Below are 57671 nucleotides of genomic sequence, written 5' to 3'. Positions count from 1 at the left end.
TGCAGGAGCTAGTAATAGAAAGAACACAAATAAAGAAGAAAATTAATCTGGATTTCACGGCTCAAAGATACTTGAAATTTGCTTTAGTGTATAAATGAAAAAAGGCAGCCCGAAGACTGCCTTTTTATCTCTATTCTTATATTAATCTCTTGTAGCTAATGTGACAGTCTCACCAATCCAACAGCCAGTGCTGATTGTTTGACCAGCCTGCATTCCTTCAGTAAACAACTCTTCTTTAGAAGGGAATCTAGATCTAGCATTCGCCATTCCGGAAGAATCACCTGCTCTTTGGTAAGCATTATAAGCAGCGATATAGATTGAATAATCTTTCACACGGCTATTACCTGCTTTACAATCATTGAAAGAGTTCATATACATGCCAGCTATCATTGTATAGACGTCTGAAGTTCTAGATGAATCTAGATTAGCAGCTTCTTTTGCTGCAGTTCTTGCAGCAGACTTTTTGCCTTGCTTCAGGTAGATTTTTGCTAATTCAAATTGAGCTTCTGCTTTCTGAGTATCATTCTCAGCAAGGGTCAATGCTTGACTCCACATTTCTTCTGCCTTAGCAGCATTATCTTCCTGCATATATCTCATCGCAATGACTTGAGAAGTAGAGAATGAAGGCTCTTTCGCATGCTTGATCTCTAATGCCTGTAGGAAGGCATTAGTATTAAAGCATTTATACTGTACAGAATACTTGAAAATTTGGTCAGCAAGAACTTCGTTAGTTGGATCAGCTATCAATTTTGGACCCAACGTATTTTCGATGAAGTCACAATCGATCAACTCCATAGCCACTAATAATGTCTCAAGTGTAGACTTTTGACTGGAAACGTCTGTTCCTTCTGCAGCAGCTTCATCCAACATTTTATTGATTTTGTCATGAATAGCTAGAATCTCCTCACCTGTATAAGCTTGGTGATAAGCATAGTTTCTGTAGACTAAATCAAAATATGCAGCAGTCAATTGATAGTTGATAGTACCGTTCAGTTCCATTGCCTTTTCAAAATCAGCAATTGGTCCAGCCAACATATCCTTGTCACCTTTATAGTATTGATAACCGTAATAAGCTTTATTCTCTATCCAGTTTTTCTCATTATCGTAGATTTCACCTCTTTTATTAAAAAGAGTGATTACAGAATCTTGGTAAATTCTCTTCTGAGCCTCATCAGTTGTAATCTTCGATGCTTCATCATAAATTTTGATACCATTCTGATAGATAGACTCATTCAACTCAGGTACATTAACTAGCAACCAGTGCAGTGGATGCGTAGCTTCTATTACCTGATCAGAATTCATATAATCAGTGTAGGCTGCGTTTAATTCTCTTGCTTTTGCTTCTTGAGCTGGGTCAGACGGAAAATTCCACCCTTCTTGAGCTTGGACCATTCCGGCCAGAAGCAGGGCAGTAAGCCCTAGGATTGTAGATTTAATTTTCATTTTCATAATGGTTTAATTCGGCACAATTTAATCTTCATGTCTAAATCCGAGGTTCAGGATTTAACCATTTTGATTGAATGGTTTGGTTAATTAATTAGTCAAATACTCGTTTGAAGAACCAACTGTTATCGTTCAAGGATAAACCTAAGGTTAAGTTCACATAACTCTCTTTGATCAGGCCATTATCAGTGGTTCCCCGCTGACCTACCTTCACTGCGAAATTCAATAACGAAAGTTGATTTACAGGAAGTGAAGCTCCAAAGTTAATGCCAAGGTCATTAATATTTGTCTCGTTCAAATAATATGGAGTCTGTTGGTATTCCAAACCGACTCGATAAGAACCTCTTTTCAATGCATTATCTACGTTAAGATAATCAGGTGTAAACTGGAATCCCAAGCCTACCTTAATTGCTTCCTGTAATCTCAGAGGATCATCCAGCAAAGATCTAAACTTTTTAAAGTCCTGATATTGTCCTTCCAATCCGATTACAAATTTGTTGTTTTTCTCATAAGAAACCCCGAATCCGTAGCGATTAGGGATATAAATGCTTCCCGGCTCGTCGTTAGCAATCAAGTCTCCATCCGAATCCGGATCGCTAGCTTGGCCAAATGCAGCGAGCTTGGCAAAGGCTTTTCCATTAACATCTCCTAAATGCTGATAAATGGCACCCAAATGTAATCTGCTCTTTGTGTTCAAAGGAATGAAGTAATATGCACCCGCTTTGATACCCACATCGCTAACTGTTAATCTTTCATAATATTCTGTGACATTCCCGACCGGAGCTCCTTCATCACTAAAAAGTGCCAATTGATCCGTGCGAATTGTTGACCCAAAAAGATATGATCCTTGTAAGCCAAGACTCAAATTCTTTGCAACCACCATCCCTAAACTTAAGTAAGCCTCAGAAATACCACCATCACCTTCAATAGAATTCAGAGCTCTCACATCTGAATTTGCTACAGTACTTTCTATCAGTAATCGGTAGTTCACACTGGTGATTTGATTTAAGCCTAAGCCAACTGTAAACTTGTTTACTTTCACTGGGAGTGAAAAAGCAATATATGACAGTCCACCTCCATCTACATCAGAGGTTTCCGAACCGTTGTCAGCAGCGATTCTTTTGTAATTCAGCGCCGCTTCGAAATTGAAAATTGTGTTTTTGGTAGAAAGAGCTGGGTTTACTGTGTTCGGATTCCATGGAGTACCGTAACTTATGCCAAGTCCCCCCATTGCTTGATTATTGGTAAGACCTGAATAGTTAAATTCACCGATACCTAGCGCACTATAAGTAGATGCACTGGACTGAGCCTGTGCTTCTGTAAATAAGAAAAGGGTGCATAGTACACCCAGCAATTGCAATTTGATTTTACTCAACATTGTGGTTTAGAATAGAATTCAATCCGTATAGGACCAAATTTGGGACTACAAATATGAGGTCTTTTGCCAATGAATCAAAAGATTGGGCGTCTCCACCGCTAACAAAGACCTCAATTTCTGGAAATTTTTTAGTGTAAGCTTCTATTTGCCCTCGTATTTCAAACTCAACTCCATACCAAACTCCGATTTGCATACAGGTTATGGTATTGTCGCCGATTAATTCACTAGGCTTATATTTAAGATCAACTAAGGGCAATCTCGCTGTTTGATCCTTCATGGCTCTGGCACGCATCCCGAGACGACTAGGACTGATGGCTCCACCCAGATACGAGTTTCTTTCATCGATAAGATCAAAAGTAATACAAGTTCCTAAGTCTATTGCGAGAACAGGTCCTTTACCCCGCATTGCCCAGGGCTCCTATTGCTCCAGCTATTCTGTCTAAGCCTAAGCTTGCCGGAGTTCCGTATGCATTCGTAATTGGCAATTTGGTTTCAGGGCTTAAAAATGAAAATTGGAAGGGTATTAGTTGCCTGCAATTCGACTTGATTCCACCTAACAGAACTGATTAGACAATGAACGAATGACACTGAATCCCAATAGATTAATGCATTTTCCAATAGGTCAAACACTTCTTCCTCCATCAACTTTCCCCCTTCAAAGAGTGCTGATTTGATTCGTGTATTACCGATATCTATGATGAGATTAGTCATGCAGGTTAGTTAATCGTCTGCAAAATAGCCATTCAAAAAAAGTACTGCCTTTTATACATGTTAAATTATCTTTGGGCTAGTTGGTACTTAACAAACTTTAACCCATGAGTCCTACACAATACACCATGATCGGATTGATGTCTGGTACTTCCGGAGATGGATTAGATATAGCCTATTGTAGCTATGAACTTCATCATCAGTGGTCTTACGAGATTTTGGACGCGATAACGATTCCATTTCCAGCTGACCTAGGGTCTAAGCTCATGAATTGCCACAAACTCTCAGCGTTGGACTTGGCACTTCTTGATGTAAGCTTTGGTAAGTGGATGGGAGAAAAAGTCAAGCAATATTGTGAGGAAAAGCAAATTAAACCCATGGCTGTTTGCTCTCACGGTCACACGGTATTTCACCAGCCATCAAGTCAGCTCAGTCTACAAATCGGGAATGGCTGGGCACTACATCATGCTTCGGGACAGCGTGTAATTAATGATTTTAGGATGAAAGATGTCCAACTTGGTGGACAGGGAGCGCCTTTGGTTCCCGTTGGAGATAGATTGCTTTTCACCTCTAGCAATTTTTGTATCAACCTGGGAGGCATAGCAAATATTAGCATGGATACCTCAGGCAAACGGATCGCTTTTGATACTTGCCCTTTTAATCTGTTGCTAAATTCTGAGGCAAAAAAATTAGGTGCTGAGTATGATAAAGATGGAGCGTGGGCAAAGGAAGGTCGTCTGAACATGACCCTATTTGAAGCTTTGAATTCCCTTCCATATTATTCAAAATCAAAAGCAAAGTCTTTGGGTAGGGAGGATTTGGAAAATGATTTCATCCCACTAATAAGTTCTAGCGGACTCTCAGAAAAAGATATTCTGCGAACTCTTGTAGAGCATTATGCAGTTCAAATCGCCAAAGTCATCAAATTTTACCAACATACTGATCAGCCTTCTGTCCTGATTACTGGGGGAGGTGCGTATAATTCATTTTTCATAGAATCTCTAGCGAAACAGCTTGATAATAAATGGGTTCATACTTTTGCTTCGCAAGAACTTATAGAATTTAAGGAAGCATTGATTTTTGGATTTTTAGGAGTAATGCGTCTCCGCAATGAAAACAACTGCTTGGGTTCTGTCACTGGAGCAATAACTGACTCGTGCGGAGGAGTAATTTATGGTTAACCGCCCGTCAGACTTCATAGGACAACACTGGTTTATTTTTCTATTTTTGCCTTGATATAAACCCAAATCACATGCAGGAATTACTTAAAAAATTTGAAAACAAACAGCCGGAAATCACTTTTGAATGGAGCGACAGCGAATCAGAAGCAGAAGGCTGGGTGGTGATAAATTCTCTTCGAGGCGGAGCTGCTGGCGGCGGCACACGAATGAGAAAAGGCCTAGATAAACGAGAAGTAGAATCCCTTGCCAAAACCATGGAGGTGAAATTTACCGTCTCAGGTCCCGCTATTGGTGGTGCAAAATCAGGAATCAACTTCGATCCAAATGATCCACGCAAAGATGAGGTCCTTAGACGTTGGTACAAAGCTGTCATTCCTTTGTTAAAAAGTTATTACGGGACAGGTGGCGACCTAAATGTGGACGAAATTCATGAAGTCATTCCAATCACCGAATCCTATGGATTGTGGCACCCTCAGGAAGGTGTAGTAAATGGTCACTACCACGCTACAGAACCTGAGAAAATCAGAAAAATCGGCCAATTGAGACAGGGAGTTTCAAAAGTACTAGAGGACCCCGATTTTACTCCCAATGGAACAAAGAAATATACGGTAGCTGATATGATTACAGGTTTTGGCGTGGCCGAAGCTGTAAAACATTATTATACCATTTGGGGAGGAAGTATCAAAGGAAAACGTGCTGTCATCCAAGGTTGGGGCAATGTGGGAGCGGCAGCTGCCTGCTTTCTAGCTGTCGAAGGAGTGAAAATAGTTGGGATAATAGACAGAGATGGAGGCGTAATCAACAAGGAAGGATATTCTCTCGATGAGGTACGTGAGCTTTTCCTAAATAGAAATGGAAACAAACTGGTAGCGGAAAATCAACTTTCTTTCGAAGAAATCAATGAAAAAATCTGGGATTTAGAAAGTGAAATCTTTATTCCGGCAGCCTCTTCCAGGCTGATCACCCAGGACCAAGCGGAGCGAATGGTCAATGCCGGTCTGGAAGTTATATCTTGTGGAGCCAACGTTCCTTTTGCCGACCCTGAGATTTTCTTTGGGCCTATAGGCGTTTGGACTGATCAGCGTGTTTCTGTTATTCCTGATTTCATTGCAAATTGTGGTATGGCGAGAGTATTTGCATACTTAATGACTGATAATGCAGAAGTCACCGACAAAGCCATATTTACAGATGTCAGCAAGACAATTGAAAAAGCGCTTTTGAAGGTAAATTCAAAAAATCCTGGAAAAGTCAAACTAGCAGAAAGCTCCTTTAGCATAGCTTTAGCACAACTCGTGTAAAATCATTCTTTTCTTTTGCCCTGATGGAGTTAATTTTTGATTAATTCCATCAGGATGGAATGTTTTGATTGTGCTGTGTCAGCCAAAATCTGTAGTTTAGCAGAAGCCACAGTTGGACAACAACAATTAATTATTTGCTTAAATTAACCGAAAAGAACACCCAGCATACCCATTACGCCTAATGAAGAATTTTATCTTTAGTTTCACCATACTTTTCGGAATATTATTTTTAGGCGGGCTAGACAAGCAGTACGCCTACGCCCAAAATAGTGACACTGAGAAGGTTTACCTAGCTCAGGCCGATCATGTAGATGCTGCACATGCAGATGTTCATGGAGAAGGTATTGACGAAAATGGGGAAGAAAATCACCATACCGCTCCTATTTGGCTAGTCATCCCTTTCGTGGCTCTACTACTGATGATTGCCACAGGACCTTTGTTTTATGAGCATTTTTGGCACCACAATTATCCTAAAATTGCTATAGGATTCGCGCTATTGGTCGTTTTCTACTATTTATTTATCCTAGGAAATGTCCATGCACCTGTCCATGCGCTAGCCGAATATATTCAGTTTATTGCATTACTGGCTTCGCTATATATTGCGTCTGGAGGTATTCTCATTGAGATTGATAAAAAGGCAACACCATTAGCAAACCTAACTTTGCTGGTAATCGGAGCCTTGATTTCCAATCTGATCGGAACTACCGGAGCTTCCATGCTTTTGATTCGACCATTTATTAGATTAAACAAAGGCAATATCCAAGCATACCACATCATATTCTTCATTTTTATGGTAAGTAATATTGGTGGGTCCCTCACTCCAATCGGTGATCCTCCGCTATTCTTGGGATTCTTGAAAGGCATTCCTTTCTTTTGGACTTTAGAGCATAACTGGCCAGCTTGGGTTTTTTGCATTGATCGTACTAGCCGCTGCTTTTTACTTTATTGATAAAAAATTTGGCAGGGCATCTGACGATACTGAACTCGAAGAAACTACTTATTCGAATAAGCTTTCTTTAATTGGAGTTAAGAATTTCGGCTGGTTATTTATTATCATTTGCTCAGTATTCCTAGACCCGAATGTGATAGACGGCGTTCCTGCTATAGTGTATGACGGTCAAAAATTCTCCTATATCCGAGAAATTATCATGCTAAGTGTTGCCTTCCTGTCATACCGATTCGCAGATCAGCGAGCCATCAAAGGCAATGAGTTCAATTTTGAGCCTATCCGGGAAGTTGCATTTATTTTCGTAGGAATATTTGGCACCATGATGCCAGCACTGGAGCTAGTAGGCACCTTTGCAAAATCTCCCGAAGGCGCAGCTATGATTACGCACAACACGCTTTATTGGGGAACGGGAATTCTTTCTGGCTTCCTAGACAATGCCCCTACCTACCTCAACTTCCTTGCAGCAGCGATGGCCTCCAAAGGAGCTTCTATCAGTAATATTGAAGAAGTCCGCCAGTTTGCGGCGGATGGTTATCATGATTCTGCCTTTGAATTAATGGCAATTGCAATTGCCTCCGTATTCTTCGGGGCGATGACCTATATAGGAAATGGTCCAAACTTTATGGTGAAGTCCATTGCAGAGCAAAATGGTGTTAAAATGCCTTCCTTCTTTGGATACATTATCCGGTTCTCCTTACCCATTTTATTACCGATTCTAATTCTAGTTTGGTTGGTATTCTTTGCTTTTGTATAAAATCAAACCTCTTTAAATCGGAAGCAAGACTCCAAATGGTCATTAAATAAGCCTGTTGCCTGCATGTGTGCGTAGACGGTAGTGCTTCCTAAGAATTTAAAACCACGCTTCTTCAGATCTTTGGCTAGCAGGTCAGATTCTTTGGTGGTGGCTTGTGCTTCAGACATAGAGGATAAGCGATTTTTAATAGGTTTTCCGCCTACGAATCCCCAAATGTATTTGGAAAAAGAGCCGAATTCCTGCTGCACTTCCATGAAGCGTTTAGCATTGTTAATGGCTGCACGGATTTTCAGCACATTCCTGATTATGCCAGGATCTTGAAGCAATTCCTGCACATAACTCTCTGGAAATTCCGCCACAATTTTGTAATCAAAGTCTGCAAAAGCTTTGCGATAGCCCTCTCTCTTTTTCAAAATAGTGGCCCAACTCAATCCTGCCTGAGCTGATTCAAGAATTAAGAATTCGAAGTGAATCTGATCATCCCAAACCGGAACACCCCATTCGGTATCGTGATAGGCTACATATTCTTCAAAACCCAGACACCAGGGACAGCGGGATTTTTGATCTGAAACTTGAAAGTTCTTTTTCATTTGAGTCAATTTAGGTGAATAAAATTAATCAAGAGTTGGGATTAGGAAGCAGAGTGCCTTAATTTCTGACTTCAATTGACAGATTAAAATGATTGCTACATCCACCCTTGAAATCAGTGCAAAAGCTTACAGACAAAATATCAGGTATATACGATCAGAAATCGGCCCTGAGCCTATCATATCTGCCGTAGTAAAAGGAAATGCATACGGTCATGGGATTTCCCAAATGGTCGAAATAGCAGAAAAAGCTGGCATCCGTCATTTCAGCACATTCAGCTCGGATGAAGCTTGGGAAGTCTGGGAAAAATCAAAAAAAGGGTCGGAAATAATGATTTTAGGAATGCTCCACTTAGAGGAGTTGGAAAAATTGATTCGAAAAGGAATCAGTTTTTACGTCTTTGATTTTGAAAGACTCCAGAAAGCTATCACTATTTCGAAGCAAATTGGTATCGCTGCGAAAGTACATATTGAAATAGAGACTGGATTTCATAGAACTGGTTTTGATTGGGTGCAACGAGAAAAACTAGCATCCGTACTGTCGGAGAATCAGGATCAGATTTCCATTGAAGGACTTTGCACCCATTATGCAGGTGCTGAATCTGTTAGCAATTTCGTAAGAGTAAAAAATCAAATTGCCAGATATCATGAATTCAAGGACTTTTTCAATGAACAGGGAATCGCATTCAAAACCTACCACACAGCCTGTTCTGCAGCTACTCTGATTTTCCCTGAAACTATCATGGATATGGTGAGAATAGGAATAGCTGGATATGGATTTTGGCCTACCAAAGAGACTTTTTTTGCGAAGCTAAACTCACTTCCTAAAGGAAATAAGAATCCTCTGAGAAGGCTGATAACTTGGAAAAGCACCATCATGAGCCTGAAGTCAGTGAAAACCGGCGAGTTTGTAGGCTATGGAAATAGCTACATGGCGCTAGAAAATATACGGATGGCAATCGTACCCGTGGGCTATGGGCATGGCTACAGCCGTCTTCTGAGTAATCAGGGAATGGTGCTGATCAAAGGGCAATATTGCCAGGTGGTGGGCACTGTCACCATGAATGCTATCGCCGTGAATGTAAGCAAACTTAAAGATCTAAAAGTCGGAGATGAGGTGATCTTGATAGGAAAGCAAGGCGGAAAGGAAATAACAGTTGCCTCTTTTTCAGAATCGACGCAACAAGTGAATTATGAAATGCTCACCAGATTGCCGAAAGAAATTCCAAGAAAAATAATTCCTTAGATAAAATATAACGGTCTTGTTATTGATCGGCATCACCTTGCGGTCTAGGTGATATTTGATGGCCTTGGAAAGTACCACTTTCTCCACGTCCTGACCGATTTGTACTAATTCAGCGATGGTATTATGATGTCTCACCCGGGCTACTTCCTGCTCGATAATCGGCCCAGCGTCCAATTCTTCAGTCACGTAATGAGCAGTGGCACCAATGATTTTTACACCTCGCTCAAATGCTGCGTGATAAGGTTTCGCTCCCACGAAAGCAGGCAAAAATGAGTGGTGAATGTTAATAATTCGGTTTGGAAAATGCTGAATAAACTCCGCAGACAAGATCTGCATGTACCTTGCTAGCACCACAAAATCAATTTGATTGGCCTTCATCAATCCCAACTGATTGGCCTCAGCGGCAGCTTTGGTCTCAGAAGTAATTGGAATGTGGTGAAATGGAATCCCGAAGGCCTCCACAACTTGCTTCAAATTAGGATGATTGGAAACGACCAAAGGAATATCAACCTCAAGCTGTCCTGCATAGTGTCTTCCCAAAATATCAAACAAGCAATGAGAAAGTTTGCTGACAAAAATCGCCATTCTTGGCTTAGGGAAATTGAAATGAAGCTTGAACTCCATCTGGAATCGCTCTCCAACTTCTTCCTTAAATCGAGCAGCAATCTCATCTTTCTCCAAAGAAAAAGAATCCAATTCCCACGCTGCTCTCATGAAAAACATCCCCAAATTCTCATCCACATGCTGATCTACTTCAAGTATATTTCCTTCATACGAGTAAAGGAATTTGGAAACTTGGGCGACGATTCCCTTTTGATCGGGACACTGGATGATTAGGATGGCTTTTTTCATAGTTCAATGATTTACTTACCTGTAAAAGATAAAAGCGGCTTTTTTGATAAAAGGTTTATTTATGCGCAGTGTACCGAAGGGCATTGCGTAGACCATAGTAATTGTTATTCATTAGACAGGATTGTTTCAATTAAATATCCTTCTTTATCAAAAAGTCTGATTTTTCTTATTTCTCCATTTGCGTAAAATTCAGTCAAGAAACCAATTGCATGTCCATTTTTAAATGTTCCCATAAATTTTACTTTTCCATTCCCGAAATAATCTATAATATCTCCATTTAGAGAGCTTTCACAAGCTTTAAATATATATCCATGTTTGTCATGGGTTACAATAAATTCCTGTATGTCAGATATAATGATTGTGTGAGAATTTTTCTCTTGGTCAATAGTTATCGGAATGGTTTGACGCTCATGAATTAAATTATAATTCCCTTTTGTTTTTAATCTGGCAGCTCCATTTTCAAAAGATGGGTAAAATTCAATTCCATCTTTTTCCAGTGAAAAGTTTAAGGCATATTCAGTTTTATTATTACAAGGATCCTGATAATAAAGAGTGAATTCATACTCTTGAGAAAAAGCGTAATAATTTAGTCCGAATAGAAATATAATCGAAAGTGAAAATTTCGTGAGAATTGCATTTCTATTTTGTATTTCTCATAGGTTTTCAATTATGCACAACAACTTGGCTTGACGCTACTTCGGTCTTCCGTCTTCGTTCTTCCAGCTTTTATGAATTCCAGATCTGCCACGAAGCCTCTGCCTGCAAAATTAGCATTTCGTGGCCATTCTTAGCTTTGCCTCCAGCATCCAAACAAGCTTTCATCAGCGTAGTAACCGGAGGATTATAGACCAAATCATACACAAAATGTGCAGCTGAAAACTGATCCAACGGAATAGCAGGCATCCCTTCCTCATTAGGAAAAGTACCGAGAGGGGTAGTATTTACTATTAGGTGATGAGTCTTCATGATCTCAGGGTTGGAAGCTAGGTCACCGTAAGTAATTTGATCTTCATCTTCTGAGCGGGATACATTCAGAAAATCAATATCCAAATCTATCAACGCCTGCTTGATTGCTTTTGATGCTCCGCCTGTTCCCAAAATCAAGGCCTTGAGTATAACTCCACCAAGCCAAGGTGAAAGTGAATTTTTAAATCCAATGTAATCTGTATTATAACCTGTGCGAATTCCATCCTGAATATGAATGCAATTTACCGCGCCGATCTCCTCACAGGCTTCTTCCAGATCATCCATCAAGGCAATCACATCCTCCTTGTGCGGAATAGTGACATTGATGCCTTCGATATCTGGATTTTCACTTAGAATATCCTCGAGATTACGCGCATTCGGTATGTCGTATAATTCATAGGAACAGTCGGAAATTCCTTCTTTTTCAAATTTCTTTGAAAAATATTTCTTTGAAAAAGAATGCGTAAGTGGATGCCCTATCAGTCCGAATTTCCTCATGATTTCTTCAAATATGCCGCTAAGCGCTCAATACCAAGCACTAAAATAATTCCAAAAGTAAAGGCTGCTAATGCGATCAGTAACTTTGGCTCAAGACCAGTTTGATCAAGATATTCACTAGGAAAAAGGTTTTTTGTCAAAAATGGCTTTTCCTCTCCACTGGAAGATTTGCGGTAAGCTGTCACTATTTTCCATGGCCAAAGTTTATTTATTGACCCAAGCATAAAGCCGGACAGTAGGCCAATGGTGATGGAATAAAAGTACTTAAGCAACCAGGAAATGACTCTGCTAAATGATAAGAGTCCTACTATACATCCAAGCGCAAAAACGCCAAGTGTAGCAAAATTACGCTCTGATACTGCATTAAGAATAGGCTCGTATTTCCCTAAGATCAATAGAAGAAAACTTCCACTAATTCCAGGTAGAATCATCGCACAAATCGCAATAGCCCCAGCTACAAAAGTAAACCAAAGTGCATCCGGACTACTTGTAGGAGGTAAGTCTGTAATGAAATAGGCTGAAACTGTCCCAATGATTAAAGCGATAATTACTCCTATGCTCCACTTTTTAATATCCTTCAAAATTAGGAATGCACTCACTAAAATCAACCCACAGAAAAACGACCATAGCGGAATAGGATGCTCAGCCATCAAATAGGTGATTAGCTTTGAAAGTGAAAAAATGCTCGTCATGATCCCAAGCAAAAGACTAAGCAAAAAAGCACCGTTTATCGATTGAAAAAACTTATTGAACTCAAACTTGAGTAACAACTTCAGACTGTCTCCATTAACAGAATTTATACTATTGAGTAGCTCCTCGTAAATCCCGGTAATCAGCGCTATCGATCCGCCTGATACCCCTGGCACAATGTCTGCCGCTCCCATTCCCATACCTTTTAGGTAGGTGAGAACATATTTTTTGATAAAATCCATGGTCAAAAATAAAGGCTGATCGGAATATTCCAATCAGCCTGTAATGAGTTGAGTTGTATTACAATTTGATTTCTCCAAGAAAATGATCGAAGGTATCACCTCTCAATCCCAATCGGATAGTCTCCAACGGGATCACCTCCGAAGGGCTGATATTTCCAAGATTCACATTAGCTCCTATCAGCTTGATAAACCAAACCTGCTGAGATTTGATAGGTGCTTCCCAGATGATTCTTTCTTCAGGGATCTGAGTAAGGATTTCTTCAACCAACCCTTGTCTCACTTCTCCAGAATCTCTGAAAAGACCAACGTTTCCACCTTCTCTCGCTTCACCGATTACTTTCCAAGCACCCGCATCCAATTCTGTCTGCATCTGCTCAATCCACTTATACGGAGGAATGATCTTAGCTGCATCCTTGGATCCCACTTCGGATAGCACCGTTACTTGCTTGGCTAGTGTAGCTATGTATTCACACTTCTTGTCATGATTTAGAGAAATAGAACCATCCGACACCTCAGCGAAGGAAAGATCATATTTATCCAATACTTTTCTATAATCGTCAAATTGACCTCGTACGATAAAAGCTTCGAAAAGAGTACCACCCAAATAAACTGGAATACCAGCTTCTTTATAGATGGCAAGTTTTTCGTTGAGGTTTTTGGTCACATAAGATGTAGCCCAACCAAGTTTTACTATATCTACAAAATCGGAACAACTTTCTACAAAATCTTCTGTGGCACGTAGGCTTAAGCCTTTGTCCATGGCCATGGTAAATCCTTTGGTTCGTGGCTTTTCAGTCCGAACAGGGATATTATTCAGCTCATAATTCATTAGCGAGGTTTTAATGTTAAGACTCGAGGTTTTCCTCTCGATATTGGGCAATAATCTTGTATAAGGCCTTTTGCTGCTTCAGCTCTGGCATCAAATCATACATGATCGTATGCTTTTCGAAGTCCAAAGTTAACCCATTTTCCAAAAATGAAAACGCCTCTTTATAATTGCCCATTTTAATTAGGTATACCACCAGGCGATAATACAGCTCTGCCTCCTCCGGTATTTCTTCTATTCCCTCCCGAGTTACGTCTATAGCTTCTTCAAAGCGATTCTGTTCAAAATATATAAGTGCCAGATTCACATAAGTTTCCAGAATTCCCGGTTCCAAATTGATGGCTTCTTCGTAGGCTTCTGAGCTGGCTTGCATATTTCCCAAATTGAATTCTGCATCACCAAGTCCAACCCAATAATTTGAATTTTCTTTTGTGAGATTGAGTGCTTTTTTGAAATAATGTATGGCTTCGAAGTATTTTTCCTTCTTCAGCATGCACATTCCTAGTCCAAACCAAGCATCGTCGTATTCTTCATCAAACTTTGCAGACTTCTTAAAATACTTGAAAGCCTCATCTATTTTTTCAAGTTTTTCATAGGCGGCACCCATGTAACAGCAATTTTCCGCATTTGCTCCTTCACAGTTAATCGTATTTTGGTATGCTTCCAGCGCCAGCTCATATTGCTGGGTATTCATCAGCGCATTTCCAAGGTTGAAATAAGCCGAGGCAAAGCTGTCATCAATGATAATTGCATAATCATATGCTTTGATCGCTTCTTCAAATCGGCCAAGGCGGTTATAAACTACCCCTAAGTTGTACCAAGCGCCTGCACTGTAAGGATCCTGATCAATGAACTCTTGGTAAAATTCTAGGATTTCATCAAAGGAGCCCTCCTCTTCAGTGATCATCGCCAACTGAAATAGGGCGTCTTCGTGATTGATACGGTTTTTTACAGCTTCTTTAAAATAAAAGCTCGCCTTTTCATTATTGTTTTGAACACGATAAAGGTTTCCAAGTGAATAGAATACCTCTGCTTTGTCTTCTGCTAAGGGCAGGTAGTTCTCCAAAAGTTCTATTCCTTCTTTTGGCGTTCCGCTAAGAATATAAGCATTTGCCAATGCAAGAATTATTTCTTCGTTGTTCGGAGAAATATTATTGATGTTTTCCAAAATCTCCTGTCCTTCTTCCAATTCATCATTGAAAATCAAACATTGGGCTTTCAGGAGCTTAATTTCTACCGAGAAAGGAAATCTTTCCAATGAAAATTCGGCTGCGCGTAACGCCTTCAGGAATTTCTGTTGATCAAAGTAAAATCGGATAATATCCTCCAATTCTTCTTCCTCGAAATAAAGGTCCAGATTGGATTGTAGGGAATTTTCAAATCGCTCTACCAGCTTCTTGTCATTTTCCCAATCGTGATCGTGATCTCCGGTCATTAGGATGCGTTATGGTTTATTTAATTTACCAATAAATTTGGTCTCTCAAAATCTGGATTTGTTAAATTTTATTTCTGATCACGAGAGAATAGCACCCTCTATGCTTCAGACTTTGCTTACCAACGAACAGGATCAAAAATAAGTTTACTTTGACCACTCAAAGGTATCTTCCAGGCTATGATAGGAGGTTCTTAATAACTTGTTGACTTTGCTGCTATCGAAAAAAACTTTTTGTTGTGAAATCATGGCAGTCTTCCTATTCAGAGGGCTTTTACTCAGCCCTAATTTTCTAAGCGTTGTATTGAAGAATACTGCAATTTTTAACATCAAAGGACTTACTACTTTACTAGGTGCTTTTTTCCCGTAAGTCAAGGCCATTTTCTCAAAAAATTCTTTATACGAAATGCTTTCTTTGTTTAAAATAAACCGCTCGCCCCAAGCTTCTTTATCTACCAAGGCTCTCACTTGCTGTGCCGCATCACGCACATCTATATAATTCAAATCTCCTTCAGGATAATAGGTGTGTTCATCGATGACATAATGGTATATGTCGGTGGAGGATCGATCATCGCTGATCTTCCCCAATAATATCGAAGGATTTACAACAATCAAATCTATTCCTTCCTGCTCTCCGCGCCAAGCTTCCAGTTCAGCTAAATACTTAGAAACACCGTAATCTGTATTAAGTGGAGACTCCACCCACTTAAAGTTCTCATCAAGATGCTTTAATTCAGGACTTCGCCCTATTGCGGCAACAGAACTGACATGTACCAGCTTTTTTACTCCGGTGTTCAACATGGCATTGACTACATTAGTAGTGCCAGTCATATTAATTCGATAAATGCTATCTTTTTCGCCTGGGTCAAAAGAAACCTTACCTGCCGCATGGATCACCAAATCAATGCCATTCATAGCTTCTTCTAGCGATTCAATATCCGAAAGCTTCCCTTCATGCCAAATTATAGGAAATTGCGCCTCATCAATTAACCTTGTAGAAGAGCTTGCCCTACGCAAACCATGTATTTCTCCAAGAGTAGCAAATTCCTTCGCTAAATAGCTACCAAACAATCCCGTAATGCCTGTGATGAGAATTTTCATTGACTTTTATGCAAATCAAAGAGAGCAATTAAGCAATTCTAGTTGCTTCAATTTTTGGTACAATTTTGATTTCGGAAGGCTTTCCATCATATCCAAATAGCGTGGATTATGGCAGTCGGTCCCTAGGAACCTAACCAGTCCAGTCTCCACCAGCATTTCTCCAAAGTCCTTTACAGGTTTGGAATAAAACCCAGTCAGGGATAATATGTTTACTTGAAAAAGTATTTGTCTATCAGTAAGGTCCTGAAGTAACCCCTTATCTGAAATCAGGTACTGGTATCGCTCTGGGTGGGCTAGAATTGGTTTGTAACCCGCCATTTCAAGTTGAAAAAGTATTTCCAATAGCATTTGAGGCTTATTTATAAAGCCTGTTTCTACGAGAATATAGTTATTTCCAAATGTCAGAACCTCTTCTCCATTTTTAATTTTCTCCAAGAAAATCTCATCCATGTAATACTCCGCAGCAGCCTCTAATTCAATAGAAATACCTTCTTTCTTAACCGCTTTGCGTAAATCCTCAAGCCCCATATTGATTATTTCCGGCGTATTGCGATAATACTCAGACATAATATGTGGAGTGGTGATTATTTTTCGCAAGCCATAATCAGCAAGTCGTTTTATCAAATGAAGCGATTCCTCCATGGTCTTAGATCCGTCATCTATTCCCGGAATCAGATGCGAGTGCATATCCACCTGTAACCAACTAAGGTCAAGGTCCTCAATCACCTCTGGTTTTCTTTTAAATAGATCTAAAAATCCCATTACAATCCTCCTTCACTAATCTTAAATTCTTCTAACGTGGGCCAAACAGCATCTTTATCCGATGTGATCGGGTCTTTCACTTGCCAATCAATAGCTAATGCTGGGTCATTCCAAAGAATTCCCCCTTCGCTAGCTTTATGATAATAATTAGAGCACTTGTAGGCGAATATCGCATCATCCAAAACTGAAAAGCCATGCGCAAATCCTGCTGGAACATACATCAGATTATTTCTGTCAGCATCAAGAATAGTTGAGTATTTCTCACCAAAGGTCGAAGAATCTCTTCTCAAATCTACGATCACATCGAGCACCTTCCCTTGTATAACTCTTACTAATTTCGCCTGAGCATATTCACCTTTCTGAAAATGTAATCCTCGGACTGTCCCTTTCTGGGAATAGCTCTGATTATCTTGCACCCAGTCATGCACTACACCTTCAGAATGCAACCAATCTGCTCGATAGGACTCAAAGAAATAACCTCTTTGATCCTCAAAAATCCTAGGAAATACCTCTAGTACACCTGGTAAAGGTGCTTTTATTATTTGGGCCATGGGGTGAATATTGATACTGGCATTGAAAGGTAAAATAACCAAGAGACAAAACACTATCCTAATCAATTCTAAGGAAATATGTCGAACTTTGTTGAATCCGATGCTAGAAATTCTAAAAACAGTACTTTAACTGGTGGTTTTTACGATAATAAGGAAACTAATTTCAAGTTTTCCGCATTGTTTTGACATAGAATACAAAATATGAGTAAACATTCCCGAAAAATCCAAAAACTTTACGAAACAGCTCCGAAAGAGGAAACTGCCATTTTAGTAAGTGTGGTGAGACAATATCAAACTGAGCAACAAACTGAGGAATATTTAGATGAATTAGCTTTTTTGACTGAGACCTTAGGTGCAAAGACTGTCTATCGCTTTACCCAAAAAATGGAAAAGCCTGATATCAAGACATTTGTGGGTACTGGTAAACTTGAGGAAATCGCTGCCTACATTAAGCATTTTGAAGTAGATATGGTCATATTCGATGATGACCTCTCGCCTTCTCAAATGAGAAATCTTGAGAATGAACTTAAGGTGACTATCTACGACAGATCCTTATTAATCTTAGATATTTTCTTAAATCGCGCGCAATCTGCTCAGGCTAAAACCCAAGTAGAACTGGCAAGATTCCAATATTTGCTTCCTCGATTGACGAATATGTGGACTCACTTAGAGCGGCAGCGAGGAGGAACTACCACTCGAGGCGGTGCAGGTGAAAAGGAGATAGAAACGGATAAGCGAGATATCCGAGGAAGAATTACACTCCTCAAGGAAAAGCTTCGTGAAATAGAAAAACAAGGAGAAACTCAGCGAAAAGGCAGAAAGGGGATTGTCCGAGTGGCCGTAGTTGGCTATACCAATGTGGGTAAAAGCACATTGATGAACTTGATCACCAAGACAAATATTCTAGCTGAAAATAAGCTTTTCGCAACGGTAGACTCTACTGTCAGAAAAGTAGTACTTGAAAATGTACCTTTCTTACTGTCTGATACAGTTGGATTCATTCGAAAACTCCCTACGCATCTAATTGCGGCATTTAAATCTACACTAGATGAGATACGTGAAGCGGACTTACTTGTGCATGTGGTAGATATTTCTCACCCTCATTTTGAGGATCACATTGCTGTCGTTACTCAAACGCTCAATGAGATCAAAGCAGGAGATAAGCCTACCCTACTCGTTTTCAATAAAATCGACTTAGTAGAAACTATGCCTAGTGAGGAAGAAAGCATGAAGATGACAGAGCTTGAACTCGAAGAAGCAAACTTTATTGATTTTGAGGCGCTTGCAGACGCATATCAGAAAAAAACCGGGATTCCACCAGTATTCATGGCCGCAGTAAATGGTCAGAATGTGGAAGGTTTTCGCCAGGCTTTGATAGCAGAAGTAAAAAAGCAGCATCGAAAAATATATCCTCACTACCTAGAGGATCAAACATTTTCTCTAGAAGAATAAAAATTTCTGATTGGGTATTAATTCTGTTGATACCCAATTTTTTATTACTTCTCCCTATTCTTTTCTATTATTATTTTCCCTATCCTCACTATAATTTTTGACCTTTTTCTTTAGCTAACCATACAAGTATGAGTTCTGAGTATTCTCAATATGACATATTTTTTGAAATAACACCTGACCTCGTATGTATCGCAGGTTTTGATGGATATTTCAAAAAAGTAAATCCGGCAGTTATAGATGTCTTAGGCTATAGTTATGAAGAGTTATATGCAAAGCCAGTAAATCACTTCGTGTTCGATGAGGATAAAGAAAAAACAGCAATGGTAAGAAAATCATTGTTTAATTCTACGCCTCTAGTGGATTTTGAAAATAGATATGTAACCAAATCAGGAGAGGTGGTGTGGCTTTCCTGGACTCTCCCAACCAATAGAACAATCCAAATTAGTTTTTGCAATAGCGAAAAATATTACACAAAAAAAAGAGCTTGAAGCTGAAAGAAACACGCTCTTGACCAACTTAACTGAGATCAATAAAGATCTTCGACATATTGGCCACATGACTTCCCATGATCTCAGGTCACCAGTCAATAACTTACTCTCTATATATGAATTATTAGATTTTTCAAAAATCACAGACAAGGATACGCTGGATCTCATGGAGGTGTTTAAAATTTGCTGTGAAGACTTAAGAGAGAAGCTTAATTTTTACTCTAAAGAGCTCAAAGACAAACAATCACTTTACATTCCATTTGAAGAAATTGACCTCAATAAAGTCGTTAAAAAAGTCTCTAAATCAATCAGTTTACTAATAAAAAATTCTAACGCTACAATTTCGAGTGACTTTTCAGAGGTAAAGAAAATCCATTCCAACCCTAATTACCTAGAAAGCATTTTTCTGAATCTGATTACCAATTCAATTAAATATAAAAAGCCAGGAATTCCTCCAGTGATTACAATTACCAGCAAACTCGTAGAAGACAAAATCCAACTTTCCTTCACGGACAATGGCCATGGTTTTGATTTGGATAAAGTAGGAAATAAACTCTTCGGTTTCCAGCAATCATTTCATTCTAAAAAAGACAGCACTGGAATTGGTCTTTATTTAGTTTATAATCACGTAAAGGGCTTGGGCGGTACAATTGAAGTAGAAAGTATTCCTGAAGAAGGGACCACCTTTCGAATTTCACTAAATGCATATCATTAACCCTGCCTAATTCTTTTGCTGCAAATTATTTCGAAGCCAAAGACATTACAGGACAGATAGACCAATTATACTTTATTATTTGGTCTCGTGATGCATTAATTACAACTTAGCACTGATGAAAAAATCTCTATTTAAACTTCTTATTATCAGTTTAGCTTTTTTCGCTTGCTCTCAGAAAAGTGAAATCGGAAGCTCCATCAGCACAGATTCTGAACAGATTATGGCTGGAAAGTCTCTATTTGAAGCTAACTGTAGTACCTGCCATAGTTTTGACCAAAATGGTATAGGACCGAATTTAAGTGGTTTAACACATACCATAGAAACCGAGTGGATAAGAAATTTCATTAAAAATCCTTCGGAAGTAATCCGTTCTGGCGATCCGCGTGGGGTGACCCTGCTAGAGCAGTATAAGGCAATTATGCCTCCTTTTGAAAGTTTCACTGAGAAGGAGCTTGACGCAGTTTTAAGTTACCTCCACACATTTGCAGCCCTCCCTGACACCGTTCCGATGGTTGGACTGAAAGATCCTATTCCTGATAGCATTCCTGATTCGGGGGTACGGTTAGCTATTGAATATTTTGCGCAGCTTCCTGCTTCAGATCCCAAAGCTCCAATGGCAAAAATGACCAAAATGGAGCCTGAGCGAAATTCAGGACGCTTATTTATCAACGATCAACGGGTCGGATTATATGAGTTAATCGATGGAAAGCCAAACCTCTACCTTCCAATCACTGAGTATAAATCTGACCTCGTGAGCAAACCTGGATGGGCTACGGGCTTGGCAAGTTTTACTTTCCACCCGGAATTCGATCAAAATGGGATTTTCTATACTGCACATACAGATGCGGGTGGATCACAAATTGCCGATTATGGTTATTCTGACACCATTCGAGTTTTCATGCAGTGGGTAGTAACGGAGTGGAAAGCTGAGGATCCGACAGCTGCCGTATTTAAAGGAACTGACAGGGAATTGCTTCGGATTGATATCCCTACACAGGCTCATGGGATGCAGGAACTGACATTCAATCCCCACGCAAATAAAGGCGATGAGGATTATGGATTGCTATATATTGGATTCGGTGACGGCGGTCTGACTGAAAAACGAGCCGCTTATCTTTCGGACAATAAGGGGACTAAAGTATATAGCAGCATTCTCAGAATTGATCCACAAGGGAATAACAGCCCAAATGGTAAATATGGAATTCCACCAGGCAATCCTTTTGCAGAAGAAGAGGGAAAAGCTGGAGAAGTGTATGCTTATGGATTCCGAAATCCCAATCGTGTGTTCTGGGATGCTGATGGAAATATGTTTGCCACAGATATAGGTCAACATTCAGTGGAAGAGTTAAATAGAATAGAACCGGGCAAATTTTATGGATGGCCGATTCGGGAAGGTCGATTTATCATTAATCCTTATGGTAAGTTTAACGAGGTTTTTGCGTTGAATGAAGATGACGGGAATTTTGGAGTGACTTATCCGGAAGTCCAGCTCGATCATGACGAACTGGCGGCTATATTCGCAGGATATGAAATGCCCTATGGAGCCCTGAAAGGGAAGTTTATTTTTGGTGATATCCTTTCAGGAAGACTCTTTTTCACAGACCTCAAGTATCTGGGGAAAATGAAGGTTCAAAGCTGGGGAGTCACAGTAGACGGTAAAGAGATGACTTTGAGAGAGTTGGTGCAGAATGACAGAGTAGATCTAAAATTCGGCCGGGATGCTGAAAACAACATTTATATTATGAGTAAAACAGAAGGTAAAATTTATAAAATCTTGCCTTAAACGGAATTCTCAATATTATTTGACCCTCCACAAACAGCAAAGCCAAATTTTTTAATAGAGAGAAATCTCTATCTCGCTCAGAATGAGTTTGTAAAAAAAGTTTAACATTTTTTTGGAACACAGATTTTTTTGTTTAAAATTGGTCAACCAATTATTGGTCAACCAATTTAAACCCATGGAAACCTTAAGTAATTTTAAAACAATTAAGCTTGATCATCCTGTAGATATTATTATCAGTCAAATAAGAGATTTGATTATTTCAGGCGAACTTAACGCGGGTGACAAGCTTCCTCCTGAGCGCAAACTTTCCGAAAAACTTGGCATCAGCAGAACTTACGTCAGAGAGGCTATTAAGAAACTTGAGTTTTACGGGATAGTCAAAACCCACCCACAAAGCGGAACTATCATCGCAGGTCTGGGAATCACAGCTTTAGAAGGATTGATCTCTGATGTCCTGAAAATGGAAGGAAGTGATTTTCATTCCTTGATAGAGACCCGATTGATTCTTGAATCTCAAACAGTGAGGCTCGCAGCAGAGAGACGGACTGAGGAAGATATTGAAGCGCTACAGGAAGCATTAGATCTCTACGAAGCCAAAGTAAAATCAGGAGCACAGGCCATAGATGAGGATTTACTTTTTCACATCAAAATCGCTGAAGCCAGCAAAAACAATGTGCTCAAATCGCTGATGCTTATTGTCACTCCTGATATTCTGACACATTTCACTAAACATAATGTCTGTGGTGGAGGCAAGCCATTTGGGGCTTTGCAGGAGCATAAAGAAATCCTTACCCATATCATTAATCAAGACACAACAATGGCAGAATTCGCCATGAAAAACCACCTATCTGAAATCATAAATAAAAAATGAGTAGCCTATGGTAAAAAAAATGGTGGACAGAATCCACCAAATTTCACATCAGGAATATTAAGTACTACTGTATAAAGATTGTCGAGGTCCTAACTGTAGTCTCCCTAATGGATAGTCAAATTTAAGAAAAATTCGCTAGCTATTAAATTACTTACTATCCCTGGTCTCCTACAAAAAAATTTTCTAAACAAAACCCAAAAAATGAGACAACCATTACCTAATAAAATTTGGAATGGGCAGGTGATTAATCTTCAAATTCTAACCTTATGCATTTGCCTTTTAATCGGCAATGTAGCCCATGTTCAGGCTTTTCAAAGCCAATCTGCCAATACGATCACAGGCCAAGTGAATGACGCTCAAGGGCTATATATTCCAGGAGTAAACATTCTTGTAAAAGGTACCACTACTGCAACGGTATCTGACCTAGACGGTAAATTCCGTATCAATGCAAGTCCCACTGACATCCTAATTTTTTCCTTTATTGGATACACGACAGTAGAGATGGTAGTAGGTAATCAAACCCAGGTCAGCATAGTACTTGATGAGGATCAAACTCAACTAGACGAAGTTGTAGTAGTAGGGTATGGAACCCAAAAGAAATCTCATCTCACTGGTGCAGTATCTAAGTTTGAAAACACCAACTTGGGCGATTTGCCAATCCTACAGGCAGATCAAGCCCTTCAAGGGAAAATAGCAGGTGTACAAATTCAGAATACTACTTCGGAAGCAGGCGTTTCTCCATCCATTAGAATCCGTGGCAATAGCTCAATAGGAGCTAATAACGAGCCTCTAGTAGTAGTGGATGGTTTCCCTACGCCAGACGGTCTTTCCTTTATCAACCCTAACGACATCGAATCAATCGAAGTCCTCAAGGATGCCGCTTCTGCAGCTATCTATGGCTCTAGAGGTGCAAATGGTGTCATCATAGTAACTACCAAAAGCGGAGTAGCAGACAAGCCGACCTTTACCTTCAAGATGTTTTCTGGCGTGAAAAGTCCCTATAAACTCCATGACATGCTTACATCCAAAGAGTATGCAGAGATGTTGTGGGAAGAGGAAACTAGAGGAGGAGCGGCACCTACTATTCATGAGCAAGCCGCTTGGTCTGTGGAAAACGAAACTAATTGGCAAGAAGAAGGACTTCGACAAGGGGTAGTTAGCAGCTATCAGTTAGGGGTTTCTGGAGGTAAAAAAGACATCACATACCTAATCTCTGGCGGTTACAATGACGAAAAGGGTATGCTTATCAATAACGATTTTGAGCGATTAAACCTCAGAATGAAAATGGATGCGAAGTTGAATAAGGTGTTGAAAGTTGGGGTAAATATTAACCCTTCTTATACCAAGCGTATTCTTCCAGCTTCCAACTTCACGGATTACTTCAGAACGCCATCTTTCATGCCTGTAAGACATAATGAAGAGACATCTGCTCTTACTGGAATTCCTGTCGGTGAGTATGCACATGGACGTCATTTCAGCAATGTCTTGTATGAATTCACAACTCCTCAGGGTGTAGATGTATCTACTACTTCTGCTAGACCTTGGAGCACATCAAACAACAACCCAAAGTTCATTTCAGATAACGATTCGCGTGTAGACAACCAATACCGACTGCTAGCATCTACTTATTTACAGATAGACCTGGGTAAAAATCTATTCTTCAAAGCTTCTCAAGGTGCTTATATCACCAACAGAGTACAGGAAGAGTACAGAAATGAAGGTACTAATAGAGCTGGAGATCCTAACAGAGGGTCTTATGAAACTAACCTTCGAATCGACCTCCTTTCAGAAAATATATTAAGCTACAACAAGAGCTTCGGAGATCACGAAGTGTCAGCAGTAGGAGGTTTTACAGCTCAAAAAGTAACCAATACCTATTCTAGTATTGTAGGAACCAACTTCCCAACGGACTATGTCCCTACGTTGAATGGGGCAACGGTGATTGATTTGGTAAATACCTACACCTTAAAGGATGAAACATTATTGCTTTCTTATTTAGCTAGAGCTAGCTATTCCTTCAAAAACAAATACTTATTCTCAGCAAGTGCAAGAACTGACGGAAGTTCACTTTTCGGTCCAGACAATAAATGGGGTTGGTTTCCATCAGTTTCGGCAGGATGGGTGCTATCTGAAGAAGGTTTTTTGCAAGGAAATAGCGTGATAGATCTTCTGAAATTAAGAGCAAGCTACGGTGTCACTGGTAACAACGACATCGAGAATTATGCTTCTGTGAATAGACTTTATCCCGAAAATTATGCCTTCGGAGCTGGGACAGGCACGTTAACTCCAGGGTAGCTCAGTCAGGCAGCACACTTGCCAATAGATCCATCGCATGGGAGCGTACTTTCTCTACCAACATTGGCTTTGACATCGCATTTCTCGAAAATAGGTTTAGCCTTTCGGCCGAATATTATCAGTCTCAGACTGACCAATTGCTACTTAGACAGCCTACTCTGGCAATTACAGGGTTTACTGAATTCTGGAACAACATAGGTAAAATTCAGAACAACGGGTTTGAATTTGAAATGAACTTAAATAACGTCAATAAGAAAAACTTCCAATGGTCAACCTCACTAAACCTTTCTTCTGTAAAGAACAAATTGGTTGAATTCAGTGGTGAGGACAGATTACTTTCCTACGGAGAGCGAAATGAAATCTACCTAGCTCAAGTCGGTCAGCCTTACATCCAATTCTTTGGTTATAAAGCAATTGGTGTATGGAACTCTCAAGAAGAAATCAATGCAAATGCTAGCAATAGCTTGGACCGCCCAGGAGGATTAAGATTGTTGGATGCCAATGAAGATGGTATCATCGATGACGATGATCGCGTTGTATTAGGAAATCCATTCCCAGACTTCACCTGGGGAATTACTAACAACTTCAACTTCGGCAATTTTGACTTGAGCGTGCTGATCCAAGGGGTACAAGGGATAGATGTTTTCAATGGTGATGGTCACTACAATGAGACCAAAAGAACCAATAGAAAATATGTGGAAAACAGGTGGGTATCGGCAGAGTCTCCAGGGGATGGCGTCACACCTTATAGCACGAATGGCATTGGATGGCAGTTTACCGATTACATGATCGAAGATGGGTCTTATGTCTCTGTTCGAGATATTGTTCTTGGATATAATTTCCCACAGTCAATTACAGAAAAAATCAAATTGAAAGGCCTGAGAGTTTATGGATCCGCTCAAAATGCCCTTTACTTCAGCGCAAAAGGCTATCGTGGAATCAACCCAGAGGCGAGATCTACTTCCTCGCAATATGCTTCTCCGCTGGTAACGGGGTATCAAAGAGGCTCTTTTCCAGTACCTAGAGCTTTTGTATTCGGTATAGATGTCAGCTTTTAATCTTGATCAACATGAAAAAAATAACTAGAAATATCTTCGTTTGCCTGGCGTTCGCTTGGTTTGTTTACTGCTTGTGATTTAGACCTTCAGCCTATCTCTGAGATAGGCGAGGGAAACTTCTATCAAACAGATTTAGATTTCAATACTGCAATGGTAGCTGCATACAATGGCATGCAAGCACCCATTCTCAATGAGTGGGCGATGACAGAATTGAGATCTGATAATACACGGCTCCACAACTCGCAAACTGCGAGCAACATTTATATCCCACTTCGGGAGTTGGACTTGATGACCTTCACAGCAGAGCAGCCTAATATCTACGAGTACTGGGCAGATACCTATCAGAATATCTCTCGCGTAAATACTGTATTAGATCGACTAGATGATATAGAAAGTCAGTCCCTTCGTGCTCAACTTGAAGGTGAAGCTTCATTTATTCGAGCATATCATTACTTCAACTTAGTAAGATTATTTGGAGAAGTGTATTTGGTCGATTCGCGAATCTCTGCGCAAGAAGCCAAAAACCTGACGCCAGCTAGTGTGGACGCACTTTATTCTTTTATAATCTCAGATTTGACCGCTGCTGCTTCCTTGCTCCCATCAAGCTATCCGGCAGAAAGTGCCGGAAGAGCAACTTCTTGGGCTGCAAAAGGTCTTTTGGCGAAAGTGTATAGAACTCAACGCAAGTTTACCGAGGCAGAAACCTTACTAGCAGAAGTGATCGCCGGAAGCGGAGCGGCTTTACTTACTGGAGCTAATGGCTACCAGCAAGTATTCTCCACCTCCAATGAGCTAAATAAAGAGATCTTGTTTGCAGTGCGTTTTAAAGCAGGTGGGTTGGGAATTGGTTCTCCATTAGCAAATTACTTCGCACCTCAGAATAGCGGTTCCTTTGTAATCAACGGTGATGGAAACCACTTCAATAAACCTACAGATGAATTAATCAATCTGTATGATTCAGCAGACCTGCGTCAAAATGTAGCGTTTCAAAGAGGATACATAGGCGCAGGAGGAAATTTTGTAGAAGATAATTTCGTCTATAAATTTTATTCTCCTGTCTCCATCAGCCAAGATGCAGAAAATGATTTCCCAGTGCTTAGATATGCCGACATCCTCCTGATGTACGCAGAAGCGCTCAATGAAAACGGAAAAACGGCTATGGCACTGACCTATTTGAATCAAGTGCGTGAGCGAGCAGGCTTGACTGCTTATACCATTGAAGAGGTTGGTTCTAAAGACGCATTTACTGAAAAATTACTATTAGAAAGAAGGTTGGAATTTGCCTTTGAAAATCAGCGATGGTTTGATCTAGTACTATATAATATGGTAGAAGAAACGCTAAATACACAATATGAAACCGAAGTATTCTACTCTGAATATACCTTCGGAATCAGTCCAGTACAATCTGACAAATTACTGCTTCCACTACCTCAGCGTGAAGTAGACATATTTAATCAGGGCAACTAAACCTATGTAGATAGATACGGTCGGTCTGGTTTACCATGGGGGTTTCCAGATCGGCCATTCTTCTTAAGCATATGCTTAAGACTAGCCACCGCTTTGTCTTTTCATTAAAGAAAACCAAGGACAATCCGTCCAAAATCAAATGAACTATCTTAGGAATTACATCTTCTTTCTCTTCTTATTCATAGCTGTAAAAGCCATGTCTCAGAATGAAACTAAGGAATATCCTATGCCTTCTGAGGAGTCATTTTTTGAAACATTACCCGACTCTATTTCGGGATTTGCAGAAATAAAGAGCCTTTATACCGATGGAAGTCGTACTGAAGCTATAAAACAACTGGCTTCCTATTTCAAAGTCAAAGCAGCAGAAAGATTCTTTTTTAACTGGCAAAATGTACCTCAGCGCATGACTGAGTACAATGAAATGTATCCTTCTGCAGCCAAAAGTCACCTTAAAGACGCGCAAGATCATATTAGTGATTTTTCGGCTTCTACTTCGTGGAGATTACCTTTTGTAAACAAGGCAGGCAAACAAATGGATGCCTATGCCATTAGACATTTATTTCGTCAGCACAAAGCAGGCGATTTAGCATTTAGCTTTTTTCTTTCAGACAAAGCAGAATACTTACCATATTTCACTGAGCATGTGAAAAGCCTAAGTTCTGCCTATCAAGCTGGAACTATAGAATTGATCGAAGATGGAAATGGAGCCTACGAGGCTTTCCGTGGGGGAAATAGAATAGAAAACTGGGTGCTGGCACATCATTTATTTCTGGCTTCGGAGAAATACTCGGCCGAAGACCAGGTACTAGCCATGCGTATGTTCTTACATCATGCAGAGGTCCTTTACCACACCAACCAATCCTTCAATTACGGGAATCACCAGACCAAAGGAATGGTAGCATTGGCAGTAATCTCAATGATGTATCCGGAATTTGACACGAATAAAAAATACTATGACTTTGCGATAGCTATCCTAGGCGAGCACCTAGAAAAGGAAGTCAATGCTGACGGGTTTCAATTTGAACGCTCCTTCCACTATCACGTGGGAGATATAGACAATTATTTCCGCGTATATAAACTGGCTCATATTACAGGAAGTCCTATTCCTGAAGCTTGGTCAGGCAAACTGAAAGCAATGTTTTCGGCGATGCTAGCTATAGCTCTACCCAATAAAAATGCCCCAGTCATTCAGGACGACACTGATCAACCGATGGCTACTCAAAATAATCTGGGTGAAATCATGGCACTGGGCTACGCGCTTTTTCCTGAGCCAGAATACGGATTCTTAGCCGCAAATCACCCGTCCGAGGAATACTATTGGTTGCTGGGAAAAGCCGACTTGGAGAATCTTCAAGGAAAAAAATCTAAGAAACCCACCGTCAAATCCACTGCACTGGAATCTACTGGATATTATGTATTCCGAGAGGGCTGGAAAGAAAATGACCTCTACATGCTCATCAGTACAGGAGTTTCAAAGGAAAAGCCAGATCACCAGCACGGCGACGTTTTAGGTTTTCAGCTTTTTGCCAATGGCGAGATGCTGATGCCAAATTACCAAGTTCGCTATCCATTACCCGAATTCCAGTTTTTCAAAAATTCCTGGGTGAAAAATGTCGCATTGGTGGACTCAATCCCACAAGGCCAAGACTGGACTGGAAATCAAGGAGGAAGTGGTTTTGGTAAGTTTCAGACTTTACCGAAAGCTTTGGTCAGTCAATGGGAGCCAAAAGGTGAGATTCAGGCTTTCCGCGGATCACACGATGGATACCAAACCATAGGGGTGAATTATGGACGTACGATCTATTATTTCTCTGGAGATTTCTTTTTGATCCTTGATGAGTTTGAAGGAGAAAGAGCGCATGAATTCTATCAGAATTTTCAAGGAAACTACTCCTTGGAAGATACTCCGATGATAGCAAGAGCTAATCTAGCTAACGCTTCAGGACTGGACATCATCCAGCTTGGGAACCAAATTTCAAATGCAAAAATAAGTGGTAATAAAGGCAAGAACCGAATCACTTTCCAATCAATAAGTGCTAACAAACATCGCTTCACCACCATCATAAAGCCTTATGGAAAATACGAAGACCGCACTTCTTTACCTAAATCTGATGGAACCATGACCGTAGGTGAATGGCAAATCAATGAAGGCAGCAGCCAGATTATGGAAGATTCTTACGTCGCAGAATACATTTTCAAAAAAGATGAAATGACCTTCTTGGTAGGCATGACCGAGATGACGCTAGGAAGCCAAACCTTTTTATCCGCAATCCCAGCTGACGTTTTGATCAGTACGATGGATGGGAAGTTGGAAATCAAATCCTTCGGAGAAAAGGAAATAACCTTAAGAAGTAACGGCCAGGATTTTCACAATCTCTGCGCTAGAAACCTTGACACTAAACCCAACTCAATGACTAAGTCAATACATAATTTGAATTATTACCTCAGCTGGGCCCTGATTTGCCTGCTTCCAATGGGATGTCAAAGCAAGCAGAGCCACTCAGTAGTGAAAAATAAAACCGAGTATGATTCTGCTGTAAAATCTCTTAAGCCTGGAGATACCTTATTTCTCGCAAATGGAGTTTGGAAGGATGTGGAGTTAGTATTTGAAGGAAAAGGAACAGCTGATTCCCTGATCGTACTCCTAGCAGAAACTCCCGGAGAAGTATTTATGGAAGGCAAATCCAATCTGAGTATAGCCGGCGAATATTTAGTCGTGAAAGGGTTAGTTTTCAGAAATGGCTACACTCCATCCGGAGAAGTGATTTCATTCAGAAAAGACAGTAAGAATCTTGCATTCAACTCTAGAATCACGGAATGTGTGATTGACAATTACAACAATCCGGACAGAAACGCTCAAGATTCCTGGGTTATGATGTATGGACAAAACAACAGATTTGATCACAATCATATCGAAGGAAAGCGAAATCAAGGAGTGACGATGGCTGTGCGACTGAATTCTGAAGACAGTCAAGAAAATCTCCACAGCATCGACCATAATTACTTTGGCCCACGCCCAATCTTAGGCTCAAATGGCGGCGAGACGCTTCGTGTGGGCACAAGTCAATATTCCCTGAGCAACTCAAACACGCTAATTGAGAATAACTATTTCGATAAGTGTAATGGGGAAACTGAGATCATTTCCATCAAATCTGGAGGAAACATTATCCGCGGAAATGTTTTCTTCGAATCAAAAGGATCACTGACCCTGAGACATGGAAATGGCAACATCGTAGAAAGAAATATCTTTCTAGGAAACGGTCAACCAGAGACAGGTGGCATCCGCGTGATCAATGCAGATCATAAGATTGAAAACAACTACATGCAGGATCTCACCGGGGATAAATTCCGTGCAGGCATCACAGTGATGAACGGGGTGCCCAATTCCAGTATCAATCGGTATCACCAGGTGAAAAATGTGCAAATCAATAATAACACATTTGTGAATGTAGCGCACATTGAATTGGCTGTAGGTAGTGACGAAGAGAGGTCAGCGATTCCGATGAATAGCCATTTTACCAACAACTTGATTTTCAACGAAAATCAAACTGATAATTTTAAAGCATACGACGACATTTCAGGAATTTCCTTTGTGGGAAACGTCTCTAATTTTTCTTCCAGGCTTATTCCAAATGGCCTGAGCAATCAGTCATTAAAATTTCAAAAAGCCGAAAATGGTCTGATGTATACATCTGATGCGAGCAATTCTATCGGCGCTCCAGCAGATTTGGTAGTGATACAAAAGTCTGAAACTGGCACTTCTTGGTACCCAAAGGTTTCTAAAGAAATCGTCTTTTCTACTGGAAAAACTATTCCAGTAACTCCGGGATTGAATACAATCGCCGATGCATTGGAAAATGCTGAAACTGGCGATATACTGGATTTAGCAGCTGGATCTTATCAACAGAGCAAAGTGCTGGAAGTCAGCTTCCCATTGACTGTAAAAGGTGGGTCGGACTCTGAAATCAGCTTTGAGGGAACTCATCTATTTGAGATATACGATGGTGGTGCTTTGAGATTGGAAGGCATCAAAGTCAATGGAAAAAATTCTGCTGATGCTGCCGGAAACGCGGTAGTAAGGCTAAATAGATCTGGTACGCTGAAAAATTACAAGTTGGAAGTTAGCCACAGTGAGTTTGTAGACATGACGGTCAACCATTCATTCAATTTCTTAGAAGCTTCAAAAGGCAGTTTTGCTGATACCGTGCTGATCAGAGATTCCAAGTTTGAAAACTTCACTGGATCTATACTCACCCTTAATAAGGAAACAGATGATCTGGGCAAATACAACGCTGAATATGTGATTTTGGAGGGGAATTCCTTTTCAAATATCGGTGGAAAAGTAGTGGATATGTATAGAGGTGGGACAGACGAAAGTACGTTTGGACCTTACCTCATCGCAAGCAATAACCAACTGACAACGGTCGGAAAAAACAGTAGAAATCAAGACGGAGCTTCTCTAGTAATACACGGAGCACAATGGGTGCTGGTCACAGGCAATTCCTTTACCTCCTCATCTCCAATAAAATTGGTGGAAACAGTGGGGACACCCATGCTGAAATTTTCGGATAACGATTTTGATATGCCTTCTTTATTCACCCACGCAATCAAATAACAATGACCCGAACCCAACTATTCTTACTGGCTTTAAGTTTCTGCTCAAGCTTTTGCTTTGCGCAGCAAAAAATCCCTTCAGCCGAAAGCAAACTTCTTCTTACATCCAAAGGTGTGAAGGACTACAGATTTTTGGCAGAAAAATATCCAAAAGCTGTGCAACAGATAGAGGAAATGAAAGCCAAAGTCGAAGCAGAAATGGCTGAGCCTATCAATGTACCTATCCCAAAGGATGCCGGGGGAGGATTCACTCATGAGAAACACAAATCGAATCAACTCTCGATTTTCCAGGCAGGGGTGCTCTACAAACTAACAGGAGAAGAGAAATATGCGAAGCACTCCAAAGTACTTTTAAATGCTTACGCGAAAATGTACAAAACCCTTCCGCTGCATCCTGAGAAAAAGGAGCAGACTCCAGGAAAGCTGTTTTGGCAAAGTTTGAATGATGCCGTGTGGCTAGTCTATACAGTTCAAGGCTTCGATGCAATCAAATCCTATTTGACACCTGAAGAGCGGGATTACCTCAAAACAGAGTTATTTGAGCCTTATGTGGAATTTCTAAGTGTAGACGGCGCGGAAACCTTCAATAAAATCCATAATCATGGTACTTGGGCTCTAGCGGCGGTAGGGATGACTGGTTATAGTTTGGAAGTAGATGAGTGGGTGCAGATGGCATTGAAAGGTACCGCTGCAGATGGATCAGGTGGCTTTATTGCCCAGTTGGATCAGCTCTTTTCTCCAGACGGCTATTACACCGAAGGTCCCTATTACCAAAGATATGCATTGCTACCCTTTGTGGTTTTTGGTCAGGCCATCGCAACTAATAATCCAGAACTGAAAATTTTTGAACACCGGAATGCTATTCTGACTAAGGCCATTTATACAGCCATAGACCTGACCTATGCGGGTCATTTCTTCCCGATCAATGATGCGTTAAAAGAGAAAAATCTGAAAACCTCCGAGATGGTTTTTGGAGTGGATATCGCCTATAGCATTACCAAGGATCCCTCCCTACTGTCTATTGCAGAATACCAGCAAAATTTTGCTCCCATCGATGGTGGGTTTAGCGTGGCGGCAGCAGTAGCAGCTGGATTGACTAAGCCTTATGATTTCAAATCTATACGGGTGAGAGATGGGAATGACGGAACGGAAGGAGGTTTGGCCATTTTCAGAGCAGAGTCCTATACAAATTCCTCTGCATTAATCTACAAGTACACAGCACAGGGAATGGGTCATGGTCATTTCGACAAACTGACCTGGTTGTATTACGACAATAATTCTGAAATCATTCGTGACTATGGTGCAGCCAGATTTTTGAACATTGAAGCCAAATATGGTGGACATTATTTGGCTGAAAACAATACATGGGCTAAGCAATCCATCGCACACAATACGGTGGTAGTTGATGAAAAAAGTCACTTCGGCGGAAAGTTATCCACAGCTGAGAAGGCTTTTCCAACTGAATTAATTTTCGATGTAAGTGATCCAGATTACCAAATCGCAAGCGCCGAAATAGAAGGAGTTTACGAAGGTGTAAAGTTCACGCGTACAATGATCTATCTGAAAGATGAAGCCTTTGAATATCCGGTGGTCCTCGATCTTTTCGAAATAGAATCTAATGAGGCACATCAATATGATCTTCCAATTCATTTCAATGGGCAATTTATTCACTTAAATGTGCCACTGCAGGCGAACAGTACACAAATGAGCCCTCTAGGAAAAGCTAATGGCTACCAGCATCTCTGGAATATGGCTCAAGGAAAAGCTCACGACAAGCTCAGTCAATTCACTTGGCTGCTGGATAACAGATTCTACACCTGGAGCACCAAAACCAGCGCAGAGGATGAATTGATCGTGACTGAATTAGGGGCAAATGATCCGGATTTCAATCTTAGAAATGAGCGCTCCATTATCCTTAGAAGTACAGGTCACGGCAATCACTATTTCCTCTCTGCTTTGGAAACCCATGGCGATTTTGACTCCAAAAATGAAGTGACTATGAATGCCTCTAATCAAATTCAAGCACTGGATCTTACAGTAAAAGACGGAAAAAGGTCAATAGTGGTAACAACCAAAGATTCAGGGATCAAAAACTACGAAATCAATTAGTAATCAAACTAGTACATCTAAATAAAGAACGCATGAAATTTCAAAGTGACATATTTCAAAAAGGGGAAGATATCAAGTGGGAAGTGGTAGGTGAAGGCGTGAAGCGTCAGATCATGGGACACGATGATAAAATTTTGATCGTAAAAGTTTTTTTCGAGAAAGGAAGCATAGGACCGATTCACGATCATTTTCATAGTCAGGCTACCTACGTAGAATCTGGGGAATTTGAAGTCAATATAGGTGGAGCCAAAAAAGTACTTAAGGCTGGAGATGGCTTTTACATTCCTCCTCACGAGCCACACGGTGCGTTGTGTTTAGCTGCTGGAGTCTTGATAGATGTCTTCAGTCCAATCAGAGAGGATTTCTTCACAGGAGAAAAGTATAAATAATGAAAAAGGTAAAAGGACTACGATGGTTGGTAGTGAGTCTTGTCGGCCTAGCTACCGTCATCAATTACATCGATAGAAACGCGCTCGCGGTCATGTGGCCGGGAGTGGCGGAGGATTTGAACATGGGAAAGGAAGATTATGCATTGATTCTCTCCTTCTTCATGATCGCCTACGCCTTAGGGCAGACAGCCTTTGGGAAAATCTTTGATCAAATCGGTACACGCTTTGGCTTTTTGCTCTCCATTTCTATATGGTCAATTTCCATCGCATTACATGCAGTGGCCAAATCTGTTTTGTCCTTTGGAATCTTCAGATTCACACTTGGATTTGGGGAAGCAGGCAACTGGCCAGGAGCTACTAAGGCAAACGCAGAATGGTTTCCTGTCAAAGAAAGGGCTCTAGCACAAGGAATTTTCAACTCAGGAGCATCTTTGGGCGCAGTCATCTCAGCCCCAATTATTGCTTGGATGTACGTGACAATTGGTTGGCAGATGACCTTCGTTTGCATAGCGGCGTTGGGATTACTATGGATTATTCCTTGGGTAATCGTGTACAAATCTTCACCTGACAAGCATCCTTGGATCACAGAAGAAGAGCGGAATTACATCGTCAAAGGCCAAAAGCCAGAACCTGAGCCTGACGATTTAGCGCAGGAGGAGGAATATGTACCTACGCTACGGGAACTATTAAAACTAAAACAAAGCTGGGCTATCATCTTGATGCGCTTCTTTATCGATCCCGTTTGGTGGTTATTCGTGTCTTGGCTTCCTATTTATCTCGCAGATCAATTTGGTTTCGACGTGAAGCAAATCGGGCTATTCGCTTGGGTGCCTTACGTAGGAGCGGCAGTTGGAAGTTTATTCGGAGGATGGCTCGTAGGTGTCTGGCTCCGCAAAGGCTGGTCAGTCAATAAAGCCAGGAAAACGATTATTTATCTCGGATGCCTGATCATGATCCCACCGTTGATCTTGACGGCTTATGCAGCGACTCCATTGATCGCAGTATTATTAATCGCAGTGATTCTTTTCGGTTTCCAAATCGCAATCGGCAATATCCAGACACTTCCAAGTGATTATTTCTCAGGCAAATCTGTAGGCTCCTTAGCTGGAGTTAGCGGATCTGCTGCAGTGATTGGAGTATTGATTACCATCTGGCTAGTTCCAGTAATCACAGCAACATCTTACGTTCCTTTCTTCGTGTTGGGAGCATCCCTAGTACCCCTAGCTTTAATATCATTTGCACTGCTAGGAGGCAAAATCAAACCAGTAACTAATCTCATTTCAAAATAAATTTAATTCGAACAGTATGAACCTATCAGGAAAAGTAGCAATCGTAACAGGCGGTGGAAGAGACATCGGTAAGGAAGTATCCAAAAAATTAGCAGCACTAGGCGCTAAAGTAGTGGTCAATTATTTTGACAATAAAGAGCAAGCTGAGGAAACTTTGGCGGAAATAAAAGCGGACGGCGGCGACGCGATTTTGGTGCAAGGTGATATGACAAGCGAGGCTGAGGTTGCTAACCTAGTTTCAGAAACAACAAAAGCTTATGGAGATGAAGTACATATTTTAGTGAATGTGGCTGGTGGATTAGTTGCTAGAAAGACGTTGGAAGAAATGGATCTTGATTTCTTCAGCTTCCTATTGAAATTGAACCTTACTTCTAATTTCCTAGTGACCAAGGCTGTCGTTCCTCATATGAAAAGCGGTGCTTCTATCGTGAACTTCGCTTCTCAGGCAGGTCGTGACGGTGGCGGACCGGGAGCTTCTGCATATTCGACTGCAAAAGGTGGCGTGATCACCTTTACTAGATCTATGGCAAAAGAACTTGGACCAAAAAACATCCGAGTAAACTCTCTTTGCCCAGGAATGATTGCCACAACTTTCCACGACACCTTTACTAAGGACGAAGTACGTGAGAAAGTTGCAGGTGGAACTCCTTTAAGAAGAGAAGGAAAAGCAAAAGAAGTAGCTGACTTGGTTGCATACCTTGCTTCTGATGAATCTTCATTCGTCACAGGAACTAACATCGATATAAACGGAGGATTACTATTCTCTTAAGTCTGAGTAATACCATTATTCAAAAAAGACTGGTAGCAATGCCAGTCTTTTTTTTATGATGTTCTTGTTAAAAAATATCTCCAAAGAATTCATGATTGAGGTTCAATGTTGGAAATTGCCCTTTTCTAAAGGTGGCAAGGGGGATTTACAAACCAAACCTGCCCTCAGAACCCGCACTATAGCTGGTATAACATTTTCTAGTTGCCCATTGAAATAGGAATTCAAAAATTACGTATTTTCAACTACTATGTTCGACTTCATCAATCAGTTGTCCGTTGACATCATTTTTTTCGGGAAGGTAATTTCCCGCGAGTTGTTAATTGCAAATCCTTGGTATTGTCTAGACGAAACCCGAAAGATAAACTGCTATTTCACTTTTTTCGAAGATGGTACTTCCATAAAATCAGAAAATGGGGAAGAGGATGCATTAGATTGGATCCTAACTCCCGAAGGAATTCTAGAATTCATCGATGACATTGATCCTCCGCTTCGATTTGAAGTGAAGTGTTTAGGAAATCAAATGATAGTATTCAAATATCCTGACCAACTAACCGGCCTTGTGCTTTTCACTGAAGGTAAAGCAAAAGAGATTTTGATTCCTTTTTTGAATTAATTCCCAGAGACATTCAGAGTGCCTACGTAGTAACCTTTGTCTACAGTGACTTTTACATCTTTCTTTGCCACATCTACTGACTGCCATTGCTGGGTGGGCTTCAGAATCATTTCCTCCCCTTCCACATAGATTTTTAGGGACATATCGAATCCATCCACCACATTTTCCCAGCGGTAAAGCAACTGGCCTTCTTTCAAGTTATAGCTGAAAATCGGAATGCGAATATCTCTTAAATATTGATCAAAAACTGGCTTAAGGTTGATCCCAGTCTTTTGGGAAATATAATTTTCGATCTGGCGAGTGGAGACAGTTTTATGATAAAATTCGGAATTCAGCCCCCTCAAAATTGACCTCCATTTCTCATCGTCATTCACAATCTGCCGGATGGTATGTAGCATATTGGCACCTTTGTAATACATATCACCAGATCCTTCGGAATTCACATTATAAGTTCCGATGATCGGGCTATCATTAGTAATGGCCATTCTGGTACCCAGCACATACTCGCTCGAGGCTTCTTTTCCATAGAAGTAGTCCACAAAAAGATTCTCAGAATAAGCCGTAAAACTCTCGTGAATCCACATGTCCGCGACATCCCGATAGGTGATATTATTGGCAAACCATTCGTGCCCTGACTCATGGATGATGATAAAGTCAAACTTCAATCCCCAGCCTGTTCCACTGAGATCACGACCTAGATAACCATTTGCATAGTCGTTTCCGTAGGTAACTGAACTTTGGTGCTCCATACCCAGGTAGGGCGCTTCCACTAGTTTATAGCTGTCTTCATAAAATGGATAGGGCCCAAACCAATGCTCAAACGCCTCCATCATCTTTGGTGCATCTTCAAACTGCTTTTTGGCTTTTTTCAGATTCTCACGAAGCACATAGTAATCCATGTCCAGCTCGCCTTTTTCACCTTTATATTTTTCTCCGAAATGCACATAATCGCCCACGTTGATATTGATGCCGTAGTTATTAATTGGGTTTTTCACTTCCCAGTGATAGGTTTTGGTTTTGGCTGCTTTGTCATGATCTGTTTTGATTAAGCGTCCATTGGATATATCCATTAGATTTTCGGGTACAGTTACAGACATCAGAACTCCTTGATCTGGCTCGTCATAGCCATGATCCTTATTTGGCCACCAGACGCTTGCCCCAATTCCCTGATTGGAATTTGCGAGAAAAGGCAAGCCATTACTATCCTTTTGCCAAGTTAAACCACCATCCCATGGCGGGCGAACCGCCTCCACAGGTGTTCCTGAAAATGTCAAAACCACTTCCTTTTCTTCCCCGATTGGCTGGTCCGATTTAAGCGTGATAATATGAGCATTCCCCTCATGCTCAATTTTTAATTCCACTCCATCCTGCTCGGCTTTCGAAAGTTGCATAGGTGTTTGTAAATCGATTTGCATGCGATTTGCATCTTCCAGCACTTTGTACCTCACCGTATTTTTGCCCGAAAGTGACTTCGTATCCGGGTCAACTGTCACTTCCAAATGATAATATTGCAAATCCCACCAGGCTCGCTCAGGAGTAATGGTACCTCGCAATGTGTCCTGACGCGTGAATTTCTCTCCATGAGGAAACATTTGTGCTTGGGCACTAAGGCAAAGGAGTACGGAAAAGCTTAGTAGTATAAATCTCATGACGAAGGCGAAATTTGGAATTTGAAACCACAAGATACTGGGTAGGATCAATTGAAAAGCCATACATTTCCACGAAAGGACTTAATTTTAGTGAAATGAAGGTTGTTAACGATAAGAAGAGTGAAACCTAATTAATATGAGCAAAATCAATTACCACAATCGTAAATTCCGTGCAGTTCAAAACACAGAAAATGGGGAAACTTCAGCCGAAACAGTTTTCCACTATCAGCAAGAAGGTAATATTCTAACAGCAGAATACGCTGGAGGCAAAATTGTCAAAGGACATTTGATCGGGTTAGTGGATGAAGATGGCCAAATCAATATGCGCTATCATCAGGTAAATTCTGTTGGAGAACTCATGACTGGCATCTGCCAATCCAAACCCAAAATTCTAGAAAATGGTAAAATCCGTCTCCATGAAACCTGGGAATGGACTTCTGGTGATCGGTCTAGCGGAGAAAGTGTAATTGAGGAGATCTGAGTGAAGGTTGGATGAGGGAGGCCGGGTGACCGATGCTCCTAGCCACTATAGTTAAATTGCTTCATATGCGATAACCTGCCTGTCCACTACCGTTATAATAAACTTCGAAAAAAATCTCAGCAAACACTAAATCTGACTAGCATACATTTTAGCTAACCGACTTAAAAACAACCTACTTTATACTTGAGATTTTTTACTTTATACTTCCTTTTACATCCTAATTCTCCACTCTTTCGGATAATAGTTATTCACACGGTTTCCTAAGTTTTTTGATCCAGCCAAGCGGTAAGTTATTATAAGTTATCAACACCCAGCCAACTGGTAAATCAGGTATTTCAAACTCATTTTTACGCAAAAATTCAATGGCTTCAATTTCCGAAAGCTCATGAGAAGGAAAGTCCTTTTTAGGTAATGTGGATAAAGCCCACTCATGATTTGGAATCCAATCGTTTTTCTGCTTTTTCCCAATTTCCACTCCGAAATACTTCAAGCTCAAATGCTGTGAAATCTTCTGAAAATGCAGATTCCAATCTTTGGAAATCCTGAAATAAGAATCATTCAGCGTGTAGAATTTTCCGGTACCATCAAAACCTAATTCCGCATCCAATTCGCTGGATTCCCTATTAAATACTTCCTTCAGATAAGGATGTTTGAAATCTTTTATTCGCTTCGGCTCCTGGATATAAGCCTCTGCTGATCGCTTCAAAACCGTAATAAAAAAGCCTTCTCTCCTCCACCAAATGCGGGAAGAATCGATAGCCATAAAATGTTTTTCCTTCAGCTTCTACCTCGGTTTCCTTAATATTCCAACTAGCGTCTAAAGGAATTCGAACCGGCTCATACGAAAACTCTTCCGTCAAAAACCGGATCATATCTTCATTTTCCGACTCATTGAACGTGCAGGTACTGTAAACCAAATATCCATCAGCTTTCACCAAAGCTCCAGCTTGATCCATGATTCGCTTTTGGCGAGCGGAGCAAAGCTGCACATTGTCAATGGACCATTCTTCCCTAGCCTGAGGATCCTTGCGAAACATTCCTTCTCCGGAACAAGGTGCATCCACCAAAACCAAGTCAAAAAAGCCCTCCAGGGGTGCAAAATGATCAGGATCATTGTTGGTAACCGCAGTATTTCCCAACCCCCACTTGATGATATTTTCCTTCAAAATCTGAGCTCTAGGCTGAATGACCTCATTGGCAACCAACAATCCCCTTCACTACCTAAATAGGTAGAGAGTAAGGTTGATTTCCCACCTGGCGCAGCTGCCAAATCGAGGTAAATTCCTTTGGGGATTTCCAGTGAATTAAGAATATGTTCTATAAAAATCGAAGACGCTTCCTGCACATAATAGGCTCCGGCGTGGATCGCAGGGTCAAGAGTAAATGAAGGTCTTTCTTCCAAAAAAAAGCCCGTTTTGGACCATGGTATGGGCGTGTTTTTCCATGAAAAGCGAAAAGGTTTTGGCAGAGTTTAATCTGATGGAAGTTCGAGAAGGATTGTTAATTGCTTCTTTGAATTGCTCAAATTCGGCTTGACCGAGTAGTTCGAGCATCTGAGACTCGAATTCCTTAGGAAGATTGGTTTCTGGCATGGCGCAAAGATAAGTCATCAGTTCGCAGTCTCAGTAATCAGTTTTCAGAAACTGAAATGCTTTACCAAATCTTAGAAATTGCTAGATTGTCTAAATTCTAAAGATTTATGGAAATCCTCGCTAAAATTCTCATCGGTGCCATTGCTGCTCTTCATCTCTACTTTTTATACTTCGAAATGTTCGCTTGGGAAACAATCGGAAAAAAAACTTTCAAATCCCTACCAGCAGAATTATTTCCTAAAACCAAAGGACTAGCTGCAAATCAGGGACTTTACAATGGCTTTCTGGTAGCTGGATTGGTGTGGTCGCTGCTCATTGAGGATCACAAATGGTCTTTTTATGTGGCGGTATTTTTTCTGAGCTGTGTGTTGGTTGCTGGAATTTTTGGTGCACTGACGGCAAGTAAAAAAATCTTCTGGGTACAGGGTTTACCAGCGCTAATCGCCTTGGTATTGCTGCATTTACATTAAAAAAAAGAAAATGTATTTCCCGCAGATTTTACGCTAATCTGTTTCGCAGAAATTCGCTGATTAGAAACATTCGGCGAATATCTGCGATTTTTATTGTGCGCTGATCTGCGGGAAATCATTTATAAATCATCCTCCTCAAAATCATCTTCTTCTCCCGGTCCCATATCAAACATGGAGCTAAAAAGGTCCTTAAATTGTAATCCTGTATCCAGCACTTTTTTGCTTAGCTGAGAGAATTCCGCCAGACTCATGAAGTGCAAATTCCATAAAGAATTCCTTCTCTTTTTCAGGTATGTCTTTCACCAACTGCGTCACTACCTCTTCCAAACCTGGTACGGAATGAAGTGCAGACTTGTAGTCCTTGTCTCCCTGAGAAGCTAGGATATCCAACTCATTTCCTTCACCAAACCAAGCTAGAGGCAACACATAAGGATTGCCTTGCTTTTCTTTTTTCTTCTGCTCAGGTGATGGGAAATAATTTATAAACTGCGAACGGATGGCTTTTCCGATCAAATTATAAGCTACTAAACCTGCGCCTTCCTGCTCGCCTTCATAGACCAACTCCACCTTTCCGGTAATTGCTGGGATAACTCCGATCAAATCAGCAATTCGAATAATGGTATTACTTTCTCCATTCATATACATTCTACGCTCAGCAGCGGAAATCAAGTTTTCGTAAGCCGAAATCGTCAATCTCGCAGAAACACCGCTTTTCTCATCCACGAATTCAGAACCTCGAGCCTCAATAGCAATCTGCTCGATCAAGTCTTTCATCAGTTCAGGCACATAGATATTGTCCACAGGCTTGCCTTTCAAATTAGCTTCCTGTGCAGTTACCCTTCTCCCTATCTCTATAGATTTAGGATAATGCGTAATGATCTGACTTTCAATTCTATCTTTTAGTGGTGTTACAATGCTCCCACGATTGGTGTAATCTTCAGGGTTTGCCGTGAAGACAAATTGAATATCCAGCGGCAGCCTCAATTTGAAACCACGGATCTGAATATCTCCTTCCTGCAAAATATTGAAAAGTGCAACCTGAATTCTAGCCTGTAAATCCGGCAACTCGTTGATCACGAAAATGGAGCGATGCGATCTTGGTACCAAACCATAGTGAATTACACGTTCGTCGTTATAGCTTAACTTCATCGTAGCAGCCTTGATCGGATCCACATCACCAATCAAATCGGCAACCGACACGTCTGGTGTTGCTAATTTCTCTGTATATCTATCTGATCTATGCCACCATCCTATTGGTGTATTATCACCCTTTTCCTCAATCAAATCTTTGGCAAAAGAAGTCAAGGGTAGCAAAGGATCATCATTCAGTTCCGCACCAAAAACTACAGGAACATACTCATCTAAAAGATGTGTCATCATCCTGGCAATTCTCGTTTTCGCCTGCCCTCTCAGACCAAGTAAATTGATATTATGTCGAGAAAGAATTGCCCGCTCAATGTCTGGAATCACAGTGTCCTCATATCCCCAGATTCCTTCAAAGACGTTTTCCTTTCGCTTGATCTTCAAAATCAAATTATCGCGAAGTTCTTCTTTGATTGATTTGGGTTGGTAGCCAGCTGCCTTCAGTTGGCCGAGGGTTTTTATCTGGGTGAGTTCCTGTGGTGTCAGTTTTTGGTAGTCCATATTGCTTAAAAGCGTTTCGTTCTATTTCGTCTATAATCTTCAAAAATCAGGTCGCCGAGCCCTTTCAGACTGCTGTAGTAGGCATTCCCATTATTCACTTTGGTAAATTCCTTTACAAATTCCTTCAAATAGGGATCTGAAGCAATCATAAAGGTAGTCACTGGTATTTTCAATTTTCGGCATTGGGCCGCAAGTTTCAGTGTCTCGCTGAGGATCTTGCTGTCTATTCCAAAAGCATTTTTATAGTATTTGATTCCCAATTTCAGGCAAGTCGGTTTTCCATCGGTGATCATGAAAATCTGCTTGTTTGGATTCTTCCTTCTTCGAAGTATATCCATCGCTAGTTCCAGACCAGCAACGGTATTCGTATGATAAGGGCCAACTTGCAGGAATGGCAAGTCTTTGATTTCTATCTGCCAAGCGTCATTTCCGAAGACGATGATGTCGAGTGTGTCTTTTGGATATCGAGTTTTGATCAGTTCTGCCAAAGCCATGGCTACTTTCTTCGCTGGAGTGATTCTATCTTCCCCATACAAAATCATAGAGTGGGAAATATCTATCATCAGCACCGTAGATGTCTGTGATCGAAACTCATTTTCCACCACTTCCAGGTCATCTTCGGTAAGCAAATAATCTCCACCAAAACCATGATTTGCCTGGGCATTTCTCAAAGAATCCGTCAAAGCAATCTGATCCAGATTATCTCCAAATTCATAAGCTCGGCGATCTGTGCCACGCTCTTCTCCTTGTCCTGAATGTGTGGTTTTATGTTGACCTGATTTTCCGCGCTTAAGTTTGCCGAATATCTCTTCCAAAGCTGACTTGCGAATCGTCTGCTCAGCTTTCCCAGTGACCTTGAATTCTCCTTTTCGGTTTTCCTCGGTTAGGTAGCCTTTGCTTTTCAGATCCTCTATAAAGTCTCCGATCCCATACTTGGGATTGGTCATGTTGTAGCGATTGTCAAGATTGGTGAGCCAGCTCATCGCCTCAGCCACATCCCCGCCAGTCATGGTGACGAGTTGCAAAAATATATTCAACAGATTCTCAAACGTATTCTTCTCAGGATCCTGAGTGGGTACGAACTGAGTAAATCGAAATCCTTTCATAATTAGACTCAAGTATCAAGATTCAAGACACAAGACTTTGGTTTTAAAGTAACCAACGAGACTCTTGTCAAAATTAACTAAGCCGGAAAGCCTTGAAATTCAATTTAGTGGAATTTTATTGACTCCGACAGTTCAGGTAACAAACAGAAGGGTATGGTAGTTTAGTAAATGGAATAAAAACTCTAAAATTATGAAAAACTACCTTGGAGCCGTCGGTATAGTCACTGGTGTGTTAATCATATTTGTCAGCGCTATACAATTCAATTTAGGTATGTTTCTGATATGGCTGCTTTTCTTGGTAGGCCCTGTTTTGGTCTTGTGGATGGTGTGGTCAGTGCTGATTGCAGATGTGGTCGTAAAAGAAACTTTTGAAGAACAATGGTATCAGGATGAGCCTGAAATGCGGAGAAGGGGTTTAGCTTGAGAAAAATTGTTTGGGAGTGAGAACAGGAATTTGATTCGCTGTTTTGAAGTCTTTAAGGTCACGAGTAATTAGGAAATCCATTTTATTTTCAATGGCAGTAAAGTATTGAAGAGCATCTTCTTTGTCTTTGAAATCTGAATTCATAGCACGCAAAAATGCTTGCTCTCCCCCAGAGATTACCTTGCAAAAGCCATTAAACTGAAGCAGTTTTTCTTTAGCATCAACTAGTTTATAGCGGTCAAAAGACATATAAATAAGTAGGCCTAAAGACACTTCAGAAATGAACAGCTGAGCTTCACCATCTGCCACTAAGGTAAGAAATGGCAAAGAGTCTTCCACAAACGGCTCCCGATTTGCAACTAAGTCCAGCGCAACATTAGAATCCAAAAATATCCTATACATACTTTTTATCGCGGTGTTCTCGCATTAATTCTTTATCTGACTTTTCGAGGGCTTTGATTGGAGACTCCTTTTTTAATCTCTCTAAAAATCGTGCAGCTGCTAGCTGCTCCTGAGTTTTTTCAACTTTAGGTGTTTCTTTTTCAAAAATCTCTTCAAACATCCTAGAAAGCGAAATTCCTCTCTTAGCCGCTTGCATCTTGGCTTTCTCTACAATTTCCTTTTTTACAGTGAGTGTGAGTTTGGTTTTCATAAGTGACACGTGTTTGATTTAAATATACGTGTATTTTGGGGAAAGATGTTCCATTTATGAATTTAAAGGGGAAACTTTAGTCTTGTATCTTTGCCTCATGACTCCCGCCTCAAAACACTCTTTCATCATCAAATCCACCGCCAAGCGGCTGGGCTTTGACTTTTGTGGGATAGCGAAAGCGGGATTTCTAAAGGAGGCACCTAAGAAATCAATAAAGGAAATGATAAAATCAATTCCCATTTTTGACCTGTTTTCTCATAGACAAGTAAGCTTGAAGAACTTTCTGAAGAGTGATTAGAATAATATATGAAGGCAAATTTACCCTTTTGCAAAAATATAGGCTTTGATAAACGGATATATGCATTTGCATTCAAATTCTCAAATTGTTGAGAAGCAACAGTTTGATTCTTTAAAGACAGAGTGTAAGCAGCAAAGAGCGAATCTAAATAGTTCTGTTCTACAAGTTTAACCGATTGAGGAACCATTTTTTTAGAAAAGATAAAATCCTCTTCCGACTCTACACATATCTTTTTTAAATCTTCTTCACTAAGAAATACTCTGTAAAGATTTTCCCTCTATTTTAATTATACTCCTTAGCCTTGAAAATGACTCAAGATTACACGGTTTTAAGAGGGGATTTTGAACCCACTCCGCATCCGCTTTCATAGATACTTTCACAGTATCGCTTATGGAAATTTTTCTCGCAAGTACTGTAGTGATTAACTCCTTAATTTCTAGATCTTCATTTTTTACAGAAGAGCATCCAACTAAAGAAAAAACAATACACAGTATAATGGATCGAAGGCTAATCACAAAGTAACGTTCCAATTGGTGCAATATTTCCAACATTGGTATTATTAAGTTCAGCATTGTATCTGTTATTAATTCGTTGTTGTTCCGACAATGTTAATGTATTTTTAAAAACATCTGTATCGTGGAGACCACCCCACGCCATATCTTTAAAATATTGATCCCCAATAACTCCAACGTTATACCCTACGCTCGAGGCGTAATTTTTTAACTCAACAACAGCTATATCATTCAAAAATTTAGTTTCTACAAATAAATTATGATGGACAGGATTTAAATCTTCTCCACCATAAATAGCTATATAATCATTTAGCAAACAATTTAAATCACAATCATTAGGATATTCTAATTCATATACTAAATATGCATGAAGTACCTCATGCATGGTAGATCGTGCCATAGAAAGATCGGTAGCATTTGATATTACAGATTGATTATAGCTTACTATTGCATAGTTATTTGTAATTTGTGGGCTTGTACATGCAGTTGCTGTTCCACAGTTTCCATATTGAAATTTTAAATTATATGGAACAGATGTAGTTGCTTCATCATTAAACATGTTTAATATTTTCTTAATTTCAGTATTTGTTCCGCCTATTAGATCTCTTATCAAATCTTGATGACGTTCTGAAATATCTTTCATATCAATCTGAATTACCTTGTAATTATTTCCCCCAATAATACCATCAGGACCGCAAATTTCAATTTCCACTCTTTCTACTTCACGCCATTCGCTACAATTCACTAATGTACTTGCAATTATATAACAATCCTTTTCATAATAAATGATCGTTGCAGGTTCACACTGTACAGGCATATAGGCGTTAGGATCGGAAGCTGTAGCTCTTTTATATACAAAGTCTCCAGGCTGTAGATCCTTACTAAAATTCATATGCCTATAAGTATCCAGAGAGGTTTTGTCCGGGTCGGAAGTCAATTCAATAAAGCTGAGGCCACCTATTATCTCCTCCGTATCCAAAGTCATAAAGAGAAGATTCCCCCATATTTCCGTTTGGAACCAATAGCCTCGTTTCCACATCTTGGTATTTAGGAACAAAGCCAAGCAAAGGGCTCAGCAAGGGAATTTCATAATGCCCTTCAGAATAATTTGCATTTTCCCAATCCATTTCCAATGGCTGATTGTCAAAGGTGGTTTTCCCTGTCAATTCCGCTTCAAAGTACGTACGGATCAGCTGAAGCTCATCTTGGGAAATTTGCAAATCCTGCTCCTGTGTACAGGAAGAAATTATTTGAACTAAGAGCAGGATTAAAAATAAATGGTAAAACGGTTTTTTAAGATAATTGCATTTGGGGGGGGGCTAAAAGTGTTTTTCATAAAATTTGATTAGTTGATTGTCTAAAAACTTCTTTAGTTTATTGATTTTCGGCGACACATCAAAATTCAACATTGTAATTTTTCTTAAACCCCTTCGCAATCACCGAGAACCGTAAGACTTGTATCTTTACCCCATGACTCTCGCCTCAAAAAACGCTTCCCTTATCAAATCCACCGCCAAACGGCTGGGGTTTGACTTCTGCGGGATAGCAAAAGCAGGATTTTTGGAGGAGGAAGCACCTAAACTGGAAGATTGGCTTAACCGGAATTACAACGGTCAAATGGGCTATCTGGCCAATCACTTTGACAAGCGACTTGATCCTACCAAACTCGTGGAAGGTGCTAAATCTGTGGTTTCTTTGGTTTATAATTATTATCCAAAGGATGAATTGCCAAGAGGTAACTCCAATATCAAGCTTGCCAAATACGCCTACGGAGAGGATTATCACTTTGTGATTCGGGACAAACTGAATGAATTTCTAGAAATCCTACGCGATGAAATCGGTGAAATCGATGGTCGTGGATTTGTGGATTCGGCACCAGTGATGGAGCGACAATGGGCGCAAAAAGCTGGGCTTGGCTGGCTTGGTAAAAACAGTCTTTTACTGAATAAACAACAAGGCAGTTTCTTCTTTCTAGCCGAACTCATCATTGATCTGGAAGTAACTCCGGATACCCCTCTTGCCAAAGATTACTGCGGTACTTGCACTGCCTGCATCGATGCTTGTCCCACAGATGCGATTGTGGAAAATGGAGTCATTGATGGTTCCCGATGCATTTCTTATCTGACCATTGAACTGAAAGACTCCATTCCCAGCGAGTTCAAAGGCAAGATGGAAAACTGGGCATTTGGCTGTGATATCTGCCATGATGTATGTCCTTGGAATCGCTTTTCCAAGCCTCATCAGGAGCCAAAATTCCAACCTCATCCAGAGCTAGAAGAATTTACCAATCGGGATTGGCAAGAAATCACTGAAGAAACTTTCCGTAAGGTTTTCAAAAAATCAGCAGTAAAGCGCACCAAACTTGCAGGGTTAAAAAGAAATATCGACTTTCTGAAATCAAATTAACCTCTTCCGAGATTCTTATGAGCCCTCAAACTCCAAATCTTAAAGCTGTTCAGAAGCTTTTTAAGCCTAAAAAGAAGAAAAAAGAAAAACACTCACAAGGTTGGACTACCTCCTGGTGCTTTAGTCTTTACCGGAGATAAAAAGCTAGAAAAAGTATTGATCAATATCATCACCTATGATGAAAATGATTTATATGAAGAAACTATTCTTCTCAATCAACTGGAGGAACATTTGAAGCTGAAAAAGAAGGTACTTTGGATAGATGTGATTGGCCTTCATGACGTAGAATTGATGGAGAAAATCGGTTTACTGTTTGGAATCCATAAGCTGACTATGGAAGATATTCTGAACGTAGATCAGCGTCCGAAAATGGAAGCATTTGAGGATTATCTTTTTGCCGCCATGAAGATGATCCAATGTGATTCGCCAGAGGCACCGATAGATGATGAGCAAATCAGCTTTGTGTTGAAAGATGGAGTTTTATTGACATTTCAAGAGAAAAAAGGAGACGTTTTTCAGTTTGTGCAGAAGTCGCCTGGCTGATCAAAAAACGCGCCATCCGACAGCGAAAAGCCGATTACCTACTCTATGCACTTCTGGACTGCCGTGATTGACAATTACTTCATCGTGATGGAAAATGTGGGTGAACGGATAGAAAACCTGGAATCCACAAGCGATGTTCACCCCAGTCTGCAATGAGACGCTGAATGCGCTCTATGTGCAAAGACGTGAAATGATGGATCTTCGCAGGACGGTGTATCCACTTCGTGAAGTGATTGGCTCTTTCGACAAATACGCAGATCACAAAATCAGTCCCGAAACCCGACCTTTTATCCGTGATTTATATGAAAACACCATACAGGTAATCGAAACCATGGAGGTCTTTCGAGACATGTCCTCAGGAGTTTTGGATCTCTACATGAATAGCCTTTCCAACCGCATGAATAACATCATGAAGGTGCTTACCATCATCTCCACGATCTTTATTCCGCTGAGTTTTGTGGCAGGGGTCTATGGAATGAACTTCGACAATATGCCTGAGTTACATTGGAAATACAGCTATTTCGTCGTCATGGGTGGAATGACAGCAGCTGTGATTGGTATGCTTCTTTTTTTCCGAAGGAAAAATTGGCTATAGCTTACTGAAGCTTTAAAATGACATCTTTTTTACCATTTTTAAGTAAGAGCTCTCCAGCACTTACCTGATAATAGCGCACAGATTTGAGGACTTCCAAAAATTTGTTTTCGAAAGGAGAATCTTGACAAGCCATTTGTCGCTCCAATTTCCCCTCGAATTTCAATGTATTTTTCTTCCCTATTTCATAAGGTCCAAAAATACGATTACATCCACCAGTCCCAGTAATCATACCTTCTCTGGAATCAAAAATTAAATGAGCATCCTGCTCCGAACCTGAAGTTTGAACCGGTACTTGCATGATCTCCACCAAAGTCCATTGCTTGCCGTCCCACTTTTTATCAGGATATGATTTGGAACTGCAGGAAGCTAAAATAAGAAGTGTGAATGCAAGGAATATATTTTTCATAATTGGGTGATTTACTTCTAATAAGTCCTAAATCATGCCAAATTGTTCCGACATCTGATTTTAAAAAGCCTTCAAGCTGATATCTAAACTATTCACCGAATGTGTCAATGCCCCCATTGATATATAATCTACTCCGCATTCAGCCACATCTACAAGGGTCTCTTCGGTAATTCCCCCAGAAGCTTCGGTTTTGTATTGATTTCCAATTAAACCTACCGCCTCTCGCATAGTCGCATAATCCATGTTATCCAACATTATCTGATCTACTCCCCCTACGGCCAGCACTTGCTTGACTTCATCCAGATTTCGGGTTTCTATTTCTATTCTCAGATCCAGATTATTGGTTTTTAAATAAGCATTGCATCTTTCAATAGCCTGAGGTATTCCTCCCGCAAAATCTACATGGTTGTCTTTGAGCATGACCATATCATAGAGTGCAAAGCGATGATTAACGCCTCCACCGATTAATACAGCCCATTTTTCCATCAATCTGAAATTAGGAGTTGTCTTACGAGTATCCATCAAACGAGCCTTTGTATGCAGAATCTTTTTAGTAAGACGATGAGTTAGGGTCGCAATCCCACTCATACGCTGCATGCAATTCAAGACCAACCGCTCAGAAGAAAGAATAGAAGCTGAAGCCCCTTTTACGATCAAACCAATATCACCATAATTGACTTCATCGCCGTCTTTGATCAACAGCTCTACTTCAAGAGTGGGATCAAAAGTCTTAAAAATCTTCTCTGCCAACTCGATACCCGCTATTATACCATCGTCTTTGATAAGGAGTTTTGCCTGCCCGGTTTTTCCCTCTGGAATAGAAGAAAGTGAAGAGTAATCACCTGGACCAATATCCTCTGCAAAGGCAGCTGCAATAAATGTGGAAATGGCTTCTTCGGTAAGATAAGTAGGTTTCATGCCCAAAAATAGGGATTTGAAGCTCCCGCAAAGGCGCAAATGCGCAAATTTCTTTCAGTAAAAAAGCATTTCATTGGAATTGAAGATAGATAATGAGCAATGATCCGTAATCAAATTCAATATTCAAGGGAAAGCGATCACCAACATTATGCTTTCTCCAAGCTCCTCAGGGTAAAAATGCTTTAAAAAACACCTTAGCCTTTTACAAATTCCAAACTGTAAATTTTAAATTCAGAAGCTTGTTGGGAGACTTTTATAAACACCTTAAAAATTCCTTGGCCAGTTTGATAATCACCAATATAAGAGCTCAAAATTGGGTTGTTTTCACTTCGGAAAACAAGATTAAAACCTAATGAAGGATTTCTCTTAAAAAAATCTTTTAAGACAAGTTCTGCCTGATTTTTAGAATAATCTCCCTGCTGTCCGTTTACATTTAAGGATATACTGGAATCGAAGTATTTGGCTAAATCGCTGCTAGAACCACTTTCAATTGCAGAAATAACCGTTTCTATGGAGTTCACGTTTTCAATATCCTCACCAGGAGATTGAATAAACAGGAATATCGAAACGATTAAACTTAATAATGAGGTCATTGCCCTTGCTAGGCAAATACTAAGCCAAAAAAGGAATCATGTTCTGCATTTATCAGTTTACCAAGCGCATATCTTGGAAGTTTTGTGTTATCAGGATTTCGGGACTACTTTACTCTGAATTATAATATATTTGCGGTATGGATAAGAAAGTACTTTTAATGATTTTGGATGGTTGGGGAATAGCCACCAATCCTTCTGTTTCTGCGATTGACAAAGCAAAAACCCCTTTTGTAGATAGTCTTTACACAAAATATCCTCATGGAAAACTGGAAGCTTCTGGTCTTGCTGTAGGCTTACCAGAAGGCCAAATGGGCAATTCTGAGGTAGGTCACATGAATATAGGTGCAGGCCGGGTGGTGTATCAGGATTTAGTGAAAATCAACCTTGCCGTAGAAAATAAAGAGCTAAATACACATCCTGTTTTGGTAGAAGCATTTGCCAAAGCTAAAGCAGCAAAGAAGAAAGCTCACTTTATGGGATTGCTTTCCGACGGTGGTGTACATGCACATATTAAGCATTTGAAAGGCCTTTGTGATGCAGCAAAATTTAATGGAATGGACGATGTGTTTATTCATGCATTTACAGATGGTAGAGATACAGATCCTAAAGGAGGTATAGGATATCTTGAAGACCTTCAGGAGCATTTGACTCATTCTGCAGGGAAAGTCGCCTCGGTAGTAGGCAGATATTATGCAATGGATAGAGACAATCGTTGGGAGCGAGTAAAGCTTTCCTACGATGCCATGGTAAAAGGTGAGGGAGAAAAGTCCAAGGACATCATCGCCGCCATGCGCAAATCTTATGAAAACAGTGTGACTGACGAATTTATACGCCCAATCATCCATGTTGGAGCTGATAATAAGCCTTTGGCTATGATTGAAGATGGCGATCTTGTGATTTGCTTCAACTTCCGCACTGACCGAGGCCGGGAAATCTCCCAAGCGCTTACACAGCGTGATTTCGAAGATTTCAATATGAAAAAGTTGAATGTAGACTATATCACGTTTACGAATTATGATGCGACTTTCAAAGGAGTAGAAGTTCTATTCGAAAAAGACAATCTTAATAATACCTTGGGAGAAGTTCTGGAAAGAGCCAATAAGAAGCAGATAAGAATAGCTGAAACTGAGAAGTATCCTCATGTGACTTTCTTCTTTTCCGGAGGAAGAGAGCAGGAGATTCATGGGAGAAAGCAGATTACTTTGCCCATCTCCAAAAGTGGCAACCTATGACCTCAAACCTGAGATGAGTGCTTTTGAAATTGCCTCCAAAATCAATGGAGAGCTGAAAAAGAAAAGTGCTGATTTCATTTGCCTGAACTTCGCCAATGCAGATATGGTGGGTCACACAGGAGATTTCGATGCAGCTGTGAAAGCTTGTGAAGCTGTGGATGCTTGCGCAGAAAGTGTAATCACGACGGCTTTGGCCAACGATTACACGATTATCGTAATTGCAGATCACGGTAATAGTGACATGATGATCAACGAAGATGGTTCTCCAAACACCGCGCATACTACCAACCTAGTGCCTTGCATCATGGTGGACAAAAATGACCAGTTGACTATTAATGATGGGAAACTTGGAGATTTGGCTCCGACAATTCTTCAACTGATGGGGATAGAAAAGCCAAGCGATATGACTGGAAATGTCCTTTTGACTTAATGAAACATTGCAAAAGTTTTTCTTTAGGGATCCTTTTCGTTTTGTTTGGGCTTTCCTCCTGTGTGGATGAGATTTCAAATACCATCGAAACAGACCCCTATTTTGATCTAAAAGGATTTGTAGAAGAAGAATATCCAAAAAGTAGATAACGTAGAAGTTGCCAAAGTCTCTCAGATTCAAGAAGAGAAAAAGGAAGTGAAAGTGGTCTATTCTATCAAGGATTGGGAGGAAGAATTTAGCATTTTCAAAGAAGCTGATATCAATAAGGCTTCCATGCTACAATCCTATAAAACCACGACTTCAGACGATGGTTTGACTCACGAAGCGCTACCAAATTCCAAAGAAAAAGTGAAATTCGTCAAAGTAACCTATGATGATGGAGTAGTAAGCAGTGTTTCAATCAAAATAGAAGATGATAACTTATTCTACTCTACTACTACCTTGGCAGCTATCTATATTGATAATACTACCAAGTTAATTGATCATTATTCCATTGAGACAACTCAGAAGATTTGGTTTTTGGATGAGAATAACATGAAAATCGAAGGAACAATAGTCCCAAAAGATTAAGGGCTTTTCCACATTAAAAAACAAAGTAAAGGACTGGAGAAAATCTTCAGTCCTTTCTTTTTCTAATGAATTTTTGGTTACTGGCAAAATTGCGGATGATCATATTGTTTAATATGTATATCCGCTTTTCTACCAGTAAAGGGGGAAAAGCAATCTAGAATTTGTTCAAAATTATAATTAAGGCCACTCCAGCCTGTCCCGCCAGTGCGGGAGTCTTCGGTCATCGGTCTTCCGACCAGTTAAGCAAAGAATCTAAGGCAACTGGCATCATTGCGGATAATCACATTGTTTAATTATTTATCAAACATCGGAGGCCGCTTAGCTTGCCAATCGCTATTTTTTTGAATTAGATCTCCAAGCATTACCAGTTTCTCCTCTTCGAAAAGATTAGCCAACAACGTAATAGAAGTTGGGCTCCCGGATTCACTGAAACCATTTGGAAGGCAAAGCGCAGGATGGCCAGTTAAATTGGTGATCTGTAGCTGGGCTCCACCAAAACTTGGAGTAACTATTACATCGTAATCTTGCATGATTTGATGCATTTCTTCAATAAGAATAGTTCGCTGCCGTGCCGCCTGTAGGTACTCCACTGCAGGAATAAATCTAGCCGCACGAAAAGCATTAGGCCAGGCATTTTTGTGCTGGGCAACCAATTGATCATCCCAGCCTAATCTAGTCAATTCATCAAATGCTGCTGCGCCTTCCACCGAAAGCATAATTTGTATCGCTCTGGGATTTACAGAAGTTTTCAATTCTACTGGGTGCAGCTCAAATCCCTGATTTTTTAGCAGATCAAGTACACCTCGGTTGTTCTGAGACCCTGAACCATCCCCTTCAAAAAAGTCCTCGAAGTAACCAATTTTCAGCTTTTTCACGTCAGTTTTGGATGAGAAATTAAAAGCTGCTTTTATCGTGCTGGCATCCATCTCGTCCTCCCCATTGATGATAGACAAGACAATCCCGTCATCCAGCGCTGATCTCGAAATCGGCCCGATTTTATCCATAGACCAACTCAAAGCCATAGCGCCATTTTTACTGACACGTCCATAGGTGGGTCGCAAGCCAGTGACACCGTTTCTAGTGGACGGGGAAACTATCGACCCCAATGTTTCTGTACCTATAGCAAAAGGAACTAGGCCTGCACTTACCGCTGACGCAGATCCTGCAGAGGAACCGCTGGAACCCTGCTCCAGATTCCAAGGGTTTTTGGTAACACCTCCATACCATACATCTCCCATCGCCAAGGCTCCAAGTGTGAATTTGCCAACCAATACACCACCTGCATCATTCAACTTATTCACAACCGTAGCAGTCATATCGATTTCCTGATCTTTGTATGGCATAGCACCCCAAGTTGTTTTGGTACCTTTCACTGCCAAAAGGTCTTTGATTCCATAAGGAATCCCGTGAAGTGGACCTCTATATTTTCCTGCAGCCAATTCAGCATCCATCGCTTTAGCTTTTTCCAATGCAGAATCTTCAAGCAAAGAAATCAGGCATTGGAGCGTATCTGAGTAGGTTTTGATGCGATCCAAATAAATTTTTGTCAGACGTTCACTGGATATTTTCTTTGATTTAATTAGCACAGCGAGTTCGTGAACAGGCATATAGGCAATGTCAGATTCCTTTTCAGGCAGGGGCATTTCCGTGGCTAAGCCCCAGTCTAGCGGTCTCTGGGTTTGTGCAGGTTGAAAACCTTTAGGAAGGGGATTGAAAACCAAAGATGGTGCTACTGAGTTGTCTAGCTTTACTTCGCGCAAGGCTTCATACCTATTGCGTTGATTTTCTAATGCAACCCAACATGCTGTCTTTTTCTGCAGGAGTAAAAGACAAGCCAAAAATCTCGGAAGCTCCCTCTATGGAAATAGGTGTAATTTCACCGGTATTTCTACCAAGCGTGAATCCAAGAAGTAAGCATCCTGCTGCAGCGATAAGTATAAAAGCGGATGAAGAAACTGTGTTTTTTGATTCCATTGAATAGTTTTGTAATAATGTAAGTAATATGTATATCCGCTTTTCTACCAGTAAAGGGGCAAAAGCAATCTAGAATTTGTTCAAAATTATAATTGAGGCCACTCCAGCCTGTCCCGCCAGTGCGGGAGTCTTCGGTCATCGGTCTTCCGACCAGATAAGCAAAGAATCTAAGGCAACTGGCATCATTGCGGATAATCACATAATGTAATCCAAGAATGCTATGTGCATGATCAATTACCCAATATAATCAACCAATGGATCAAAATCCTTCCTTTCCTGTATTCCCAATGTCCTTTCGTGGAATTCTTCTGCTAACTGGGATGTACACCATCGCTTGGTCAGCAATTTACAGATTGATGGGCCCTTCCATTTTGACATGGCTCGCAAATGGTTCTGAAGTAAATGCTAGTCTTTCTTTAGCCTATTATGGAGGGTTTGGGATTATAGTCGGTATACTTATCTTTTTTAGTGCCTTCTATCCGATCAGCTGGGTATATCTGATTATTGCAGGAATCACTGGAAAAATTATCCTTTCAATCTGGTTTGCCTTGGGTTTTGTCCCTGATCTTGGCTGGAATAAGCGCACTGCATTCCAACTTATTTTCAATGAAATTCTCTGGCTTATTCCGCTGATTGCAGTATTCCTGAGGGGACTTCAGGTAAAAAATTATCTGGCTGAAACACAAAAATAAAAGTGAAGAAACCCTGTAACAAAAAAAGGAGGATCGTTACTGATCTTCCTTTTTCACTTCTATAGATTTTATTTTTTTATATATCCGCTTTTGTGCCAGTAAAAAGGGAAAAGCAATCTAGAATTTGTTCAAAATCATAATTGAGGTCACTTCAGCCTGTCCCGCCAAAGCGGGAGTCTTCGCTCATGGGTCTTACTACCAAGTAAGCAAAGAAGCTAAGGTGACTGGCATCTATGCGGATAATCACCTAATTTTTCTACTTAGGTAAGCAAAATCAACAGAAGTAAAATAATAATAATTGCTCCTACAGAAATGTAAACTCCACCTCCGGCACGTTTGGCTTCCTCCTTCATCTCCTTTAGCTCACTACGAACGTCCTTAATTTCTTCTTTGCTCATTTCACTAAAATCCATGGCTTTGATTTCATCCACTCTAGTTTGGATTTCGGCTAAGCGCTCTTTTTGAGCTTCTGTCAATTCTGTTTTCTCTTTTTTGGAATTATCGTCATTTGCCGGCGCTGCTACAAGCATATGAGCGGAGAATACAAGTGCGAGAATTGCGAATAATTTTTTCATAAGATTGTTTGTTTAAAGTCAGGTTTGATCTATTGTCAATATTACAGCCAAACTCTGTCGCACTATCAATGGATATAGCTAGATTTTGGATAGCTCCTTGTCTAAAATTTGTAACTTGCTTGGCTAAAACGCAGATGCCTTTTTACTATAAATTTACTTCAAATGTCCCAAAAACAGCCCTGTAAGCTTTTTTTACTCGATGCCATGGCGCTTATTTATAGAGCGCATTTTGCCTTCAGCAAAAACCCCAGAATCAACTCCAAAGGATTGAATACCGGCATCATGCTGGGCTTTACCAATACCTTACTCGAAATAATTGATAAGGAAAAACCTACCCACATTGGGGTCGCCTTCGATACCCACGCCCCAACGTTCCGCCATGTTCAGTACGAACCTTACAAAGCAAACCGCCAGGAACAGCCAGAAGATATAGCCGTGGGCATTCCTTGGGTAAAGGAAATTGTGAAGGCTTTCAACATCCCGATTTTGGAATTAGACGGCTACGAAGCTGATGATGTAATTGGCACTTTGGC

General features: G+C 40.5%; 56 protein-coding genes and 6 pseudogenes (2 of these 62 cut by a window edge). 30 read left to right on the top strand and 32 right to left on the bottom strand.

Annotated features, from left to right (window positions below; genetic code table 11):
* The 6 genes from lptC to AC0L6R_RS02470 all read right to left on the bottom strand — a co-directional run.
* On the bottom strand, positions 1–58 hold the start of the coding sequence (lptC, locus tag AC0L6R_RS02495; RefSeq protein ID WP_283413524.1) for an LPS export ABC transporter periplasmic protein LptC. It extends 485 nt beyond the left edge of the window; 58 of the gene's 543 nt are visible here — the first part of the coding sequence; its start codon is at positions 56–58; its stop codon lies beyond the left edge, outside the window.
* Positions 59–141: 83 nt separating this feature from the next.
* Positions 142–1443 carry a hypothetical protein gene (locus AC0L6R_RS02490; protein WP_473269788.1) on the bottom strand — a complete coding sequence of 434 codons (1302 nt, stop codon included), beginning with the start codon at positions 1441–1443 and terminating at the stop codon, positions 142–144.
* A 94-nt stretch (positions 1444–1537) separates the two neighbouring features.
* Positions 1538–2821 carry a hypothetical protein gene (locus AC0L6R_RS02485; RefSeq protein ID WP_473269787.1) on the bottom strand — a complete coding sequence of 428 codons (1284 nt, stop codon included), beginning with the start codon at positions 2819–2821 and terminating at the stop codon, positions 1538–1540.
* Complete coding sequence (locus AC0L6R_RS02480; RefSeq protein ID WP_473269786.1) at positions 2811–3227, bottom strand: type III pantothenate kinase; 417 nt, start codon at positions 3225–3227, stop codon at positions 2811–2813. Before AC0L6R_RS02480 ends, AC0L6R_RS02485 begins: the two co-directional genes overlap by 11 nt.
* The gene (locus AC0L6R_RS02475; protein WP_473269876.1) at positions 3217–3345 is read right to left on the bottom strand and encodes a hypothetical protein; all 129 of its coding nucleotides are present in this window, start codon (positions 3343–3345) and stop codon (positions 3217–3219) included. Before AC0L6R_RS02475 ends, AC0L6R_RS02480 begins: the two co-directional genes overlap by 11 nt.
* Positions 3314–3532, bottom strand: a complete 219-nt coding sequence (locus AC0L6R_RS02470) for a hypothetical protein (RefSeq protein WP_473269785.1) — start codon at positions 3530–3532, stop codon at positions 3314–3316. Before AC0L6R_RS02470 ends, AC0L6R_RS02475 begins: the two co-directional genes overlap by 32 nt.
* Positions 3533–3636: 104 nt before the next feature.
* Between AC0L6R_RS02470 and AC0L6R_RS02465 the strand changes: the two genes are divergently transcribed.
* From AC0L6R_RS02465 to AC0L6R_RS02455, 3 genes and pseudogenes are all read left to right on the top strand, one after another.
* Complete coding sequence (locus AC0L6R_RS02465) at positions 3637–4710, top strand: anhydro-N-acetylmuramic acid kinase (RefSeq protein ID WP_473269784.1); 1074 nt, start codon at positions 3637–3639, stop codon at positions 4708–4710.
* A gap of 71 nt (positions 4711–4781) precedes the next feature.
* The gene (locus tag AC0L6R_RS02460) at positions 4782–6008 is read left to right on the top strand and encodes a Glu/Leu/Phe/Val dehydrogenase dimerization domain-containing protein (protein ID WP_283413519.1); all 1227 of its coding nucleotides are present in this window, start codon (positions 4782–4784) and stop codon (positions 6006–6008) included.
* Positions 6009–6189: 181 nt separating this feature from the next.
* Positions 6190–7711: pseudogene (locus AC0L6R_RS02455) on the top strand (sodium:proton antiporter).
* 2 nt (positions 7712–7713) lie between these two features.
* Here the strand turns inward: AC0L6R_RS02455 and AC0L6R_RS02450 are convergent.
* On the bottom strand, positions 7714–8301 hold the full coding sequence (locus tag AC0L6R_RS02450) for a DNA-3-methyladenine glycosylase I (RefSeq protein WP_473269783.1): 588 nt from the start codon (positions 8299–8301) through the stop codon (positions 7714–7716).
* Between the two features lie 88 nt (positions 8302–8389).
* Between AC0L6R_RS02450 and alr the strand changes: the two genes are divergently transcribed.
* On the top strand, positions 8390–9544 hold the full coding sequence (gene alr, locus AC0L6R_RS02445) for an alanine racemase (RefSeq protein ID WP_473269782.1): 1155 nt from the start codon (positions 8390–8392) through the stop codon (positions 9542–9544).
* Here the strand turns inward: alr and purU are convergent.
* The 8 genes from purU to rfbC form a co-directional block, all read right to left on the bottom strand.
* Positions 9467–10396, bottom strand: a complete 930-nt coding sequence (gene purU / locus AC0L6R_RS02440) for a formyltetrahydrofolate deformylase (protein ID WP_473269781.1) — start codon at positions 10394–10396, stop codon at positions 9467–9469. The genes alr and purU overlap by 78 nt on opposite strands.
* Before the next feature lie 726 nt (positions 10397–11122).
* The gene (locus AC0L6R_RS02435; protein WP_473269780.1) at positions 11123–11860 is read right to left on the bottom strand and encodes a shikimate dehydrogenase family protein; all 738 of its coding nucleotides are present in this window, start codon (positions 11858–11860) and stop codon (positions 11123–11125) included.
* Positions 11857–12792, bottom strand: coding sequence for a DUF368 domain-containing protein (locus AC0L6R_RS02430; RefSeq protein ID WP_473269779.1), 936 nt, complete (start codon positions 12790–12792; stop codon positions 11857–11859). Before AC0L6R_RS02430 ends, AC0L6R_RS02435 begins: the two co-directional genes overlap by 4 nt.
* 58 nt (positions 12793–12850) lie before the next feature.
* Complete coding sequence (locus tag AC0L6R_RS02425) at positions 12851–13621, bottom strand: phosphosulfolactate synthase (RefSeq protein WP_283413511.1); 771 nt, start codon at positions 13619–13621, stop codon at positions 12851–12853.
* 16 nt (positions 13622–13637) lie between these two features.
* On the bottom strand, positions 13638–15053 hold the full coding sequence (locus AC0L6R_RS02420) for a tetratricopeptide repeat protein (RefSeq protein ID WP_283413510.1): 1416 nt from the start codon (positions 15051–15053) through the stop codon (positions 13638–13640).
* A gap of 144 nt (positions 15054–15197) precedes the next feature.
* Positions 15198–16151: an NAD-dependent epimerase/dehydratase family protein gene (locus tag AC0L6R_RS02415; RefSeq protein WP_473269778.1), complete on the bottom strand. Its 954-nt coding sequence runs from the start codon at positions 16149–16151 to the stop codon at positions 15198–15200.
* A gap of 15 nt (positions 16152–16166) precedes the next feature.
* Entirely contained in the window at positions 16167–16913 is a 747-nt protein-coding gene (locus tag AC0L6R_RS02410; RefSeq protein ID WP_283413508.1) for a tyrosine-protein phosphatase, read from the bottom strand.
* Positions 16913–17464: a dTDP-4-dehydrorhamnose 3,5-epimerase gene (rfbC, locus tag AC0L6R_RS02405; RefSeq protein ID WP_473269777.1), complete on the bottom strand. Its 552-nt coding sequence runs from the start codon at positions 17462–17464 to the stop codon at positions 16913–16915. Before rfbC ends, AC0L6R_RS02410 begins: the two co-directional genes overlap by 1 nt.
* 201 nt (positions 17465–17665) lie before the next feature.
* Between rfbC and hflX the strand changes: the two genes are divergently transcribed.
* From hflX to AC0L6R_RS02335, 14 genes are all read left to right on the top strand, one after another.
* A complete protein-coding gene (hflX, locus tag AC0L6R_RS02400; RefSeq protein WP_283413506.1) occupies positions 17666–18916 on the top strand; it encodes a GTPase HflX in 1251 nt (416 codons plus the stop codon).
* A gap of 128 nt (positions 18917–19044) precedes the next feature.
* Positions 19045–19404: a PAS domain S-box protein gene (locus AC0L6R_RS02395; protein ID WP_473269776.1), complete on the top strand. Its 360-nt coding sequence runs from the start codon at positions 19045–19047 to the stop codon at positions 19402–19404.
* Positions 19405–19423: 19 nt separating this feature from the next.
* Positions 19424–20119, top strand: a complete 696-nt coding sequence (locus tag AC0L6R_RS02390) for a sensor histidine kinase (protein ID WP_473269775.1) — start codon at positions 19424–19426, stop codon at positions 20117–20119.
* 115 nt (positions 20120–20234) lie between these two features.
* Complete coding sequence (locus tag AC0L6R_RS02385) at positions 20235–21902, top strand: PQQ-dependent sugar dehydrogenase (protein WP_473269774.1); 1668 nt, start codon at positions 20235–20237, stop codon at positions 21900–21902.
* A 175-nt stretch (positions 21903–22077) separates the two neighbouring features.
* Positions 22078–22773, top strand: a complete 696-nt coding sequence (locus tag AC0L6R_RS02380; protein ID WP_283413503.1) for a FadR/GntR family transcriptional regulator — start codon at positions 22078–22080, stop codon at positions 22771–22773.
* Positions 22774–22974: 201 nt separating this feature from the next.
* Positions 22975–25068, top strand: a complete 2094-nt coding sequence (locus AC0L6R_RS02375) for a SusC/RagA family TonB-linked outer membrane protein (RefSeq protein ID WP_473269773.1) — start codon at positions 22975–22977, stop codon at positions 25066–25068.
* A gap of 137 nt (positions 25069–25205) precedes the next feature.
* Positions 25206–26126: a hypothetical protein gene (locus AC0L6R_RS02370; RefSeq protein WP_473269772.1), complete on the top strand. Its 921-nt coding sequence runs from the start codon at positions 25206–25208 to the stop codon at positions 26124–26126.
* Positions 26127–26186: 60 nt separating this feature from the next.
* Positions 26187–27593 (top strand): RagB/SusD family nutrient uptake outer membrane protein, encoded by a 1407-nt coding sequence (locus tag AC0L6R_RS02365; protein WP_473269771.1) that lies wholly within the window; start codon positions 26187–26189, stop codon positions 27591–27593.
* 139 nt (positions 27594–27732) lie between these two features.
* The gene (locus AC0L6R_RS02360; RefSeq protein ID WP_473269770.1) at positions 27733–32208 is read left to right on the top strand and encodes a chondroitinase-B domain-containing protein; all 4476 of its coding nucleotides are present in this window, start codon (positions 27733–27735) and stop codon (positions 32206–32208) included.
* A 2-nt stretch (positions 32209–32210) separates the two neighbouring features.
* Positions 32211–34316, top strand: coding sequence for an alginate lyase family protein (locus tag AC0L6R_RS02355; RefSeq protein WP_473269769.1), 2106 nt, complete (start codon positions 32211–32213; stop codon positions 34314–34316).
* A gap of 32 nt (positions 34317–34348) precedes the next feature.
* Positions 34349–34705, top strand: coding sequence for a cupin domain-containing protein (locus tag AC0L6R_RS02350; protein WP_473269768.1), 357 nt, complete (start codon positions 34349–34351; stop codon positions 34703–34705).
* Positions 34705–35994: an MFS transporter gene (locus AC0L6R_RS02345; protein ID WP_473269767.1), complete on the top strand. Its 1290-nt coding sequence runs from the start codon at positions 34705–34707 to the stop codon at positions 35992–35994. Before AC0L6R_RS02350 ends, AC0L6R_RS02345 begins: the two co-directional genes overlap by 1 nt.
* Positions 35995–36010: 16 nt before the next feature.
* Positions 36011–36763, top strand: coding sequence for an SDR family NAD(P)-dependent oxidoreductase (locus AC0L6R_RS02340; protein ID WP_283413495.1), 753 nt, complete (start codon positions 36011–36013; stop codon positions 36761–36763).
* A 247-nt stretch (positions 36764–37010) separates the two neighbouring features.
* Positions 37011–37376 (top strand): hypothetical protein, encoded by a 366-nt coding sequence (locus AC0L6R_RS02335; RefSeq protein WP_283413494.1) that lies wholly within the window; start codon positions 37011–37013, stop codon positions 37374–37376.
* Here the strand turns inward: AC0L6R_RS02335 and AC0L6R_RS02330 are convergent.
* Positions 37373–39025: a M1 family metallopeptidase gene (locus AC0L6R_RS02330; protein WP_473269766.1), complete on the bottom strand. Its 1653-nt coding sequence runs from the start codon at positions 39023–39025 to the stop codon at positions 37373–37375. The two genes, AC0L6R_RS02335 and AC0L6R_RS02330, sit on opposite strands and share 4 nt — an antisense overlap.
* 136 nt (positions 39026–39161) lie before the next feature.
* On the opposite strand from AC0L6R_RS02330, the gene AC0L6R_RS02325 reads away from it, so the two are divergent.
* Positions 39162–39506 carry an avidin-fold protein gene (locus AC0L6R_RS02325; protein ID WP_473269765.1) on the top strand — a complete coding sequence of 115 codons (345 nt, stop codon included), beginning with the start codon at positions 39162–39164 and terminating at the stop codon, positions 39504–39506.
* Positions 39507–39750: 244 nt separating this feature from the next.
* Here the strand turns inward: AC0L6R_RS02325 and AC0L6R_RS02320 are convergent, their stop codons facing one another.
* From AC0L6R_RS02320 to AC0L6R_RS02305, 4 genes are read right to left on the bottom strand one after another with little or no spacing between them, the layout of a single operon-like run.
* Positions 39751–40113 (bottom strand): methyltransferase RsmF C-terminal domain-like protein, encoded by a 363-nt coding sequence (locus AC0L6R_RS02320; protein WP_473269764.1) that lies wholly within the window; start codon positions 40111–40113, stop codon positions 39751–39753.
* Positions 40114–40129: 16 nt separating this feature from the next.
* Positions 40130–40672 (bottom strand): NOL1/NOP2/SUN domain family protein, encoded by a 543-nt coding sequence (locus AC0L6R_RS02315; RefSeq protein ID WP_473269763.1) that lies wholly within the window; start codon positions 40670–40672, stop codon positions 40130–40132.
* Positions 40669–40908 carry a hypothetical protein gene (locus AC0L6R_RS02310; protein WP_473269762.1) on the bottom strand — a complete coding sequence of 80 codons (240 nt, stop codon included), beginning with the start codon at positions 40906–40908 and terminating at the stop codon, positions 40669–40671. The genes AC0L6R_RS02315 and AC0L6R_RS02310 overlap by 4 nt, the downstream gene beginning before the upstream one ends.
* On the bottom strand, positions 40880–41116 hold the full coding sequence (locus tag AC0L6R_RS02305) for a hypothetical protein (RefSeq protein WP_473269761.1): 237 nt from the start codon (positions 41114–41116) through the stop codon (positions 40880–40882). Before AC0L6R_RS02305 ends, AC0L6R_RS02310 begins: the two co-directional genes overlap by 29 nt.
* Positions 41117–41205: 89 nt before the next feature.
* Here AC0L6R_RS02305 and AC0L6R_RS02300 point away from each other — a divergent pair, with 89 nt between their 5' ends.
* Positions 41206–41568: a DUF1304 domain-containing protein gene (locus AC0L6R_RS02300; protein ID WP_473269760.1), complete on the top strand. Its 363-nt coding sequence runs from the start codon at positions 41206–41208 to the stop codon at positions 41566–41568.
* 119 nt (positions 41569–41687) lie between these two features.
* Here the strand turns inward: AC0L6R_RS02300 and AC0L6R_RS02295 are convergent.
* Positions 41688–43212 (bottom strand): annotated as a pseudogene (locus tag AC0L6R_RS02295) (P-loop NTPase family protein).
* 5 nt (positions 43213–43217) lie between these two features.
* The gene (locus AC0L6R_RS02290) at positions 43218–44318 is read right to left on the bottom strand and encodes a vWA domain-containing protein (protein ID WP_283413488.1); all 1101 of its coding nucleotides are present in this window, start codon (positions 44316–44318) and stop codon (positions 43218–43220) included.
* Positions 44319–44508: 190 nt separating this feature from the next.
* On the opposite strand from AC0L6R_RS02290, the gene AC0L6R_RS02285 reads away from it, so the two are divergent.
* Positions 44509–44742, top strand: coding sequence for a hypothetical protein (locus AC0L6R_RS02285; protein WP_283413487.1), 234 nt, complete (start codon positions 44509–44511; stop codon positions 44740–44742).
* Here the strand turns inward: AC0L6R_RS02285 and AC0L6R_RS02280 are convergent.
* Both AC0L6R_RS02280 and AC0L6R_RS02275 read right to left on the bottom strand, forming a co-directional pair.
* Positions 44734–45144: a type II toxin-antitoxin system VapC family toxin gene (locus AC0L6R_RS02280; RefSeq protein ID WP_283413486.1), complete on the bottom strand. Its 411-nt coding sequence runs from the start codon at positions 45142–45144 to the stop codon at positions 44734–44736. The genes AC0L6R_RS02285 and AC0L6R_RS02280 overlap by 9 nt on opposite strands.
* Complete coding sequence (locus tag AC0L6R_RS02275) at positions 45137–45394, bottom strand: DUF6364 family protein (RefSeq protein ID WP_283413485.1); 258 nt, start codon at positions 45392–45394, stop codon at positions 45137–45139. Before AC0L6R_RS02275 ends, AC0L6R_RS02280 begins: the two co-directional genes overlap by 8 nt.
* 97 nt (positions 45395–45491) lie before the next feature.
* Between AC0L6R_RS02275 and AC0L6R_RS02270 the strand changes: the two are divergent.
* Positions 45492–45599 (top strand): annotated as a pseudogene (locus tag AC0L6R_RS02270) (tRNA epoxyqueuosine(34) reductase QueG); the annotation flags it as partial.
* On the opposite strand, the gene AC0L6R_RS02265 reads toward AC0L6R_RS02270, so the two are convergent.
* The 3 genes from AC0L6R_RS02265 to AC0L6R_RS02255 form a co-directional block, all read right to left on the bottom strand.
* A complete protein-coding gene (locus AC0L6R_RS02265) occupies positions 45595–45879 on the bottom strand; it encodes a hypothetical protein (RefSeq protein ID WP_473269878.1) in 285 nt (94 codons plus the stop codon). The pseudogene AC0L6R_RS02270 and the gene AC0L6R_RS02265 overlap by 5 nt on opposite strands.
* 320 nt (positions 45880–46199) lie before the next feature.
* Positions 46200–47189: a hypothetical protein gene (locus tag AC0L6R_RS02260; RefSeq protein ID WP_473269759.1), complete on the bottom strand. Its 990-nt coding sequence runs from the start codon at positions 47187–47189 to the stop codon at positions 46200–46202.
* Positions 47143–47424: a hypothetical protein gene (locus tag AC0L6R_RS02255; protein ID WP_473269758.1), complete on the bottom strand. Its 282-nt coding sequence runs from the start codon at positions 47422–47424 to the stop codon at positions 47143–47145. Before AC0L6R_RS02255 ends, AC0L6R_RS02260 begins: the two co-directional genes overlap by 47 nt.
* 250 nt (positions 47425–47674) lie before the next feature.
* Between AC0L6R_RS02255 and queG the strand changes: the two genes are divergently transcribed.
* The 3 genes from queG (at position 47675) to AC0L6R_RS02240 (ending at position 49748) form a co-directional block, all read left to right on the top strand.
* Complete coding sequence (queG, locus tag AC0L6R_RS02250; protein WP_473269757.1) at positions 47675–48610, top strand: tRNA epoxyqueuosine(34) reductase QueG; 936 nt, start codon at positions 47675–47677, stop codon at positions 48608–48610.
* Between the two features lie 156 nt (positions 48611–48766).
* On the top strand, positions 48767–49153 hold the full coding sequence (locus AC0L6R_RS02245; protein WP_473269756.1) for a CorA family divalent cation transporter: 387 nt from the start codon (positions 48767–48769) through the stop codon (positions 49151–49153).
* Positions 49154–49286: 133 nt separating this feature from the next.
* Positions 49287–49748, top strand: a complete 462-nt coding sequence (locus AC0L6R_RS02240; RefSeq protein WP_473269755.1) for a CorA family divalent cation transporter — start codon at positions 49287–49289, stop codon at positions 49746–49748.
* Between the two features lies 1 nt (position 49749).
* On the opposite strand, the gene AC0L6R_RS02235 is transcribed toward AC0L6R_RS02240, so the two are convergent.
* The 3 genes from AC0L6R_RS02235 to AC0L6R_RS02225 all read right to left on the bottom strand — a co-directional run bounded on the left by AC0L6R_RS02235 (position 49750) and on the right by AC0L6R_RS02225 (position 51665).
* Positions 49750–50154 carry an META domain-containing protein gene (locus AC0L6R_RS02235; RefSeq protein WP_473269754.1) on the bottom strand — a complete coding sequence of 135 codons (405 nt, stop codon included), beginning with the start codon at positions 50152–50154 and terminating at the stop codon, positions 49750–49752.
* 60 nt (positions 50155–50214) lie between these two features.
* The gene (gene nadC, locus AC0L6R_RS02230; RefSeq protein WP_283413477.1) at positions 50215–51072 is read right to left on the bottom strand and encodes a carboxylating nicotinate-nucleotide diphosphorylase; all 858 of its coding nucleotides are present in this window, start codon (positions 51070–51072) and stop codon (positions 50215–50217) included.
* A 194-nt stretch (positions 51073–51266) separates the two neighbouring features.
* Positions 51267–51665: a DUF4783 domain-containing protein gene (locus AC0L6R_RS02225; protein ID WP_473269753.1), complete on the bottom strand. Its 399-nt coding sequence runs from the start codon at positions 51663–51665 to the stop codon at positions 51267–51269.
* A gap of 137 nt (positions 51666–51802) precedes the next feature.
* On the opposite strand from AC0L6R_RS02225, the pseudogene gpmI reads away from it, so the two are divergent.
* The 3 genes and pseudogenes from gpmI to AC0L6R_RS02210 all read left to right on the top strand — a co-directional run bounded on the left by gpmI (position 51803) and on the right by AC0L6R_RS02210 (position 53897).
* A pseudogene (gpmI, locus tag AC0L6R_RS02220) lies at positions 51803–53327 on the top strand (2,3-bisphosphoglycerate-independent phosphoglycerate mutase).
* Entirely contained in the window at positions 53327–53476 is a 150-nt protein-coding gene (locus AC0L6R_RS02215; RefSeq protein ID WP_473269752.1) for a hypothetical protein, read from the top strand. Before gpmI ends, AC0L6R_RS02215 begins: the two are co-directional and overlap by 1 nt.
* A gap of 46 nt (positions 53477–53522) precedes the next feature.
* The gene (locus AC0L6R_RS02210; protein WP_473269751.1) at positions 53523–53897 is read left to right on the top strand and encodes a hypothetical protein; all 375 of its coding nucleotides are present in this window, start codon (positions 53523–53525) and stop codon (positions 53895–53897) included.
* Between the two features lie 293 nt (positions 53898–54190).
* Here the strand turns inward: AC0L6R_RS02210 and AC0L6R_RS02205 are convergent.
* A pseudogene (locus tag AC0L6R_RS02205) lies at positions 54191–55871 on the bottom strand (amidase).
* Between the two features lie 254 nt (positions 55872–56125).
* Here AC0L6R_RS02205 and AC0L6R_RS02200 point away from each other — a divergent pair.
* A complete protein-coding gene (locus AC0L6R_RS02200) occupies positions 56126–56563 on the top strand; it encodes a hypothetical protein (RefSeq protein ID WP_283413472.1) in 438 nt (145 codons plus the stop codon).
* 260 nt (positions 56564–56823) lie between these two features.
* On the opposite strand, the gene AC0L6R_RS02195 is transcribed toward AC0L6R_RS02200, so the two are convergent.
* The gene (locus AC0L6R_RS02195; protein WP_283413471.1) at positions 56824–57138 is read right to left on the bottom strand and encodes a hypothetical protein; all 315 of its coding nucleotides are present in this window, start codon (positions 57136–57138) and stop codon (positions 56824–56826) included.
* Between the two features lie 162 nt (positions 57139–57300).
* On the opposite strand from AC0L6R_RS02195, the pseudogene polA reads away from it, so the two are divergent.
* A pseudogene (gene polA, locus AC0L6R_RS02190) lies at positions 57301–57671 on the top strand (DNA polymerase I) (it continues 2457 nt past the right edge of the window).

Source organism: Algoriphagus sp. 10J20-15 (assembly GCF_055809615.1).
This window is presented reverse-complemented; position numbering and strand designations above follow the sequence as displayed.

Bases quoted from the DNA above. Each gene is read 5' to 3' on its own strand.
- AC0L6R_RS02490 (WP_473269788.1), bottom strand. From the start codon at position 1,443: ATGAAAATTAAATCTACAATCCTAGGGCTTACTGCCCTGCTTCTGGCC.
- AC0L6R_RS02485 (WP_473269787.1), bottom strand. From the start codon at position 2,821: ATGTTGAGTAAAATCAAATTGCAATTGCTGGGTGTACTATGCACCCTT.
- AC0L6R_RS02480 (WP_473269786.1), bottom strand. From the start codon at position 3,227: ATGCGGGGTAAAGGACCTGTTCTCGCAATAGACTTAGGAACTTGTATT.
- AC0L6R_RS02470 (WP_473269785.1), bottom strand. From the start codon at position 3,532: ATGACTAATCTCATCATAGATATCGGTAATACACGAATCAAATCAGCA.
- AC0L6R_RS02465 (WP_473269784.1), top strand. From the start codon at position 3,637: ATGAGTCCTACACAATACACCATGATCGGATTGATGTCTGGTACTTCC.
- AC0L6R_RS02460 (WP_283413519.1), top strand. From the start codon at position 4,782: ATGCAGGAATTACTTAAAAAATTTGAAAACAAACAGCCGGAAATCACT.
- AC0L6R_RS02450 (WP_473269783.1), bottom strand. From the start codon at position 8,301: ATGAAAAAGAACTTTCAAGTTTCAGATCAAAAATCCCGCTGTCCCTGG.
- alr (WP_473269782.1), top strand. From the start codon at position 8,390: ATGATTGCTACATCCACCCTTGAAATCAGTGCAAAAGCTTACAGACAA.
- purU (WP_473269781.1), bottom strand. From the start codon at position 10,396: ATGAAAAAAGCCATCCTAATCATCCAGTGTCCCGATCAAAAGGGAATC.
- AC0L6R_RS02435 (WP_473269780.1), bottom strand. From the start codon at position 11,860: ATGAGGAAATTCGGACTGATAGGGCATCCACTTACGCATTCTTTTTCA.
- AC0L6R_RS02430 (WP_473269779.1), bottom strand. From the start codon at position 12,792: ATGGATTTTATCAAAAAATATGTTCTCACCTACCTAAAAGGTATGGGA.
- AC0L6R_RS02425 (WP_283413511.1), bottom strand. From the start codon at position 13,621: ATGAATTATGAGCTGAATAATATCCCTGTTCGGACTGAAAAGCCACGA.
- AC0L6R_RS02420 (WP_283413510.1), bottom strand. From the start codon at position 15,053: ATGACCGGAGATCACGATCACGATTGGGAAAATGACAAGAAGCTGGTA.
- AC0L6R_RS02415 (WP_473269778.1), bottom strand. From the start codon at position 16,151: ATGAAAATTCTCATCACAGGCATTACGGGATTGTTTGGTAGCTATTTA.
- AC0L6R_RS02410 (WP_283413508.1), bottom strand. From the start codon at position 16,913: ATGGGATTTTTAGATCTATTTAAAAGAAAACCAGAGGTGATTGAGGAC.
- rfbC (WP_473269777.1), bottom strand. From the start codon at position 17,464: ATGGCCCAAATAATAAAAGCACCTTTACCAGGTGTACTAGAGGTATTT.
- hflX (WP_283413506.1), top strand. From the start codon at position 17,666: ATGAGTAAACATTCCCGAAAAATCCAAAAACTTTACGAAACAGCTCCG.
- AC0L6R_RS02395 (WP_473269776.1), top strand. From the start codon at position 19,045: ATGAGTTCTGAGTATTCTCAATATGACATATTTTTTGAAATAACACCT.
- AC0L6R_RS02385 (WP_473269774.1), top strand. From the start codon at position 20,235: ATGAAAAAATCTCTATTTAAACTTCTTATTATCAGTTTAGCTTTTTTC.
- AC0L6R_RS02380 (WP_283413503.1), top strand. From the start codon at position 22,078: ATGGAAACCTTAAGTAATTTTAAAACAATTAAGCTTGATCATCCTGTA.
- AC0L6R_RS02375 (WP_473269773.1), top strand. From the start codon at position 22,975: ATGAGACAACCATTACCTAATAAAATTTGGAATGGGCAGGTGATTAAT.
- AC0L6R_RS02360 (WP_473269770.1), top strand. From the start codon at position 27,733: ATGAACTATCTTAGGAATTACATCTTCTTTCTCTTCTTATTCATAGCT.
- AC0L6R_RS02355 (WP_473269769.1), top strand. From the start codon at position 32,211: ATGACCCGAACCCAACTATTCTTACTGGCTTTAAGTTTCTGCTCAAGC.
- AC0L6R_RS02350 (WP_473269768.1), top strand. From the start codon at position 34,349: ATGAAATTTCAAAGTGACATATTTCAAAAAGGGGAAGATATCAAGTGG.
- AC0L6R_RS02345 (WP_473269767.1), top strand. From the start codon at position 34,705: ATGAAAAAGGTAAAAGGACTACGATGGTTGGTAGTGAGTCTTGTCGGC.
- AC0L6R_RS02340 (WP_283413495.1), top strand. From the start codon at position 36,011: ATGAACCTATCAGGAAAAGTAGCAATCGTAACAGGCGGTGGAAGAGAC.
- AC0L6R_RS02335 (WP_283413494.1), top strand. From the start codon at position 37,011: ATGTTCGACTTCATCAATCAGTTGTCCGTTGACATCATTTTTTTCGGG.
- AC0L6R_RS02330 (WP_473269766.1), bottom strand. From the start codon at position 39,025: ATGAGATTTATACTACTAAGCTTTTCCGTACTCCTTTGCCTTAGTGCC.
- AC0L6R_RS02325 (WP_473269765.1), top strand. From the start codon at position 39,162: ATGAGCAAAATCAATTACCACAATCGTAAATTCCGTGCAGTTCAAAAC.
- AC0L6R_RS02305 (WP_473269761.1), bottom strand. From the start codon at position 41,116: ATGACTTATCTTTGCGCCATGCCAGAAACCAATCTTCCTAAGGAATTC.
- AC0L6R_RS02300 (WP_473269760.1), top strand. From the start codon at position 41,206: ATGGAAATCCTCGCTAAAATTCTCATCGGTGCCATTGCTGCTCTTCAT.
- AC0L6R_RS02290 (WP_283413488.1), bottom strand. From the start codon at position 44,318: ATGAAAGGATTTCGATTTACTCAGTTCGTACCCACTCAGGATCCTGAG.
- AC0L6R_RS02285 (WP_283413487.1), top strand. From the start codon at position 44,509: ATGAAAAACTACCTTGGAGCCGTCGGTATAGTCACTGGTGTGTTAATC.
- AC0L6R_RS02280 (WP_283413486.1), bottom strand. From the start codon at position 45,144: ATGTATAGGATATTTTTGGATTCTAATGTTGCGCTGGACTTAGTTGCA.
- AC0L6R_RS02275 (WP_283413485.1), bottom strand. From the start codon at position 45,394: ATGAAAACCAAACTCACACTCACTGTAAAAAAGGAAATTGTAGAGAAA.
- AC0L6R_RS02265 (WP_473269878.1), bottom strand. From the start codon at position 45,879: ATGGTTCCTCAATCGGTTAAACTTGTAGAACAGAACTATTTAGATTCG.
- AC0L6R_RS02260 (WP_473269759.1), bottom strand. From the start codon at position 47,189: ATGACTTTGGATACGGAGGAGATAATAGGTGGCCTCAGCTTTATTGAA.
- queG (WP_473269757.1), top strand. From the start codon at position 47,675: ATGACTCTCGCCTCAAAAAACGCTTCCCTTATCAAATCCACCGCCAAA.
- AC0L6R_RS02240 (WP_473269755.1), top strand. From the start codon at position 49,287: ATGTTCACCCCAGTCTGCAATGAGACGCTGAATGCGCTCTATGTGCAA.
- AC0L6R_RS02235 (WP_473269754.1), bottom strand. From the start codon at position 50,154: ATGAAAAATATATTCCTTGCATTCACACTTCTTATTTTAGCTTCCTGC.
- nadC (WP_283413477.1), bottom strand. From the start codon at position 51,072: ATGAAACCTACTTATCTTACCGAAGAAGCCATTTCCACATTTATTGCA.
- AC0L6R_RS02225 (WP_473269753.1), bottom strand. From the start codon at position 51,665: ATGACCTCATTATTAAGTTTAATCGTTTCGATATTCCTGTTTATTCAA.
- AC0L6R_RS02215 (WP_473269752.1), top strand. From the start codon at position 53,327: ATGAAACATTGCAAAAGTTTTTCTTTAGGGATCCTTTTCGTTTTGTTT.
- AC0L6R_RS02200 (WP_283413472.1), top strand. From the start codon at position 56,126: ATGGATCAAAATCCTTCCTTTCCTGTATTCCCAATGTCCTTTCGTGGA.
- AC0L6R_RS02195 (WP_283413471.1), bottom strand. From the start codon at position 57,138: ATGAAAAAATTATTCGCAATTCTCGCACTTGTATTCTCCGCTCATATG.